The organism is Microbacterium sp. DT81.1, assembly GCF_049844955.1.
Classification (GTDB): domain Bacteria; phylum Actinomycetota; class Actinomycetes; order Actinomycetales; family Microbacteriaceae; genus Microbacterium.
The window spans coordinates 1-57,329 of the sequence record NZ_JBNCMA010000001.1; the positions used below are offsets into that span (position 1 = coordinate 1).

The window sequence follows — 57,329 nt, forward strand, 5'->3', positions numbered from 1 at the left end:
CAATCACCACAGACCCCACACCGGCATCGGCGGCCAAGCCCCCTCAACCCGCGTTCACAACCTCACGGGGAACTACAGCTAGCCGCGCGACGCGAGAAGGGCAGGCCGCGAGGCGACCTGCCCTCTGCCTGCGCGGCTACTCGTAGCGCAGCGACTCCACCGGATCGGCACGAGCCGCGCGGAGGGCGGGGAGCGTTCCGGCGAGGAACGCGATGACCATGATCACCACGATGACGCCGACGATCGACAGCGGGTCGAACGCGATCAGGTTGAGGCCCGGAAGGTCCGAGAGCAGGGTGTCGGAGAGCGAGGCGCTGATCGCCGTGCCCGCGGCGATCGCGACGACGGCGCCGATGGCGCTGCCGAGGAAGCCGATGAACGCCGCCTCGAGGCTGAAGAGGCTGAACACCCGTCCGCTGCCCATGCCCATGGCCTTCATCAGCCCGATCTCGCGGGTGCGCTCCTGCACCGACATCAGCAGGGTGTTGACGATGCCGAAGCTCGCCGCCAGCAGGGCGATGACCGCAAAAGCGTTGAGCACGAGCACGATGCCGTCGATCACTGTCTTGAACGCGCCGAGCTGGTCGGCGACAGTGCTCCCCGTATAGCCGGCATCCGCCAGTCGGTCCTTCAGCGCCGCGATCTCCGCGTCGGTGGCCTGGGGGTCGAAGAAGACGCTCGCCTGGGCGTAGCGCTGCACCTCATCGGCGGGCACGCCGGTGTTCTGCAGCGTGAAGAGCTCATCGGTCAGCGCGTCGTTCGGCACGATGCTGGCGCCGGTCGGAGATGCGAGCCCCTCCTCGGCCACCCCGACGATGGTCCCCTCGACGGTGTGCTGCGTGCGCGTCGCGTCGGTGAGCACGATCGACAGCGTCTGGCCGACCGCCGCGACGCTCTCGTCGAACCCCAGGGGTTCGACGTACGACACCGGCACGACGACCTCGAAGCCGTCGGCGTCGTCGTCGGGGGTCGCGCCGGCTTCGAGCTGGATGGTCTGCCCGGCCACGAGAGCGCCGACGTTCGTGACGTACTTCGTGCCGTCGCCGACCTGGATGTAGTCGGTCGAGATCGACTTGGACGCCTGCACGTCGAGCACGCCGTCGATCGCGGCAAGGGTGTCGAGGTCGGCCGGTGTGAGGGCCACGACCGTCGATCCAGGGGGGCCGGCCTGGGCGCTGGCCACGGCATCCGGGTTGTATTCGACAGGACCGTCGGCGGCCACTCCCGTCGCGAACTCAGCGGTCTTCGTGACCGTCAGGACGTCGGATGCCCCGACCGAGGTCACGGTGTCGTCGATGTAGGCGTTGATGCCCGTGCCGAGACCGTTGGTGAGGGTCAGGGTGAATGCGCCGACCAAGATCGCGAGGATCGTCAGGATCGTTCGCGTCTTGGATCGGAAGGTGTTCGAGATCGCGGACGCGATGAGATCGAGCGTTTTCATGCTGCCACCGCCGAGTCCTCGACGAGCACGCCGTCGCGGATCACGAGGCGCCGATCGCACCGGGCGGCGAGGTCCTCGTCGTGCGTGACGACGATGAGCGTGATGCCGTTCTCGCGGTTGAGGCCGAACAGGATGTCCTCGACGACGCCGCCGGTGGCCGAGTCGAGGTTGCCCGTCGGCTCGTCGGCGAAGATGATGCGCGGGTTGTTCACGAGGGCCCGGGCGATGACCGTCCGCTGCTTCTGGCCACCCGAGAGGTTGACGGCCTTGCTCTTGCCCTTGTCGCTCATCTCGAGCTGTTCGAGGGCGGCGACACCCCGGCGCTTGCGCTCGCCGCGGCCGATGCCGGCGATCTTCAGCGGCAGGATGACGTTCTCGAGCACCGACGAGTTGGCGGTCAGGAAGAACTGCTGGAAAACGAAGCCGAAGGTCTTGTTGCGGGTGCGGTTGAGGCGACGACCGCGCAGCTCACGCGTGTCGACGCCCTCGAGCGCGACGGTGCCGGAGGTCGGCGCGTCCAGCAGCGCGAGCACGTGCATGAGCGTGGACTTGCCGGATCCGCTCTTGCCGATGATGGCGATGCTCTCGCCTTCGTGGATGTCGAAGCTCACCCCCTTGAGGGCGTCGAAGCGGTTCTGGCCCCGGCCGTAGGACTTGTGCACGTCCTTGACCGAGATGAGAGGGGGGTTCATGGATGCTCCTGGTTCATGGTCGACTGTTCCTCCAGCCTCGCGTTCCGAGCCTCGGCGCGCGTCAGCCCGCGGCAGACACCTCGCGTACTGCGCATGCGGTACGGCGCATGCCGCGTGGGGTGGATGCCGCGTCGGGCCCGCACCGTCACACTGGGTGGATGACGACCGCCGAGGACCGGGTGCGCAATCCCGCGCCGCCTCGACCGTGGTTCCCGGGGTGGGTCGGCGACGTCATCGCCGGGCTCTTCATCGTCGCCGCCGCCTTCGTGCCCTACACCGGCGAGGAGTTCCGCCCCGCCAGCCCCCTGACCCTTGCCATCGCGCTGGCCCCGGTGCTCGTGATTCCGGTGCGCCGCCGGCTGCCGATCCCGGCCCTGGCCGCCTGTGTGCTGCTGTACGGCATCGCCGCGTTCACAGGCACGCTCGCACCCGGCATCGTTCTCGCGACCGCCATCACGATGTTCGGTGTCGCCAACCGGACGAACCGGCGGACGACCATCCTCGTGGCGGTGGTCGCCATCGTGGTGATCCTGCCGCTCAGCCGATTGGCGACCATCAGCGACGTGCTCGACCCGCGAGCCTTCCAGTTCGCCGTCACCGTGGCCTTCGCCGCCGCGGCGGGCGACGCGACCCGTTCGCGACGGGAGTACGTGCGGGCCGTGACCGAGCGGGCCGAGCGGGCCGAGCAGACCCGCGATTCGGAGGCCCGGCGTCGCGTCACCGAGGAGCGCCTGCGCATTGCGCGCGACCTGCACGACGCCGTGGCCCATCAGATCTCGGTGATCAGCCTCAACGCGGGGGTCGCGTCATTCGCGCTCGAATCCCGGCCTGAGAAGGCCCGCGAGGCGCTGAGCACGATCCGCGTCGCGTCGCGCGCGGTGCTGGCCGAGATCGGCGATCTGCTCGCGATGCTGCGCGCGGAGGACGACGGGTCCAGTGGAATCGGAGCGGCGCCCCAGCCGGGGCTCGCCCGGCTGGACGAGCTGGTCGGCCGGTTCGGCGAGAGCGGTATGCGCGTCACCGTGCGGGTCGATGGTGACATCTCGCGGCTTCCCGGAGCTGTCGATCTGGTGGCGTACCGGGTCATCCAGGAGGGCCTGACCAACGCGCACAAGCACGGAGCCGAGCATCGCGCGCACGTGCTCGTCGCGGTCGGCGACCGGCAGGTGGACGTCGCGGTGAGCAACCCCGTTCCGTCGGCGGCAGCCCACCCGGTCGACCTCGACGCCGGCACCGGCGGCCGGGGACTGCTCGGCCTTCGGGAGCGCGTGGCGTCGGTGCGCGGATCGGTCGAGACCGGTCCGACGCCCGGCGGTTACCGCATCGCGGCGACGCTGCCTCTTCCCGAGGAGAGCTCGACGTGATCACCGTGCTCGTCGTGGACGACCAGGCTCTGATCCGGCAGGCGGTCGCCGACATCCTCGGCGGCGAGCCGGGGATCGCCGTCGTGGGGCAGGCCGTCAACGGCCGGGAGGCCGTGGCCGCGGCATCCGCTCTTCTTCCCGACATCGTTCTGATGGACATCCGGATGCCGGAGCTCGACGGCATCGCGGCGACGGCCGCGATCTGCGCTGATCCGGCGCTGGCATCGAGCCGCGTGCTCATCCTGACGACGTTCGAGGAGGACGAGTACCTCGTCGACGCGCTGCGCGCCGGTGCGAGCGGCTTCATCGGCAAGGGCTCCGAGCCTGACGAGATCGTACGGGCCGTTCGGGCCGTGCATGCCGGCGACGCGCTTCTCTCGCCTACCGCGACGAGGGGCCTCATCACCCGGTATGTGCTGCCGCGGGCACCGGCGCCCGCCGCCGTGCCTGTGGAGCTCGAGCAGCTCACCGAGCGCGAGCGGGAAGTGCTGCTGCTCGTGGCCCGTGGACGCTCGAACCAGGAGATCGCGGACGAGCTGTTCATCTCGCCCCACACCGCGAAGACGCACGTCAATCGCATCATGACGAAGGTGTACGCCCACGATCGTGCGCAGCTCGTGATCCTCGCGTACGAGAGCGGTCTGCTCGCGCCGGGAATGGGCTGAGCCCCTTGAGCTAGGCCGGTTTCGCCGCGACGCGGGCGGAGCGCGGCGGGCTCGCCCTCAGGTGGCGCGCGACGAGGTCGAGCAGCCGGGTGAGGTGGTCCCGGTCGGCGGCGCCCAGCGCATCCACGAAGACCTGCTGAACCATCGCCACATGCCCGGGGAGCACGCGGGCGAGAAGGGCGGCGCCGTCGGCCGTGAGGGTGGCGTTCACGCCGCGGTCATCATCGGGGGAAGGGGTGCGGCTCACGAGTCCCGTCTGCTCGAGCCGGCCCACCTGGTAGGTCAGGCCGCTCTTGCTGTGGACGAGCCGGTCGGCGAGGTAGGTCATGCTGCGGGGCGTCGTGGGGTCCTCGCCCAGCGTGGCGAGGATCTGGAACTGCACGAAGCTCAGCCCGCCCTCTTCTCGGAGCTGTCGTTCGCTCCCCTGCCGGAGGAGCCCGCTCACTTCGAGGAGCGCGAAGTACACCCCGAACTCCGGGGGAAGGGTCGGCGGAATCACGCGACGGGGCATGTCGAAATCCTACGGCGAACTTTTGGTGCGAATTGGAAATACATCACCCGAGGTCGGCGTTCTCACTCACCAAGGTGGTTCGAATTCGAAGGAATGCCACCGGCGATCCGCGACTCGCGGCCCGAACCCAGACGAAAGGAATCACGATCATGCGCGCCATCCAGTTCACCCAGTACGGCGAACCCTCCGTCCTCGAGGCGGTGGAGCTTCCCCTCCCCGCACCCGGGCCCGGCGAGGTCCTCGTCCGTGTCGCCGGCACCACGTTCAACCAGGTCGACGCCACGATCCGCGCCGGTTACCTGGCGAGCGTCTTCCCCATGGAGCTTCCTCACATCCCGGGCATCGACGTCAGCGGCACCGTGGTCGCCGTCGGCGAGGGGGTGGCGCCCGACCTCGTCGGCGGGAATGTCGTCGCCTTCCTCCCTCCGACCTCATCCGGGGCATCCGCGGAGTATGCGATCGTGAGCGCCGAACTGCTCGCGGCGGCTCCGGCATCCATCCCCCTCGCCGACGCGGCGACGCTGGCATCGAGCGGCCTCACCGCCTGGCAGGCGGTCATCGAGCACGCGGACGTCCGCGCCGGTCAGCGCGTGCTCGTCAACGGCGCCGGTGGCGGCGTCGGCGGATTCGCCGTGCAGCTCGCCGCCCGCGCCGGCGCGACGGTGATCGCCACGGCGAGCCCCCGCAGCCGCGACGCGGTCGTCTCCGACGGCGCCTCGCAGGTCATCGACTACACGTCCACGCCGGTGGTCGAGGCCCTGACGGAACCGGTCGATGCGGTGCTCAACCTCGTGCGCACGACGCCCTCCGAGACGGCGGCCCTCGTCGCGCTCGTCGCACCAGGGGGTGTCTTCGTCTCCACCACCACACCGGGCGAGTCCGCCGGGGGAGTGCGCACCGTGGCGGTGTTCGCGCGCAGCGACGCGGCTCAGTTGACTCGACTGGCGGAGCTGGTGGACGCGGGGGAGCTGCGAGTCGATGTCAGTGAGCGCCACTCTCTCGACGACCTCGCCGCGGTGCACACCATGGCCGAGGCGGGGAAGCTCCGCGGCAAGGTGGTGCTCACGCCGACGTCGCGGTCGTAGACCGCGCGAGCAGTGTCGTTCGCCCACGGGAGCCGCGTGAGCTATCGGTGGCCTCTCGCGTCGCAGGGCCTAACCCTCGCCCGGGGCGAACTCGCTCACGATGAACCGAGCGCCCTGGGGGTCCACGACGACCGCGTCCTTCGACCACTCCGTGTCGGCCTGGGACTCGATCGTCGCTCCCTGCTCCTTGGCGACGGCGACGCTTGCGTCGCGGTCTGCGACGGCGAACCGGATCTGCCATGACGCTTTCGGAGCACCCGGGGTGAGGCCGGCGATCACGTCGGCGAAGCCCTCGGGCAGGGACTCCTGGCGTGTGTGGATGTCCGGGTCGCTCGTCGCGGCCAGGTGGTTCCCGTATCCGGGGAGGCGGATCATGCCGGCTCCGAGACGGAGGTCCACCGTCCAGCCGAACAACTCGCCGTAGAAGGCGAGCGCGGCCTGGGGATCGGGAGTGTGCAGGTCGCTGAAGTTCCATGCACCGGGAGTGTTCACGATCTGCGACCCGTGGTGCGTGCCGGGCTGCCACAGGCGGAAGAGCGCCGCCTGTGGGTCCCGGCAGGTCGCGCTGCGTCCGTACTCGCCGCCTTCCGACGGCGGGACGAGGACCTCGCCGCCCTGTCTTTCGACACGGGCGCAGGTCTTCTCCACGTCGTCGCAGGAGATGTAGCTCACCCACCCGGCGTCCGAGTCGCCCGCCTGGATGGCGCCGGCATCGCGTCCGTCGAGCCGGGCGAACAGGTACGGGTCGCCGGCGCCGGGCTCGCCGGCCTCGGCGTAGCTCCAGCCGAACAGTGCGGCATAGAAGTCGGCGGCCGCCTGCACATCCCGTGCCTCGACGTCGACCCAGCACGGCACGCCCGCCGGGTAGGTGCGCGGTGGATGCGGTGTGTGGTCCATGAGTGCTCCTTCACCGGTTTCCCGATCACCGTACTCGGCCCCGCCGACACGTCGCCGTGCCGAGGTTCAGCCGGGGACCACCGCGTCGCCGACGGCGATGACCGCGGGCGTCGGCGACGCCGTCAGCTGGGGGACGAGCCACACGCCGAACCAGGTCTTCCCGTCCCAGCTGCGGTGCTTCGCGAGCGTGCGGATGGGCTCCTTGCCGCGTGCCAGCGACCCGGGATCGATCGTCGTCATCACGCACCGGTCGCACACGCCGCTCACCCGGAAGCGCACGTCGCCGAGCTGCACGAACGGCCACGCATCCTCGGCGAAAGGCTCATCCGGGTCGCCATCGACGACCACGTTGGGGCGGAAGCGGAGCATGTCCATCGGCGGTGTGCCCTCGTCGGTCCACCGGTCGAGCTGCGCCAGCGAGGATTCGCTGGCCAGCAGCAAGGGGGCCACGTCGGCGAGAGACACTCGATCACCCGGATGCCCGCCGAGGGACGGATTCACCGGTCGAACCAGCGGATCGGGCTGCCAGACCAGTCGCACCGGGCGCCCGAGCCGGGCACTCAGCCAGGCGGCGGAGCCCGAATCGGCCGGCAGGGCCGAGCCCTGTCGAGAATGCCCGACCGCGACCGGCGCCGCGCCCCGTGGTGCGGGAACGCGCAACGACTCCGCGTCTCGGTCGCTCAGCAGCAGGGCGCCGTCATCGAGCACCACGGCACCGAGCGAGAGAAGCGCGTTCGCCTCTCGCGCGGTGACGGGTTCGCCGTGCGGATCGACCACCGCCCAACGGCGGTCGTCCGAGAGCCCCCACGGCAGGACCCTTGCCGACCCGACCTCCAGACCCGCCAACGACTTGACGGGGTAGACGCGGAGCCTGGTCACCTGCACGCTCAAACGCTACCGCGAAGGCGTCCGGGGAGCGGCCCCGGTCGCCCCCGGTCGGCCGACTTGGTGCGGGCACTTCCGTGGGCACCTGTGCCCCGTGAATGGCGCTGGTAGCGTGAGCTGGCGGCATCATGACTGACGACAAGAGCCTGGGACTCACCCTCAGCGGCGGCGGGGCGTACGGCGCCGCGCACGTGGGAGTGCTCCAGGAGCTCCGCGACCGCGGCATCCATCCCGGCATCGTGGCGGGCACGAGTTCCGGAGCGCTGGTGGCGGCCGCTTATGCGGCCGGGGTCCCCCAGGAGGCGATCGAACGAGCGGCATCGGCCTTCCGCTGGAGTTCGATCGCCCGCATGTCGCTCACCCCACGACTCGGCTTGCTCGACTCCGGCGCGTTGACGGACGCCATCCATCGCACTTTCGGCGATGATCCGCTCATCGAGGAGCTGCCACGACGCTTCGCGGCCGTGGCGACGGATCTTCGAACCCGTCAGGCGGTCGTTCTGGACAGGGGCCCGCTGAACGTCGCGCTGCGGGCCACGATCGCCGTTCCCGGCCTTCTGCCGCCTGTTCGCCGCGGCCGTCAGGTGCTCATGGACGGAGGAATGGTCGACAACGTGCCCGTCGCCGCGACACGGGGCTTGGGCGCGACGACCGTCATCGTGGTGCGCCTGCACGCGAAGTGGGAGAACGTGAGGATGATGCGCGTCGCCTCCACCGCCGCAGAGCTCCAGGAAGACCCATCGGTCATCCTCATCCAACCCGAGATGGAAGGGCTGGCGCAGTGGTCGATGGGCGACGTGCCGCACCTCATCGAGGAAGGACGGCGCGCGGCGCGCCGCGCCCTGGACGCGGTGCACCCGATCCCGTGCAGCTGACGCAGCCGTGCGCCGCCCCGCTGGTCAGGACTGGATCGCCTCGATGATCTTCTCGTCGCCCTCGTTGACGGCTTTCGCGACGGCGTCGTAGTCGCCCTTGTCGATCGCCTTGTCGACCTTCTTGGTGGCGCGCTCGATCGCTGCGTCGACGCGGTCCAGGTAGAGATCATCCACCAGTGCGACGATCGCGGAAGAGCCGGCGGGCAGCCACTCCTCAGCATCCACCCCGATCTTCTTCTCTTCGTGATGCCGTGCGATCGCTGCGACGCCGGCGCCGATGCCCGCCCCGACGAGTCCGGAAAGCAGCAGAGGCGGCGCGAACAGACCCACCACGAGCCCGCCGACGGCCCCGATGCCTGTCCCGTTGCGGATGAGTCCGCCGCCGTGCTCTTTCACCTCCACCTTCCCCTCGGAGTCGCGCGAGAGGACGACGGCGGCGGTGACGGCGGTGTCCTCCAGCGCGTTGATCCTCGTGAAGTCCTCCCGCGCGGAGGCGTCGTCGTCATAGGCGGCGACGAGCAGGATGTAGTTACGGTCGGCCATGAGAATTCCTTTCACTCACGGCCATCCTGGCGGTCGCGTCCTCGGAGAGGAAGGGCGGTCTCAGATGACGGGCAGCGGAACGCCGGAGCCCCACGCGATGATGACCGCCGCAACCAGCCATCCGGTCCACGCCAGCAGGATGTCGAACATCCGGTTGCCGTTGATCTCCTCATCGCCGAAACCAGGAACGCTCGTCTCCACGACCTCCCAGAGGACGGTCAGGATGGCGACGACGAGGAACGGGATGAGCCAGAGCCCGAGCACGACTCCGGTCGAGGTGTGGATGGTCGACCACCACGGATCCATCAGTTTCCGGTCCCCGGCGGGAACCTCCCCGGGCCGGGGTTTCGACACCGTCGCCTCCATCAGCAGGCGCACGGCGACCATGAGTACGAGCACCCCGCCGCCGATGAGGCGCACCGTGTGAACCCACGACGGCAGCTCGTTTGCCGGGGGCGCGAGCAGATAGCACGTGAAGACGGCCGCCGCGATGAAGATCCCGGCCAGTGTCCAGCTGAGCCAGGTGCGGGTCGGCCACTCCCGCCATCGAAGCTTCGTGACCCCGCGGAGCCCGCTCCCGACCTGTAGTTCCACAAAAGGCTGCATCGTCGCCCCGATCGTCAGCGGCGCCTGGTTGGCGCGTGTGAACAGAAGAGCGCGGCATCCGACGCTCTGATACAGCCGCGGTCGCTATCGGGTGCGCCCGATCACGGCCTCGGGGCTGAGATCGAGTCGGCGCAGGAGCTGCGCGTTGAGCGCGACCACGATGGTGGACAGTGACATCAGGATCGCGCCGACGGACATCGGCATCACGAAGCCGATCGGGGCGAGGATGCCGGCAGCGAGGGGGACCGAGATCAGGTTGTAGCCGGCGGCCCACCACAGGTTCTGCTTCATCTTTCGGTAGCTTGCCCGCGAGAGTTCGATCACCGACAGCACCGAGCGGGGGTCATCGCTGGCGAGGATGACGCCCGCCGAGGCGATGGCCACGTCGGTGCCGGCGCCGATCGCGATGCCGACGTCGGCCTGTGCGAGCGCGGGGGCGTCGTTGACGCCGTCGCCGACCATCGCGACCTTGCGACCCTCGGCCTGCAGTCCCTTCATGGTGGCTGCCTTGTCTTCTGGGCGGACGCCGGCGAAGAACCGGTGGATGCCGAGCTCGGCCGCCACCGCGCCCGCCACAGCCTCCGCGTCACCGGTGATCATCACGACCTCCACGCCTCGCTCGTGCAGAGCGGCGACGGCTTCCCGCGACTCGGTGCGGATCTCGTCCGCAAGGCGCAGCGCGCCGGCAACCTTTCCGTCGACGAGAACGTGCAGGATGATCGCGCCCTCGTTCTGCCATTCGCTCGTGATGGGCAGTTCGGCCGCGTTCGCCTGCCGCAGCATGTACGGACCGCCGACCTGGACCGTTCGCCGGCCGACGCGGGCGCGCACCCCCACAGCGGGCGAGGACTCGAAGTCGATGGAGCCGGGAATGGTGAGGCCCTTGTGCCGCGCCGCGTTCACGATCGCCCGCGCCAGGGGGTGCTCGGAATCCGCCTCGGCGGCGGCGGCAAGCGCGAGCAGGTCATCCGCGGAGGTCGAAGGCTCGCCCGTCTCGATGCCCGTCACCGCGGGGGTTCCCTTGGTCAGCGTGCCGGTCTTGTCGAAGAGCACCGTGTCGACCGTGCGCATGCTCTCCAGCGCCAGCCGATCCTTCACCAGCACTCCTGCGCGGGCGGCCCGCTCGGTGGCGATGGACACGACCAGCGGGATCGCCAGTCCGAGCGCGTGCGGGCAGGCGATGACGAGGACGGTGATCGTGCGGATCACCGCGTCATCCGGCTGACCGAGGGCGGTCCACACCAGGGCGGTGACCGCCGCTGCGACGAGTGCGAACCAGAACAGCCACCCCGCCGCGCGGTCGGCGAGCCGCTGCGCGCGAGACGAGGAGTTCTGCGCCTCTGCCACGAGTCGCCGGATGCCGGCGAGGGCGGTGTCCTCGCCGACCGCCGTGATCCGGATGCGCACGCCCGAGTCGGTGGCGACGGTGCCGGCGACGACCGCGTCGCCGTCGGCGCGGCGCACGGCCCGGGATTCGCCGGTGATCATCGACTCGTCCATCGACGCCGACCCCTGCACGATCCGTCCGTCCGCGGGCACGCGGCCGCCTGGACGGACCACCACGATGTCGCCGACCACGAGTGCCGATGGGGCCACCGAAAGGATGGCGTCGCCCTGCACCTTCTCCGCCTCATCCGGCAGGAGCGCGGCGAGCGAGTCCAGCGCGGAAGTGGTCTGCGCCAGGGAGCGCATCTCTATCCAGTGACCGAGGAGCATGATCACGATCAGCAGCGCGAGCTCCCACCAGAAGTCCAGCTGGTGGGAGAGGACTCCGAGGCTCGCGCCCCAGGAGGCGAGGAACGCGACGGTGATCGCGAGCCCGATCAGCAGCATCATCCCCGGTTTGCGCGCGCGCAGCTCCCCGACCGCCCCGGTGAGGAACGGTGCGCCGCCCCACACGTACATGACGGTGCCCACGACCGGTGAGACCCAGCCCACCCATCCCGCATCGGGAAGCGAGTAGCCGATGATCATCGCGAACATCGACGAGAAGGCGATCACCGGCACGGCGAGCACGAGCATGATCCAGAACAGCCGGCGGAACCGGCCGACATGGCCACCGTGCCCGGCGTGGCCACCGTGACGCCCGTGGCCGCCGTGACCGGCGACACCGTGCGCAGAGGGCGCCGGGGTGCCGTGCTCGTGCTGCTCGTGCTGCTCGTGCTGCTCGTGCTGCTCGTGCTGCTCGAGCATCTCGCGGTCGGTGATCGTCGTGTGCTGATGATTGTGCTGGCTCATGACGGGGTCCTTCACTGTCACGCCCGCGGGGCGCGGGTGCGCTTCTCAGACGGGCTCGGGGACCCGTTCGTCAGTGGGGAGGGCGGGGACCGCGACCCGGTTGAAGGTGCGCAGCCGCAGGCTGTTGGTCACGACGAAGACGGATGAGAACGCCATCGCGGCGGCGGCGACCAGGGGGTTGAGCAGGCCCAGCATGGCGATCGGAATGGCGGCGACGTTGTACGCGAACGCCCAGAACAGGTTGCCCTTGATCGTGCCGAGGGTTCTGCGAGCCAGGCGGATCGCGTCCGCGACGACGAGGAGATCGCCGGAGACGATGGTGATGTCGCTGGCCGCGATCGCCGCGTCGGTGCCGCCGCCCATCGCCAGACCGAGATCCGCAGCGGCCAGTGCGGCGCCGTCGTTCACGCCGTCCCCGACCATGGCGACCACGCGTCCCTGCGCCTGCAGACGGCGGATCACATCGAGCTTGCCCGCAGGGCTCATGCCGGCGTGCACCTCGTCGATTCCCACGAGCGACGCGACCTGCAAGGCCGCACCCTCGTTGTCGCCGGTGAGCAGGATCGGTCGGAGGCCCAGCGCGCGGAAGCGCCTGATCGCCTCGACGCTGGTCGGCTTGACGGTGTCTGCGACGGCGATCGCACCGAGGTACTCGCCGTCGCGGGCGACCATCACGACCGTTGCGCCTCCTGCCGCCAGCGCGTTGGTCTCCCGCTGTGCGCGGGCAGACGGGCGGATGGTCCACTGCTCCCGCACCCACGACGGGCGGCCGGCGATCACCAGCGACCTGTCCACCATGCCCTGGACACCCAGCCCGGCGTGCGAGGCGAAGGTCTCGGCGTGCGGCACGGTCGGCGCCGCCGTCACAATGGCGCGCGCCACCGGATGCTCGGAGCCGGACTCCACGGCGGCGGCGATGCGCAGCAGCTCGTCCCTCCGAACGCCGGATGCGGGAAGGATCTCTGTGGCGGTCATCCGGCCGGTGGTGACGGTGCCGGTCTTGTCCAGCACGATCGTGTCCACCTTGCGGGTCTGCTCCAGCACCTGGGGTCCACTGATGAGGATTCCGAGCTGCGAGCCGCGTCCGGTGCCGACCAGCAGGGCGGTGGGGGTCGCCAGCCCGAGAGCGCATGGGCACGCGATGATCAGCGTCGCCACCGCGGCGGTGAAAGCCAGTTCGAGGGAGCCTCCGACTAGAAGCCACCCTCCGAACGCCGCGACCGCGAGCAGGATCACGACGGGAACGAACACGGCGGAGACCCGGTCGGCGAGACGCTGCACGGAGGCCTTCCCGGCCTGCGCCTGCTCCACGAGCCGACCCATCCGCGCGAGCTCGGTGTCGGCGCCGACGCGGGTCACTTCGACGGTCAGCCGGCCGCCGACGTTGACCGTCGCGCCGACCACTCGGGATCCCGGGGTGACCTCGACGGGGATGGACTCGCCGGTGAGCATGCCGGCGTCTATGGCCGAGGATCCATCGGTCACGAGCCCGTCCGACGGGATCTTCTCGCCCGGGCGCACCAGAACGATGTCGCCGACGGCGAGCTGGGTGACCGGCACCTTCTGCTCGACGCCGTTCATCAGCCGGGTGGCATCTTTCGCCCCCAGTTCCAGGAGCGCGCGCAGCGCCTCGAACGAGGACTTCTTGGCGCGTGCTTCTGCATACCGGCCGGCGAGGATGAAGACCGTCACCAGGGCGGCGACCTCGAGGTAGATCTCGTGGCCGCCGGCCTGCGGCGCCCCGATCAGCGTGAAGGTCATCGTCATGCCCGGCATCCCGGCTCCACCGAAGAACAGTGCGTACAGCGACCATCCGAAGGCGGCGATCACCCCGAGGCTGATGAGCGTGTCCATCGTGGCGGCACCGTGGCGGGCGTTGATCGCGGCGGCTCGGTGGAACGGCCACGCACCCCAGACGGCGACCGGGGCGGTGAGCGTGAGGGCCAGCCACTGCCAGTAGGTGAACTGCAGCGCCGGGATCATCGACAGCACCGCCACCGGGAGCGCGAGCGCGGTGCTGATCAGCAGCCGGCGGCGCAGGGAGCCGACCTCTTCGTCGGCCGGAGAGCGGGTCCCGGAAACGTCGGTGCGGTCGACCGGCGGTGCCGGGAGTGCGGCCCGGTAGCCGGCGGATTCCACCGCGGCGATGAGGTCGGCGGGGTCGACGTCGTGCCCTCGAACGCTTGCCTTCTCGGTGGCGTAGTTCACCGTGGCCTCCACTCCGGGAAGCTTGTTCAGCTTGCGTTCGATCCGGGTGGCGCACGATGCGCACGTCATCCCGGTGATCTCGAGCTCGACGTCGACGGTGCTCATGCGGGTGCGCCTGCGAGGGTGTAACCGGCCTCCTCGACGGCGGCCTGGACGGTCGCGGCGTCGAGCGGTGCGACGCTCTCGATCGTGACGCGGGACGCGCCACCGGCGTTCAGGTCGACGGATACGCTCTCCACGCCCTCCAGGGCGGTGAGTTCTTCCTTGACGCTCATGGCGCAGTGCGCGCACGTCATTCCGGCGACCAGGATCTCGGTGCGGTCGTTTATGGTCATGGGTGTCTCCTTCGAGTGGGGGTTGGTGTGCTCAGGAGCGGACGAGGCGCGCGATGGCTTCATTCGCCTCGCGGATCTTCTCCGCGGCGACGGGTCCGCCTTCGGCACTGGCTTCGGCTACGCAGTGAGTGAGGTGGTCGGCGAGGAGCGAGAGGGCGACCGTCTCGAGCGCCTTCGTCGCCGCGGACACCTGGGTGAGGATGTCGATGCAGTACTTCTCTTCATCGACCATCCGCGCGATGCCGCGCACCTGGCCCTCGGCGCGACCGAGCCGCTTCAGCAGGTCTTCCTTGTTGGCCACGTAACCGTTCATGCGAATACCATACCCCCCTACGGTATAGAAACGGCGAATCGGAGGGAAAATTTCCGCCGACCCTCATGCCAGGCTGCGCCCTGGATCCGAGGGATGCTCAGCTGCGCCGACGGGCATGCGGGAACTATCGGCTGCCCACCTCGTGGAGCGGCGGCCGGCGTATCCTGGGCCGATGGTGGTCGGTCGCGGAACGTTCGGTCCTGTGCGACTCGCCTGGATGGATGCCGCGGCATCCGCACCGCTGGCGGCGGATGTGCTCGCGCGCTTCGGAGATCAGCAGCGCCGAAGGTTCGCCGCCCTCGAGGAGCCCGCGGCGCGCAGATTCCTCGCTGGTCGACGCCTCTTGGCGGCCCTGATCGACGAAGCCCACGAAGGCGCGGACCTCACCATGGGATCGACGTGCGAGCGATGTGGCGCAGAGCACGGGCGCCCGCGCTTCGCGCGCGTCCCGGTAGAGGTCAGCGTGAGCTATGCGGGAGACATCGTGGCCGTGGCGGCCGTCGCATGTGCCCACGCGTCCGGCGTGGGCATTGACATCGAGCGGCGTCCGAGCGACGGCGCGGACTCTCCGCTCGGCGGGCTGGCCCCGCTCTTCGCGCCCGGGCGACCGCCGAGCACGTCGGAGTGGACGCTCCTCGAGGCCGCGCTCAAGGCCGACGGTCGTGGAGTCACAGCAGACCTGTCGACCGTGCGGATCGGCGACCATGCGAGCGGGTCGTTGCCGGGTTCGCGTGCCGTTCTGATGCCGTGGCGATCCGACAGCGTGGATGCCGCGGTGATCCCGGGCCCGGAGGGCCACGTGATCAGCGCGGCGGTCGCTCGTCCGGCCGCGGCGTCGCGAGCCGCCTGATCGATCGTTCGCCGCCGGCGCTCGGAAGGTCGGGGAGTCGCGGTCGTTCGAGCCACGCGTTCAGGAGTCCTGCCGCCGACTTCCCGAAGGCATCGACGGCGAGGGTCACGAAGTCCGCGGTCGTCGCCGTCGACGAGCCGTACGTTTTGATCCACGTGCGCAGCAGAGCGAAGAACGGCTGGTCTCCCACGGCGAGGCGGAGGGCGTGCAGGGTCAGCGCTCCCCGCTTGTACACCCGGTCGTCGAACATCAGGTCGGGGCCCGGGTCGCTCAGGACGAGGTCCTGCGGAAGCGCGGCGAGACGCGCGTTGTGCGCGAGGGCGTTCTCGTGAGCCGTGAGCCCGCCCGCGTACTCCGACCACAGCCACTCCGCGTAGCACGCGAAGCCCTCGTTGAGCCAGATGTCCTTCCACCTGGCGACGCCGACGCAGTTGCCGAACCACTGGTGTGCGAGCTCGTGTGCGACCAGCCGCTCGTACGTTCCCGCACCGGCCACGTGGTTAGCGCCGAACACGGCGATTCCCTGTGCCTCGAGCGGGATCTCCAGCTCGTCATCCGTGACGACCACGGCGTACTCGGGAAGCGGGTACGGGCCGAAGAGCTCTTCGAAGCACGAGAACATCCGTGGCAGGTCTGCGAAGTCGGCGTGCACCCGGTCCGCGAGGCGGGCGGGGTAGTACAGCCGTCCGACCGCTGCCCCGAGTGCCAAGGCCTCCTCCACGTAGTGACCGATGTGCACCGTCATCAGGTACGTGGGTGTGGGGGAGGCCTGGTCGAAGACCCACGTCGACTTTCCGCCGCGCGTCGTGAACTCGCTGCGAACCCCGCTCGCGACGACCGTGTACGCGCGGTCGGTGGTCACGGAGACGTGGTACGTCGCCTTGTCGGACGGGATGTCGTTGCAGGGGAACCAGGTGGGGGCTCCGGTCGGCTGGGCGGCGACGAGCGCACCGTCGTCGAGCTCCTCCCAGCCGATCGTGCCCCAGCGGGAACGGCGCGGTCGCGGCGCGCCGGCGTAGGCGACCGTGATCTCGAATCCGCCGCCCGGTGCGAGCGGTGCGGGAAGCGTGATGCGCAGCTTGCGGTCGCTCTGGTGGAAGCCGGGCACGCGCACCCCCGCCGTCGTGACCTTCGTCGCCCGGAGCCCGAACAGGTCGAACGCCAGCACCTTCGTGGCTGCGACCACCCGTCCGCGGATGGTCGCGGTTCCGCTGAGCCGATTGGTGCTCACCTTGTAGTCGAGCGTCAGGGCGTAGTGGTCGACCTCGATGCGCGGGTCACCGCTCTGCGGCGTGTAGGAATCGGCCCTCATGCGTCCACTGACTGGTACACCCGCACCGTCACGGCACGCCACGGCCCGATGGGGTTGCCGCTCCACCTGCTGCCGATCGGGACGGACTCCCCTCGCATCACGAGAGAGGCGGGGCCGACGGTCGCGTTCGCGCCGATGTTCGCGGCGGGCAGGATCACGCTGTGCGGCCCGAGCGTCGCGCCCGCTCCGAGTGTGACCGTGTCGATGCTCATCACCCGATCATGGAACAGATGCGTCTGCACCACACATCCGCGATTGACCGTCGCCCCGTCTCCGAGGGTGACCAGGTCGGGCTCGGGCAGCCAGTAGCTGTCGGTCCAGACGCCCCGGCCGACCTTCGCGCCGAGCGAGCGCAGCCACATCGCGAGTGCGGGAGTTCCGGCAGCCGCGTTCGCGAACCATGGCGCCGCGACCATCTCGGTGAACGTGTCCGCGACCTCCGTCCGCCAGACGAAGCTCGACCAGAGCGGGTGCTCGCCCGCGCGGATCGGACCGACGAAGAGCCACTTCGCGATCGTCGTGATCACGGCGGCGGCCGCACCGGCGAGCAGCAGCACGACACCCGAGCCGAGGATCGCCCAGGCGAGCCCCCACGTGTCGATGAGCCAGGCCAGCGTGAACAGCACGGCGAGAGCGATCGCGCACGTGACGAGAACCGGGATGAGGCGGCACAGTTCCCAGAGCGCGCGCGCGACGCGCAGAGAGCGACGGGGCCGGTAGGTGCGCTCGAGGTCGCCGTCGTTCACCACGCGCCGGAGGCGCACCGCGGGCGAGCCGAGCCATGACGATCCGGGCTTGGACTTCTCCGGCGCCACGGAGAGCACCGCGACGAGACCGTCACGGGGAACGCGGTGGCCGGCGCCCGCCATGCCGGAGTTGCCCAGGAACGCGCGCTTCCCGATGCGCGCACCCTCCAGCCGCATCCAGCCGCCCTTCAACTCGTACGTGGCGACCATGGTGTCATCGGCGAGGAATGCCCCGTCGTCGATCGTCGTGAGCGACGGGATGAGAAGCACGGTGGATGCCTCGACGTCTTTTCCCACGTCGGCACCGAGCATCCGCAGCCACAGGGGGGTGAACAGGCTCGAGTAGAGCGGGAACAGCAGCGTGCGCGCGGAATCCAGGAGCCGTTCGATGGTCCACGCCTGCCATGCCACCCGGCTGCGCACCGGATGCACACCTTCGGTGAGTCGGATCGACAGCAGCCGGACGAGCAGGCACACGGAGAGGGCGAACGTGGTGCCCACGACCAGCGTCGCCGGCAGAAGCCAGGCGATCGCGCCGGGTATCGCCTCAGCCATCGAGGACGCTCCCGCGATCCCCTGCGCCAGCACGATCCCGCCGACGGCGATCGCGACGAAGGGCAGCAGCCCGAGCACGGCAGAGGAGACGCCGTAGGCCCACAGCCAGCGCCGTGGCGCGGGCGGGCGCTCAGGCGCGAGCGCGTTGGATGTGCCTCCGACCCGCACCGCAGGGGAGCCTGCCCAGCGCTGGCCGGCTCTGACGCGACCGAAGACCGCGGAACCCGGTGCGATCTCCGCATGGCGGCCGATCCTCGTCCCGGGGGCCAGTGTGCTGCGGGTGCCGATCGTCGCGCCCGCTCCGATCCGGATGCCGCCGATCCGCACCGTGTCGCCGTCGATCCAGTAACCGGAGAGGTCGACCTCCGGCTCGATCGCCGCGCCATCGGCGATCTCGAGCATGCCGGTCACCGGCGGAAGGGAGTGCAGGTCGACGTCCGCGCCGAGCTTCGCGCCGAGCGCGCGGGCGTAGTAGCTGACCCACGGCGCCCCCGCCATGCCCACGGGATCCACCTGGTGGGCGACCTGCTCGGCGAGCCAGAGCCGGAGGTGCACTCCTCCGCCACGGGGGTAGTCGCCCGGCCGCACTCCGCCGAGCAGGAGACGGGCGACCGCTGCGGATGTCGCCATCCTTCCGAGCGGTGTCACGAAGAGAACGAGTCCGATGACAACGAGCCACAGCGGCGCCGCGGGCAGGAAGTCGAAGCCGGGGAAGAGGCGCAGGATCCAGCTCGCCGCCAGCAGCCAGAACGTCCACCTCAGGCCGGCGAAGATGAAGAGCGGCACCCCCGCAGCGGTCTGCACCCACTGCATGATCCGGGGGGTCGGCCGCGGGACGCTGAACGTGTTCGGCAGGCCCCCGAGTTCGGCTGCCTCCGCCTCGACCGCATCGGCCATCTGACGCAGGCGGGGGAGGTCGTACACGTCCGACATCGTGAACTCCGGCGCGCGACTCCGGATGCGGGAGACGAGCTGGGCGGCGGCGAGCGAGCCGCCGCCGAGTTGGAAGAAGTCCGCATCCTCGTCGGACGGTCCGATGCCGAGCACCGCTGCCCACTGCTCCGCGAGCCAGGCCGCGGTTCCCGTCAGCGAGGAGTGTGCGTCATCCGTGTCGGTCAGCGGCCATGGCAGGGCCGCCTTGTCGACCTTGCCCGACGTGCGCACAGGCAGGTCGTCGACCACGGCGAGGAGCGGGATCAGCGGCGCCGGCAGCAGGTGCGCGAGTTCGGCGCGGGCCGTTCGGCGATCGAACCCTTCGGCAGGTACGACATAGCCGACCAGGAGCGATACCCCGCCCTCGGAGCGCTGCACGACCACGGTTGCCGCCGTGACGGCGTTCAGCGATTGGAGAGCGGACTCGACCTCGCCGAGCTCGATGCGCCGACCGCCGATCTTGACCTGGTCGTCCGCGCGACCCTGGAAGACGAGGCCGGCGGGGTCCATGCGGACGAGGTCCCCGGAGCGGTAGGCGCGTTCCCACCCGAGGGTCGGCATCCCGGCGTACTTCTCCGCATCCTTCGCACCATCCAGGTAGCGCGCGAGGCCGACGCCGCCGATGATCAGCTCACCGATCTCGCCGTCGCCGACCGGTACGCCGGTCGGGTCCACGACGGCGAGCGCCCACCCGTCGAGGGGCCGTCCGATCCGCACCGGCCCCTGCCCGTCGAGCGGAGCCGCACACGCGACGACGGTCGCCTCGGTGGGTCCGTACGTGTTCCACAGCTCCCTCCCCTCCGCGACGAGTCGTGTGACGAGGTCGGGCGGGCATGCCTCACCGCCGAAGATCAGGAGCCGCACGTTCTCGATCGCGTCCTGCGGCCACAGGGCGGCGAGCGTCGGCACCGTGGAGACCACCGTGATCCCGTGGCCGACGAGCCACGGTCCGAGATCTTCCCCCGATCGAACCAGGGCGCGGGGCGCCGGAACGAGGCACGCGCCGTGACGCCAGGCGAGCCACATCTCCTCGCACGACGCGTCGAACGCGACGGACAAACCGGCCAGCACCCGGTCACCCGGTGCGAGCGGTGCCGACTGCAGGAAGAGGCGCGCCTCGGCATCGACGAAGGCTGCGGCCGATCGATGGGTGACCGCGACCCCCTTCGGCACTCCCGTCGAGCCCGAGGTGAAGATGATCCATGCGTCATCGTCGAGGGTGGGCGCGGGAACGGACGGTCGGTCACGCGAGCTGGGGTGCGGGATGTCGGCGAAGAGGTTCCCGGCCGCGGCATCCGTCGCTGTGGATGCCGACGGCTCGAACACTCCCTTCCCGGTGATCACCCCCTTCACGCCGGCTTCACTGAACACCAGGTCGGCGCGCTCCTGTGGGTCGTCTGCGTCCACGGGCACGTACGCCGCTCCCGCCGCCATGATCCCGATGATCGCTGCATACAGCTGGCGGCCGCCCGACTGCATGCGAACCCCGACCCGGTCGCCGCGACACACGCCCTGCGCGTGCAGGCGCACGGCGATGCGGCCCACGAGCGCGAGCAGTTCGGCATAGCTCAGCGCGCCGTCCGCGTCCTCCATCGCCGAGGCTTCCGGGAATCGCTCCGCCGTCTCGCGCAGGATGTCGATCAGCGTCCGCGGGGACGGCGCCGCGGCCCTCCGATCGAGCTGCTCCTGCATCGGTGCTGTCAGGAGGACAGCAGCGCGACCAACTGCGCCTTGTTCGAGCGGGAGAACCCGGTGTGTCCGGCGGCACGAGCGCGCTCACGCAGCTGAACGATGGTGAACGAGGCCAGGTTCTGGGCGGGCGGCTCGTTCTTCGCCCCGGGGGACGATGCCGCGACGGCGACCGGGGTCGGCTTGAGGACCGTTTCCACGACATCCGCGGCCGCCACAGCCGGATCGTCTCCGGCGATCTTCGCGGTGCGCGGCCGCCTCACGACAGGCTTCTTCGCCGTGGTCGTCTTGGCCGTGGTCTTCTGGGCGACGGGCTTCTGGGCGACAGGCTTCGGGGCTGAAGGCTTCTGGGCGACAGGCTTCTGGGCTGAAGGCTTCTGGGCTGCCGGCTTCGGCGTCACGGGCGTCTGCTCCGCGGCCTTCTGGACCACCGGAGTCAGGGTCACAGGCTTCTGAGCCAGAGCCTTCTTCGCCGCAGCCTTCTGCTTCTTCGCAGCGGCGGCCTTGGCGTCGGCCAGCTTGCCCTCGGCCTTGTCGGCCGCCTTCTCGACCCGGGCGATGGCGGCCACCGCCTTCTTCTCGACCTTCCGGGGATGGCGCGCGACCTTCTTCTTCGACGCCTGCGACGCATCCTTGGCGTCGTCGGCCAGCGATCGGAGCTTCTTCGCGTCCTTCTTCGGCAGCGTCCTGCTCAGCCTCTTCGCATCTCTTGCGGCTGCGGCGGCTGCATCCAGAGCGGCACCGGCCGCCCTCTCCGCCTTGGTGGTCTTCGCCATCGTGACACCTTCTCCTTCGTCGGAAGCCCGCGGAATCGGCGCCTCCTAGAGGGGATACAGGCTACAGGGGCAACAAGAACGGCTGAGGAGCGACTCAGCCGCCCGACCCGAGCCGGATCCCCACAGGGGGTTCAGGAACACGGTGACGCTCGCGTGGACGCGCGGCCATCCTGATGTTCGTCGACTATCCCGGAGACGGCCGTGTGATGCGACCATGGCCGTATGACCGTGCTGTACGTGCTGGTCGGCGGGTGGCCGGCATCCGGCAAATCGACGCTCGCGTCGGCTCTCGCGGCGGAGCTCGGACTGGCGCTACTGAGCAAGGACGCGATCAAAGAAGCGCTGATGGATGCACTCGGCGCTCCCGCATCCGTCGAGGAGTCGCGTCGGCTGGGCCGCGCCGCCGTGCACGTCGCTCTCCGGGCCGCCCTCGACGTTCCCGGGGCGGTCATCGACAGTACGTGGTTCGATTACACGAGGCCGCTCGTCGCTCGCCTGCACGGCACTCGGGTTGAGGTGCGGTGCCACGTCCCGCTCCAGACCGCTCGCGCTCGATTCGAAGCGCGCGTCCGCGATGGCCGCCACCTCGACCTTCAACGGACCGCGGAAGAACTGTGGGGAGAGCCGGTCGCACCCTTGGGCGTCGGCCCGCTGCTCGAGGTCGACACGAGCCGCCCCGTCGACATCCGGGCTCTCGCCAGGCGAATCAGATCCGAACTGCCGGACAAGACGGAGCAGCCGGCGACGGAGCGAGGGATCAACGGTGCGACCGGGGCGCACGGGCCGACGCGAGAGTCATAGGGTCGTAGGCGTGAACCGCAACGAGCCCGGACCACCGACGGTGACTCTGCCTGACGCGTCAGTGGTGTGGGTGAGCGGTTCGCACGGCAAGCTCGGGCGCGAGGTCTGCTGTCAGCTGCGCGCGGCCGGTGTCCAGGTGCTCGAGGCGGACGCGCACGGACCGTCCCCGGTGGAACTCACCGATCCGGACGCGGTCGCGCGGTCCATGCGTGGTGCGACCGCCGTCATCCACTGCGCGGCGATCCCGAGCCCGGAGAACATCGAGCCGAGCGAGCTCGTTCGCAACAACACGATGGCCTGCTTCAACGCGCTCGAGCAGGCCTGGCTCGCGGGTGTGCGGACGGCGGTCTTGATTTCCAGCGGATCCATCTACGGCACAGCATGGTCGCCCGACCCGCTCTTCTTCTCCGCTCTGCCGGTCGACGAGTCGACCCCGCTGGAGTTCGTGGACCCGTACGCGCTGACCAAGGACTTCACCGAACGCATGGGCGAGATGTACGCCCGACGCGGGATGACCGTCACGGCGCTGAGGCTGCACTGGATCCTCACCGCGCGCGAGGCCGAGCACGTCGCCCGCACCGCGGACGACACCGAGGGCGCCGCGAACCTCTGGGGATGGGTGGAACTCGAGGACGCCGCTCGGGCATGCGTGCTCTCCCTGCAGCCTCGAGCGGAGCACCGCGGCTACGAAGCGATTGTCATCGCGAGCGACGAGACGCTCTCGGAGACTCCGACCGGCGACCTGCTCAACCGCCACCTTCCCGACGCTCGCCGGAAGGGAGACTTCGATGGTCACACGGGTGGGTTCGACACCTCCCGTGCGGCCAGCGTGATCGGCTGGCACGCGACACGCTCGTGGCGACACCCCTAACGCCTCCGACGGAAGGATGTCAGGGCTCGGTCTGTTGGCTGCGGTCGAAGGACGCCGCGAGCGCCTCCAGCGTGGCGGAGCGTTCTTTGATCGCGATCCTGCGGAGCAGGGGAGTGGCCAGCCGGTACAGCCCGTAGGTCTGCATCCTCGCGGTGTGGCGCACGAGCGTCGTGCCGTCATCGACTTTCTCGAGCGAGTACGCCGGCCACCCCTCGAGCTTGAGCTTGCCCGCCTTGGACCGGTCCCACCAGTGGTACACCAGGGTGTGGGGCGGCTCGTATTTCGCGATCTCGCCAGGAGTGGGACCGAAGGACGTCTCATCGAGATAGGTCGTGCCACGGGTCGGCGGCCCCGGCGATGTCTGCCGAGTGCGTCGAAGCATGCTGCCCTTATCGGGCATCCAGTCGTTGTGTCCGTCGATATCCGCCAGACGAGCGAAAGCGTCCTCAATGCCCGCATCCACGGTGCGAGTCAACTCGAACTCGATGACACCCATGACCTGAGGATACGACTCCGGGCGCCGTGGTCCGTCGAGCAAACTGTCTCGCCCCGAGTAGCGTCTAAGCGAGGGGCCGCCGCCTCGACTCGCCGAACACCCAGGGGGTTAGCCGTGCCCGAACAGTCGCCGTCCGCGTGGAAGCGCTTCTGGGAGCGGGGAGGGGCGTGGAGGGCCCTCCTCCTCGCCGCCGTCTACTACGGCCTCTACCAGTTGATGGGTCTGCTGGTCGGAGCGGTGTTCGGGGACGGCGGCGGCATCCGAGGCGAAGAGGGCAGCGCGATGGACGTCCTCATCGCGACGGCGCTGCCGATCATCCTCGCCAGCGTGCTGCTGGTCGTGTTCGCCCTCTCGCTCGGATGGCTGAAGGAGCTGTTCGGCCGCCAGCCCGTTCCCGGGCGTCGATGGATGTGGGTCGCGGTCGGCGTGGTGCTCGCGATCAACGTGTCGGGGTTCCTCAGCATCGACTACGCGCGGGCCGGTGCCGGGCTCGTGGCGGCGTGGCTGTTCACCGGGCTGATCGTCGGATTCGCCGAAGAAGTCCTCACCCGCGGTTTCGTCGTCACCCTCATGCGCAAGGCCGGTCACGGTGAGATCGCGGTCGCGCTGGTCTCGTCGGGGATCTTCGCGGCTCTGCACATCGGGAACCTGTTCACGAGCGATCAGGGCCTGGCGACCACCTCGCTCCAGGTCATCTACACGTTCTGGTTCGGGCTCTGCATGTACCTCACGCTCCGCGTGACCGGCCACCTCATCTGGCCGATCCTGCTGCACGCGACCACGGACCCGACCCTGCTGCTGCACGGCCAGGATCCCGCCTCCAACCTGTTCGGGATCGTCCCGGCGCTCAGCACCTACCTGATCATCCTCACGGGGGTCATCCTGCTGATCGTCCTCATCGTCAGCGAACGGCGGCGCGCGAAGCAGGATGCCGTCACGGGAGCCCCGATCGCCGTCTAGAGGCGGGACACCAAGACAAGGGGCCCCGCGCTCATCGCGCGGGACCCCTGATGCCCTTTACCGGCTCAGCCGGCGACGAGCTCGTCGTGGTGCGGTGCGAGTCCGCCTCCACCGTCCGTGTTGGTCGTGCCCTCCGGGCCCGCGATCGTCGGGAGCCGCAGGCTGCTCGGAACGTATCCGCCGCGCACGCCGTTCACCGACTCGGTCGAGTAGGAGAACACGCCGATGGCGACCGCGATCGCGCCGGCGTTGACGCCCAGTGCCTCGATGCTCACGTTCTCGATCGAGTCGCAGGCCTCGTGGTAGCACGGATCGAGCTGTTCGCCCGCTGTGCCGCCCCAGATCGCCGCCTGCTCCTCGGTCTTGGGCTCCTCCGCGCCAGTGAACAATCCACCGGACGGGATGCCCGCTTCGATGAACGCCTGGTAGTCACTGCGCCCGCTGAACTCGGCATCGTCGTAGGGGACTCGAAGAGTGCTGAAGTACCCCTCGAACAGGTTCTCGATCTGCACGGAGCCCTCGGGGATCGGGACGCCCTCCGGCGCCACGAAGCCCGACTGGTCCGCGTCGTACACCGTGTAGATGTAGTTGGGCGAGCCCGTCATGTCGAAGTTCAGGTAGAGCCCGATGCGGTCACGTTCCGCTTGGCTCAGTCCGAGGACGTATTCGCTCGAGCCGACCAGACCGTCCTCCTCCGCTCCCCACCATGCCAGACGGATGGTGTTCTGCGGCTTCAGCTTCGAGAAGGTCTGTGCCACCTCGAGGAGCGTGGCGGATCCGCTGCCGTTGTCGTTGATTCCAGGACCCTCGCGAACCGAGTCGAGGTGAGCGCCCGCCATGACGATGTTGTTCGCGTTCCTGCCCGGAAGCTCGGCGATCACGTTCTTCTGCGGACGTGACTCGGGCTCCGCGATCTGCACGCGGGCCGTGGACCCGGCCTCCGCGAGCGCGACTCCGGAATCGAACGACGTCGAGACGACGGGGATGCCGCGCGGTTCGGTGACCTCACCGATCAGCGTCACGTTCGTGAAGACATCCGAACGCGCCGGGGTGTTGCCCTGGTTCATGATGATGACGGCTTCGGCCCCTGCCGTCTCGGCGTTGAACGCCTTGACGCCGAATTCGCACGTGCCGCGCTGCACGAGGGCGATGTCGGCCGGGCCGGAGAAGTCGAGCCCGTCGAAGTCCTCCGTCTCGCATCCACTCGTGACGGGATCGCGAGGCAGGTCGAGCACGAGGTCGACCGGAATGATGGTGCCGGTCACGTCGCCGTACGCGCTGCCCACGAAAGACCCGGAGGCACGCTCGGTCTCGGCCGGGGTGAGCTGCGTCAGCACGGGATCGTAGTTGAACAGGTACGGGAACTCATCGATCGTGACCTTCCAGCCCGCCTTGGTGAGCGTGTCGACGACGTAGTCCACACTCCGCTCATAGCCGGGAAGTCCCGCAGCGCGGTTTCCGCCGTTCTCGTCGGCGATCTTCTGGAATGCCTGCATGTGCTCGTAGACGCCGGGGGCGGCGACGCACGTCGCGATCTTCTTCACGCTGATGGCCGTGCCGATGTCGCATTGAGCCGGTGCGGCAGTGGCCGCCGTCATCGGCGCCAGGGCGAGTGCAGTGACCGCGACGGCGGATGCCGCCACGGTCAGTGTCCGCGTGTGCTTCTTCGGTGGATTCAATCGTCTCTCCTGTCGGTGGGCTCAGCACCACGACGGCGCTGATGCTCCGACCCTAGGAGTGCCGCGGCGCGGCGAACAGAGGTGGCCTCGATGCTCGCGGCGCTGTAGCATGCGCCGGAGCCGGCGGCGGGGGGCACTTCGTGGAGGCACAGCGCAGCGAGCGGCCCTCGCTCAGCCGAGGCGTTCGAACTCGCTGATCCGCCAGGTCTGGTCGAACCAGCCCTCCAGGGGTCCATAGATGCGCAGGATCGGGAACCACGCCTTGCCGGGGAGCGTCTGCACCCAGTTCGATTCCTTGCCTTCGGGCGAGGTGGGTCCGAAGTACAGATCGTACGAACCGTCGTCGTCGGCCTGGATCTTGCCGTCGTTGCTGGCCAACGCCGGGTATGGCGTCGATGGGACGACCAGCAGCGACCGGGTCTGAGTGTCATAGACGTCGACCGCCCAGAAGTTCTTCGCCGGCGGGTTGGCATCGACGTGCAGGCGGTAGGTGCGAGCTCCGTCCAGCAGGTCGCCGTCGGCGTCGTGCACCGTGTAGGCATAGGCGGAGCCCGCTCCGACCTGTGCGTGCGCCATCGCGGGCGTGATGACGGTCGCGAGGTAGTGGAACTGGGTGCGAGCCTCCAGCAAGCGGGCACCGTCACGGAGGAATTCGTAGCTGCCGCCGACGAATCCGTTTCGCCACGAACCGTACAGCACCGCATCGGGGTCGCGCGGCGCATAGGCGATCACCCGGGCGATGCCCGCGCCGATCGGTGCGGCCTGCTCGAGAATCGCCCTCAGGCGTGCATCGGGTGCGAACGGCTGACCGCGCACGATGCCTATGGATGCGAGCTGCCCCGCGCGCTCCGCGTCGAGGGCATCCGCCGGTTCCTCCTGCACGAGCTGCGCGACCTCCTCGTAGAAGGAGAAATCGTTGGCGTGGACGGTGTTCACCGCGAGCTCGGACAGGTTGATGAACTCGTTCGCGTCTGGATTCTCCGCCTGGGCGAGCGGGTAGATGCGCGTCTGCTTCATGGCGGGGACGCCGCCGAGGGCCCGCAGCACCACGAAGTTGGTGAAGGTGGGGGTTCGATACGTGAAATAGCCTTCGGGAACGTCCCCGTCGAAGCCGGGTGGGAGGAACAGGTACTTGCCCCCGGCTCCCCGGTCCGGCCCTGCGATTCCCATGTCTGCGACGTACCGGAACCAGAAGTCGTCGACGACGCAGAGGGACTGCGGCGGCGCCTCGATCACCGTGGGACCCCAGGCTTTCAGGTCGAGCATCGTGACCCCGTATGTGGTCTCGGTGTTCGGTGTGAGGAAGAGGGCCTTCGACGTCGCCCTCGGCTCGGTGATGCCGATCTGCCTGGCCGTTTCGACGCCGGCTGTGCGCAACCCGTTGCGGAATGCCACCAGCGATGCCCCGGGCACGGCATTCAGAAACACCTCGATTCCCGTCATGAGGTCCAGCGCGTCGTAGGCCGTCGTGGCCGTTTCCGGAAGGGGAACACCGTCGAAGAAGCGAAGATCTCCGAAGGGGGATCGAATCGTGTCGGGCGCGCTCAGTGAAGCCACCGCCTTCGCCATCTCGTCGCTGCTGAGCCCCGGGCGGTTCTGGTCCGACATGCATCTCCCTCACATAGCGATGTTCCCGGCTTCACGCAGACACGCGAGTCGTGTCCGCAATCCAGAGCGATGACCGGACGAGCCTCAAGATACTTGCCTGGATTCGTGCCCGACTCATGCAGACAGCGTGAGACGCCCGCGATGCCTTGTCCGGTGTCGGAGGCAGTTGGCAGACTGGCCGCACCGACGCGAGGAGTCCGGCATGGCCGACGAGGACGTTTCGAGACGTGGACCAAGACGTGACGCGGATGAGGTGGGCGTGATGTCTTCGCACGTGATCAAGCCGCTGACCCCCGAGACCTTCCCGGCGTGGCTGGCACTTGCGCAGAAGCACAACGGGGTCTGGGGCGGGTGCTACTGCCATTACTTTCACGGTGACACGGCGCAGACCAGCAAGAGCGATCACCACGGGCCGACGTTCAAGGAGCGACTCGTGGCGGAGGGCGTCGCGCACGCCGCGCTGGTCTTCGACGGCGACGACGCGATCGCGTGGTGCGAGTACGGCACTCCGGTCGAGCTGCCGAACATCTACCACCGCAAGCAGTACGACGCGGGCGAGACCAAGCCGGCGCCGTGGCGCATCACCTGCTTCTTCGTCGACCGCGACCATCGGCGTTCCGGTGTGGCACGGGAGGCGCTGGATGGAGCGCTCGAGCTGATCGCGCAGGCAGGCGGAGGCGAGGTGGTTTCGTTCCCCAACGAGCTCGTGCCCGGCAAGAGAACCTCATCCTCCTTCCTCCACAACGGGACCAGGGCCATGTTCGAGAAGGCGGGATTCACGTTCGAGCGCCACATCGGCAAGAGCAAGACCGTGATGCGCAAGACGATCCCGCCGGCCTGAGGCTGACGCCGGGGACGGGTGGGGTTGCGGTCGGCCGGTGCTCTCAGCCGATGCGGCGACGGAGACGGGCCGCTGTCACGAGCACGACGCCCGCCAGCAGCAGGAGCAGGGCGATGGATGCCGGGACGGCGGGCTCCGCGCCGGTGGCGGGCAGCGCGCCCGAACCGGAACCTGTGCCGCCCGCAGGAGCGGGCGGCGCTCCGACCACCTGGAAGGTGCCGACGGCAGGTCCGCTCTGCGCCCCGGTGAGGGTGACGGTGTGCGTGCCAGGGGTGAGGTCGGCGGGCAGCACGATCGCGTAGGAGACGTCGCCGTCGTCGTCGGCGGTCTTCGTCCCGACATCGACGGGGTCGGACTGGAGCACTCCGGACACCTGCTCGCCGGGCAGGAACCCGGTGCCGAACACGACGAGCGTCGTCCCGGCCGCGGCGGTCTCATCCGGGAACTGCACCGACGGTCCACCGACCCGCACCAGGGCGGCGTTCGACACGTTGCCGGCGGCATCCGTCGCGGTCAGCGACAGCAGGGTCCCGTCGGGCACTGCGGCCGCCGGTGTGCATTCGAAGGTCCCGTCCTGTGCGGTGGTGGCCGTGCACACCGTTGCACCGTCCGGATCCGTGATGGTGACGAGAGAGCCGGGTTCCGCGGTGCCGGTGAGGAGGGTTCCCTCGGTGGCATCCGGGACGGGTGCGGCGGGCGGCTCGGCGTCGACCTCGACGGTGACCGGCGCGGAAGGGGCGCTCTCATTGCCCACCTGGTCGGCCTGCTCCGCCGTGACGGTGACCTCGCCGACCGCCAGCGCGGCGGCCCCACCGCCACCGGTGCCCGGCACGCACTCCCAGCGGCCCGAACCGTCGACGGTCGTGATGCAGACGACGGCACCGCGGCTGCCGGTGACCGTCACGGTGGCGCCGGGCTCACCGGTGCCGGTGACCAGCACTGTGGGCGGGACCACTTCGCCGTCCTGCGGGGAGGTGATCACCGGAGCGGCCGGAGGGACGGTGTCCTGCACCACGACCGTCGTGATCGCCGCGCCCTGAGCCCCGTTCACGGAGAACCGGACCGTCGCGGTGCCGTCCGAAGGCGAGGAGAGGGAGGAGGTGTAGGTGCCGTCGCCGTTGTCCGACACCGGGGTCGCTGTCCCGAGATCTGTGGTCACGCTGACCATATCGCCCCCGCCTGCCAGCGGGTTCCCACTCGCGTCGAGCAGCGTCACGGTGATCGTCGAAGAACCCGTTCCCGATTCGATCGTGGTCGGGGCAGCCGTGATCGTCGACGTGCCGGCATCCGCCGGCCCGACCACGAACACGACCGAGGTGGTGGCCGTCGCTGCGATGGTGTTCACGGTGAACTCGACAGTCGCGGCGCCGGGCGTCGTGCCGGAGGTGAGGGTGCCCGCGTATGTGCCGTCCCCGTTGTCGATGACCGGACCCAGAGTTCCCGCATCCGTGGTAAGTGTCACGTCGTCACCGCCGGTCGTGAGCGCGTTCCCGTTGGCGTCCCGGAGCGCCACGGCGATCGTGGACGTGGATGCGCCGTCCGCGATGATCGATGCGGGCAGCGCGGTGATCGTCGACGTGGCCGCATCCGCAGGACCGGGGACGAACGCGACGGTTGCCGTCGTACCGCCCGGCGCCCCGTTCACGGTGAACGACAGGGTCGCAGTGCCGGTCGTCGTGGCCGACGTGAGGGTCGCCGAGTATGTCCCGTCGCCATTGTCGGTCACCGGCCCCACCGTGCCCAGTGTCGTGGCGATCACGACGGTGTCGCCGCCGGTGGTCACCAGGTTGTCGTTCGCGTCGAAGAGCACGACCAGGACGTCCGCGGTCGAGGTCCCGTCCGCGGCGATCTGCAGGGCGCTGGCACCGATCGAGGACAGCGACGCATCCGCTGGACCCGGGACGAACGTGACGGATGCCGTGTCCGTGCCGGTCGCGGTGTTCAGGGTGAATCCGACGGTCGCCGACCCCGTCGTGGTGGGGGACGTGAGGGTGGCGGTGTAGGTGCCATCGCCGTTGTCGACGGTGGCGCCGATCGTGCCCGCGGTCGCCGTGACCACCACGTCATCGCCGCCGGTCGTGATCGGGTTGCCGCCGTCGTCGAGCAGCGTCACCGTGACGACCGACTGGGATATCCCGTCGGCGGGGATGCTCGCCGGTACGGCCTCGATGGTCGAGGTGCCCGCATCCGCCGCGCCCGCGACGAACGCCACCGTCGCGGTGTCGGTGCCGGGCGCCCCGTTCACGGTGAAGGAGACGGTGGCCGTCCCGGTGGTGGGCGCCGAGGTGAGGGCGGCGGTGTAGGTGCCGTTCCCGTTGTCGGTGACCGTGCCCACCGTGCCCAGGCCGGCGCTCACCGTCACCGTGTCGCCACCGGTGGTGAGCGGGTTGCCGTTCGTGTCGAACAGCGTCACCGTTAGCTGCGACGCGGACGACCCGTTCGCGGTGATCGAGGTCGGCGACGCGGAGATGGCGGACGCCGTGGCGTCCGCCGCGCCGGCGACGAAGGTCACGGCGGTCGTCGCGCCCGCATCGACGCTGTTCACGGTGAACCCGACGGTCGCCGTGCCTGCGGTGGTGGGCGAGGTCAGGGCGCTCGTGTAGGTGCCGTCGCCGTTGTCGGTGATGGCACCTATCGTGCCCGCGGTGGTCGAGATCTGCACGTCGTCGCCGCCGGTGGCCAGCGGGTTGTCGTTCGCGTCGAACAGGGTCACCGTGACCGTCGAGGTGGAGGTCCCGTCCGCGGGAACCGACGCCGGAGCGGCCGCGATGGTGGAGGTCGCCGCATCCGCCGCACCCGCGACGAAGTCCACCGTCGCGGTGTCTGTGCCGGCCACGGCGTTCAGCACGAACCCGACCGTCGCCGAGCCCGCCGCCGTGGGGGCGGTCAGGGTCGCGGTGTAGGTGCCGTCGTTGTTGTCGGTGGTGGCGCCGATCGAGCCCGCCGTCGTGGTGATCAGGACGGTGTCACCGCCGGTGCCCGTGGGGTTGCCGTTGGCATCGAGCAGCGTCACGGTGACCGTGGAGCTGGCGGACCCGTCGGCGACCAGCTCGGTCGGGGACGTGGAGATGGTGGATGTCGCGGCATCCGGCGCGGACGCCACGAACTGAACATCCGCCGTGTCGGCGCCGGGGGCGTCGTTCACCGTGAATGTCAGCGTGGCCGCGCCCACCGTCAGCGGCGACGTCAGCACGGCGGTGTATGTGCCGTCGGCGTTGTCTGTGACCGCGCCGACCGTGCCCTCGTCCGTCGCGACCGCGACGGTGTCACCGCCCGCGGGCAGCGGGTTGCCGTTGGCGTCGAACAGGATCACGGTGACGGTCGAGGTGGAGATTCCGTCGGCGACGATCCGGTTCGGTGCTGCGGCGATCGTCGACTGGTCGGCGTCCGCCGCACCCGCCACGAAATCGACCAGGGTGGTGTCGGTGCCGGGCACGGTGTTCAGCACGAACCCGACCGTGGCCGCAGCCGCGGTCGTCGGTGCGGTCAGGATCGCGGTGTAGGTGCCGTCGCCCTCGTCGGTGACACTCCCGATCGCGCCAGCGGTCGTGTTGACTTGGACGTCGTCTCCGCCGGAGTCGATCGGGTTGCCGTTCGTGTCGAACAGCGTCACCGTGACCGTCGACGTGGACGTCCCGTCGGCCGTCACCGCTGTCGGGGACGCCGCGATCGTGGATGCCGCAGCATCCGCCGCACCCGCGACGAAGGCGACCGTGGCCGTGTCGGTGCCGGGCGCCGTGTTGACGGTGAACCCCACCGTCGCCGAACCCACCGTCGTCGGCGCCGTGAGCACCGCCGTGTAGGTGCCGTCGCCGTTGTCGGCGACCGCGCCGGCCGTTCCGGAGGTCGTCGTGACGGTGACCGCGTCACCGCCGGTGGTGATCGGGTTGCCGTTCGCGTCGGACAACGCCACGGTGATGGTCGACTCGGAGGTCCCGTCCGCGGTGATCGACCCGGGGGAGGCGGTGATCGCGGAGGTTTCCGCGTCCGCCGCGCCGGCGGTGAAGGCGACGGTGGTCGTGTCGGTGCCGGTCACTGTGTTCAGGGTGAAGCCGAGGGTCGCCGTGCCGACGGTCGTGGGGGCGGTCAGTGTGGCGGCATAGGTGCCGTCGCCGTTGTCGGTGGTGGCGCCGATCGTGCCGTTCGTGGTGGTGATCACCACGGTGTCCCCTCCGGCGGGGATCGGGTTGTCGTTCGCGTCCAACACGGTCACGGTCACCGTGGAGGTGGTTGCCCCGTCGGCGATGATCGCCGCAGGGGAGGCGTCGATGATGGATGCCGCGGCATCGGCGGCTCCGGGCGCGAAGTCGACCGTGGTCGTGTCGGTGCCGGTCGCAGTGTTCAGCGTGAATCCGACCGTGGCGCTGCCGACGCTGGTGGGGGAGGTCAGCGTCGCGGTGTAGGTGCCGTCGTTGTTGTCGGTGGTGGCGCCGATCGTCCCCGACGTGGTGGTGATCTCGACGTCGTCGCCGCCCGTCGGCACCGGGTTGCCGTTCGCATCGACCAGCGTGACCGTCACCGCCGAGGTGGAGGCGCCATCTGCAGGAATGCTTCCCGGGGTCGCGTCGATCGTGGAGGTGCCCGCGTCCGCGGGCCCGGCGACGAAGATCACGTTCGCGGTGTCGGTGCCGGTCGCGCCGTTGACCCGGAACGACACGTTGGCCGGCCCGGTCGTGGTTGCGGACGTCAGCACCGCGGTGTAGCTGCCGTTGCTGTTGTCGGTGACCGTGCCGACCGTGCCCCGGGTGGAGGCGACGGTGACCGTGTCGCCCCCGGTGGTCAGCGGGTTGCCTGCGATGTCGAACAGGGTGACCGTGATCTGCGACGCGGATGACCCGTTCGCGGTGATCGAGGTCGGAGACGCGCTGATCGTGGACTCGATCGCGACCGCTGCTCCCGCGACAAAGGTCACGGACGCGGTGTCGGTGCCCGTCACGGTGTTCAGGGTGAATCCGACCGTGGCGGTGCCGACGGTGGTGGGGGCGGTCAGGGTGGCGGTGTACGTGCCGTCGTTGTCGTCCGTGGTCGCGCCGATCGTGCCGTCCGTGCTGGTGATCGCGACGGTGTCGCCTCCTGCGGTGAGAGGGTTGGCGTTCGCGTCGAGCAGGGTCACCGTGACCGTGGACGTCGCGGCGCCGTCAGCGGTGACGGATGCCGGTGCTGCGGTGATCGTGGAGGTCGTGGCATCCGCCGCCCCTGGCACGAAGGCAACCGTCGCCGTGTCGGTCGCCGTCACGGTGTTCAGGGTGAAGCCGACCGTGGCGGTGCCGACGGTCGTCGGCGACGTGAGCGTCGCCGTGTAGGTGCCGTCACCGTTATCGGTGGTGGCGCCGATCGTCCCGGCGGTGGCGGTGACCTGCACGGTGTCTCCCCCGGTGGGGACCGGGTTGCCGTTCGCATCCAGCAGCAGCACCGTGATCTCCGACTCGGAGGCGCCATCCGCCACAAGCTGCGCCGGGGTAGCGGTGATCGTGGAGGTGGCGGGGTCGGCGGGACCCGGGACGAACTGCACCGCGGCCGTGTCGGTGCCGGCCACCGTGTTCAGGGTGAACCCGACCGTGGCCGTCCCCGGTGTGGTCGGGGCGGTCAGCGTGGCCGTGTACGTGCCGTTCCCGTTGTCGGTGGTGGCGCCGACGCTGCCCAGCGTCGAGCCGATCTCCACGTCCTCACCGCCGGTGGTGAGCGGATTGCCGTTCGCGTCCCGCACGGTCACCGTCACCGTCGAGGTGGAGGCCCCGTCGGCGACGAGCTCCGCCGGGCTCACCGTGATGGCGGATGTCGTCGGATCCGGAACATCCGGGACGAAGCCGACGTCCACCGTGTCGGTCGCGGTCACCGTGTTCAGCAGGAAGCCGACCGTCGCCGTACCCGTCGTGGTGGGCGCGGTGAGGGTCGCCGAGTAGGTGCCGTCACCGTTGTCCGTGGTGGAGCCGATGGTGCCGGCGGTGGTGGTGATCTCCACGGTGTCGCCGCCGGTCGGAACCGGGTTGCCGTTCGCATCCAGCAGCAGAACGGTGATCTCCGACTCGGAGGTGCCGTCGGCGGGGAGCTCGACCGGGGTCGCGGTGATCGTCGAGGTGCCGGGGTCGGCCGGTCCTGGAACGAACTGCACGGCAGCCGTATCCGTTCCGGTCACGGTGTTCAAGGTGAACCCGACCGTGGCGGTCCCGGGTGTCGTGGGGGCGGTCAGCGTTGCGGTGTAGGTGCCGTCGCCATTGTCGGTGGTGGCACCGACCAGGCCGAGCGTGGAGGTGACCTGCACGTCATCGCCACCCACCGTGACCGGGTTGCCGTTGGCATCTCGCAGCGTCACGGTTGCCGTCGAGACGGACGTCCCGTCCGCCACCAGCTGGACCGGATCGGCCGCGATCGTTGACGTCGCCGGGTCGGGCACGCCCGCGACGAAGGTCACCGTCGCCTCGTTCGGTGAAAGTGTGGCATCGATCGCGAAGTCGACCGTCGCCGTGCCTGCTGACGTGGCCGATGTCAGAACGGCGGTGTAGGTGCCGTCGCCGTTGTTCACCACCGGCCCCGCCGTGCCCGCCGAGGGGAACACCTCGACCAACGACACCCCCGCCCCCACCGGGTCCCCGTTCGCATCCACCAGCGTCACGGTGAGGGTCGACTGCGACGCCCCATCCGCGGTGATCTCCGCCGGATCGGCGACGATGGTCGAGTTCGCCGTCGACGGCACCGCCGTCACGAGCACCGAAACGGTGGACGTCCCTGGTGTCCCGGCGACCGTGAACCCTACCGTCGCGGTGCCCTCGACACCACTCGTCAGGGTCGCGCTGTACGTGCCGTCCCCGTTGTCGGTGGTCGCGGAGATGTCGCCCAACGTGGTGGTGACCACCAGGTTGGAACCCTCACCGGCCGAGTTGCCGTTCGCGTCCAGCGCGGTGACCGTCACCGTCGAGTCGGTTCGCGAACCCCCGTCAGCGGCGATCGCCGCCGGATCGGCCGCAATCGTCGACGTGCCGGGATCCGCCGGACCGGCGACGAAGTCCACCGCCGCCGTGTCGGTGCCCGGCACCGTGTTCACCGTGAACGACACCGTCGCCGTGCCCACAGCCGTGGCCGAGGTCAACGTCGCGCGGTACGTTCCGTTCCCGTTGTCGGTCACCGCGCCTACGGAGCCCAGCGTCGACGTGATCGTGACCTGGTCGCCGCCGTTGGCCACAGGGTCTCCGTCGACCTCGATCAAGGACACCGTCACGGTGGACGTCGACGTGCCGTTCGCCACGAGCGCCAAGGGCGCTGCCGTGATCGTCGACAGCGCCGGATCCGGCACCCCGGCGAACAGCACCGATGCCGTATTCGTCCCCGCCGCGCCGTTGACCGTAAACGACACCGTCGCCGTTCCCTGCGTCGCCGACGACGTCAGCACCGAGGTGTACGTGCCATTCCCGTTGTCGGTGGGCGCAGTCACACTCCCGAGGGTCGTCCCCACTGTCACGGTGTCGCCACCCGTGGTCATCGCGGCCCCGGATGCCGTGAGCAGGGTCACGGTCACGGTTGAGGTCGCCAGCCCGTCCGCCGCGATCACCGCCGGAGAAGCCGCTATGGTGGACCGCGCGGCGTCCGGCGCAGCGATCACCGTGAAGCTGAAGGTGGCGCTCAACGGATAGACCTGCCCCGTGGAATCGCTCTGCGACGCCTGCACCGTGTGGGAGCTCCCCCGCGTGAATGTCGTCCCTGACAGGCACGACCACGCACCGGCGCCGTTGGCAACGGTGCTGCATAAGGGGGTGCTGCCTTCGCGTACCGTCACCGTGCTGGCGGGAACCGCCGTGCCCGTGAAGGTCGGCTGTGTCGCTGTCGCGCCCGTGGGGCCGGTTATCACCGCTGCGGGTGGCGTCCACTGCAGGATTCCTGAGCCCGCGCTGTTCGGTGCGGCCCCTCCTCCGGAGGCCAGGGATCCACCTGTGACGTCGCTCCCAATCCGGCCCGACCCACCGCCACCGCCACCAGGTGGGAAGCTCCCATCCGAAGGGCTGCCGCCACCACCGCCCCACCAGCCGCTGCCACCGCCTCCGCCACCGGGCAGGCCGCTGCCGCCGTTCCCCCCGTTGCCCCCTCGGTACTGCACGCCGGCTGTGCCGCCCGGCAGGGCCGTTCCGGCGGCGCCACCGCCAGAAGCGCCACCGCCACCCCCGCCGGAGCCACCGAAGCCTCCACCGGCGTCTCCCGTGCTCCCACCACCGGCACCCCCCGCTGACGTGCCGGAGGTGGCGGCGCCGCCGCCGCCGCCGCCGCCCGCGAGCAGGAACGGATCGGAGGCGAAAGCGGCTCCGCTCCACACCGCGGACAACCCGCCGCCGTTCCCGCTCCTGCCATACGTACCGCCGCCGTTGCCCCCGACGCCGCCATTGCCGAACCCACCGGTGTTTCCGAACGTCATGTTCAGCACGCGACCAGCGGTCAGGCCGGTGATCGTTCCCGACGCCAGGCCCCCAGGCCCACCAGTTGCCCCGCCGTTGGCAGCGGGCGCCCCTCCGGCAGCTTTCAGCACAGCGTTGACCGACGTCACCCCGGGCGGAACCGTGAACGTCTCGTTCGCACCGGTCGACGAATACGAGAAGCAGTTCAAGAAGCCGCCGGTTGGCGTGCAAGACGTCGGCGCGGCCATCGCGGGCGGAGCCACCGCCACGGCGCCGACCAGCGCGAGACCGGTGGACGCCACCAGCACGGCGGCCAGGTAGCGCAGGCGCCCGCTCCATGGGAGTCGATCGCCGTCGCGCCCGACTGTCTGGGCGAGGTTGCGACGGATCTGCGCAGTGGACATCGAATCCTCCGGAGAGTCGTGAATTCGAGACGACCGTTCCGAGGAGGGGGACGACGTCCCACGACGTCCCCAGACCACGTGGCGCCGCCAGTTTAGGGGCCGGACGTCGGCGAGGTAAAGACCCAAGAATGCTGTGCACGATCGGTCGGATTGCGATCGTTGAGCGAGTGCAGCGAGACGAAACGCGGTGCCGATGCGGGAGACGCGACGGCGGGAGTGGAACCCGCTCGGTTCGCCTATACGGGCACTGTTCGCCGTCCTTTCATCGGCCGTTCATGGTCTGCCCGCCGGCGCTCTGCGAGTGTGGGCGGCAATGGCGACGGTCACGTGTCCGGCGTCTGAACCGTTCCGGAAGGACGCAGCATGAGCGACACAACCACCGACGCCCCCGTTCTCGAGCTCCTCGCTCGCATGACGACCGATGCCTACGAGAGCTCGAGCCTCGACCTCGACACCCTGATACTCGTGCGCATCGCAGCGCTCGTCGCCGTCGATGCCCCACCCGTCTCCTACGCCCTCAACCTGGACGTCGCGGCTGAAGACGGCCTCGACCTCGACACGATTCGGGGTGTCCTGACCGCAATCGCGCCGATCGTCGGGACGGCGCGCATCGCGGCCGCCACCGCCAATATCATCCGAGCCTTCGCCGCCGAGGCGGCCCTCGCGGATCTCGAGGTCGCCGAGCTCGACGACGAGTTCGACGACGACCTGTAGGGCGCCGTGGCGGCACTCGACTGGGACGCCGTGACGCGCAAGTACGGGCACGACGTCCCGGTGCTCGGGTCAACGATGAGCGTGATCGACGTCGGCCCGGTGGATCGAGCGACCGGGCCGGTGCTCGTGTTCCTGCACGGCAACCCGACGTCGTCCTTCCTGTGGCGCAAGGTGATCGCGGCGCTCGCATCCCGGTACCGATGCATCGCCATTGATCTGATCGGCATGGGCGGCTCTGGCAAACCCGCCATCGGATACTCCTGGACCGACCATCGTGCGTACCTGACGGAGACCCTTGATCGTCTGGACGTCGGCACACAGCCTGTGCGCTTGGTGACCCACGACTGGGGCGTCGGGCTGGGCATCGAGTACGCCCGCACTCATCCGCTCCGCGTCGCGGGAGTGGCCTTCGCGGAAGGCCACCTCCGACCGCTTCCATCCTGGGACGCTTTCGACGAGGGCGGTCGGGAATTCTTCCGCCGGCTCCGTGATCCGGTCGACGGTCGTCGAGAGGTCCTGGACGACGACGTCTTCCTCACGGCGATCCTCCCAGGCGGGATGTACCACCAGCTCACCATCGAGGAGGCGCGCGCCTATCGGGAACCGTTCCCGACGCCCGCCTCACGCCTCCCCATCTGGGCGTGGGTGACGCAGATTCCGGTACGAGGTGATCCGGCTCCCGTTCACGACGCGCTCAGCGCAAACTACGAATGGCTGGCGCATACCAGCACACCGCGGCTTCTGCTGCACGCCCATCCCGGCGCCATCATCACAACCGCCGTTGCGCGTGAATTGGTGGCGGACATACCGGTCATCGCATCGGTCGACGTCGGACGAGGGCTGCACTTCCTGCCGGAGGACCAACCGGAGAACATGGCAGCGGCACTGGCGGCGTGGGCCATCGCGACGGCAACCGTCGACGAGGGCGTGCGAGGCGCGTAACGCGCCCGGCGCTCCCAACGAACCCCTTGTCAAGCCGGCCGAGGTGCACGGAAGATGCCGGTATGAGCGAAACAGAAGAGACCGGCGACGTCACCGTCAACGTGGTCGATCGGCTCGCCGCACGATTCCCGACCCTCGCCAGGGATCACGTCGCCGAAGTGGTCGATGAAGAGCACGAACGCTTGAACGGTGCTCGCGTCCGCGATTTCATCCCCCTCCTCGTGGAGCACGAAGCGACCGAGCGGCTCCGCCTCGAGGCGGACCCGCAACTGACCGTCGACGAGCCTCTCCAGGAAATGCCGGCGAATGCGAAGTCGGGAGTGGACCCCATGGAGCATCAACGACGCGCTGAACCGCCAAGCGGTCCGCTGCTGGGAGACTACGGCCGCGGCTGACGGATGCGCGATGGGGCGGAGCCGCCTACTCTGAATGGGTGGTATCGAGCGCCGATGCATTCGAGAAAGCGTGGGTGAACGTCCCGCCCGAAACACGCGAGTGGCTGGTTGCGCATCCGAGGGAGCTCGTTCGCCCGTGGTCTGGCGCCCACTGACGAAGGCGGGGGTCGAGCTGTTGTGGGAACGGATGCACGCGAACGGCTTTCTGGAGCTATCGCCATCGACCTGGCAGTTCGTCGACGGCGTGCGTGCCAGTACCACTTCGCAGTCGGGGACACGAGGCCCTGCGCGGTCCTTGTCCGACGCGACGCCTCTCGCCGGCGAATGAGGCGCGGTCGACCGAACGCCCGTTTGTCGAAATCGTCGATCGTCGTGCGTCTCCCCTCCGACGCCACCGTGGCGGAACAGGAGGACATCATGACGACTCAGAAGATCCAGCTCGCGATCAAAGCCAGCCCCGCAGAGATCTGGACTGCCCTGACCAGCCCGACTCTCAGCCCGGCGTACTACTACGGGTTCGAGGCTCACTACGGCGAGAGGGCCGGCGAGACGTACTCATACGTCAGCGACGGAAAGACCGTCATCAGCGGCGAACTGCTCGAGGTCGACGAGAACAGGAAGCTGCGCATGACGTTCGCCGGTACGTGGGCTTCTGATGTCGCGGCCCTGCCAGACTCGGTCGTCACCTACGAGCTCGGCGACACCGCCATGGCGTTGCCGGGCCTGACCGCGCTCACGCTCACACACGAGGGGCTGCCTGATACTGTCGCCTCACGCAACGTCGAGAAGGGATGGGTGCTCATCCTGTCGGGGCTGAAGACCCTGCTCGAGACAGGTGCTCCCCTCGTACCGGCCCCTGCGCACTGACCGAGGGAGCACGGGCATGCAATACGCCATCCTGGCGATGGAATCCCCCCGCGACTACGACGCACGCACCGACCCCGCCGCGTCGCCGGAGTACTGGGCATCCTGGGCGGCCTACGTGTCGGCGCTTCGCGAGAGCGGTGTGATGGGTGCCGGCGCCGGCCTGCAGCCTCCCGAGACCGCCACCACCATCCGGCTTCGCGGCGGGACGCGGGAAGTGCAGGACGGGCCGTTCGCCGACACCAAGGAGCACCTCGGCGGGGTCTTCCTCATCGAGGTCGCTGATCTCGATGAGGCGATGCGCTGGGCGGCGAGGTGCCCGGCCGCCGTTCACGGCAGTGTCGAGGTCCGCCCCGTCCTGCCCGCGATGGCGTAGCCGTGGACCGTGTCGACGAGGCGCTCGAACAGGCCTACCGCCAGTTGTTCGGGCGCCTCGTCGGCTGGCTGTTCCGGCGGACCGGAGACCTGCAGCTCGCCGAGGACGCCGTTGCGGATGCCTTCGCTTCCGCGGTGGTGGCGTGGCGCGGGAAGGGTATCCCCGACAGCCCCGAGGCGTGGCTCCGTGTCGCCGCTCGGAACAGCGCGATGAGCGCGCTGCGGCGCGCGGCTCGAAGCGTCCCCGTCGCCCCCGAAGACCTCGAATTGATCCCCGAGGACGATGTGCAGCCCCGTGAACTCGATGACCGCCTCGGGCTGATGCTGGTGTGCACGCACCCGGCGATCGACGAGCGGATGCACGCCCCTCTGATGCTGCAGGCGGTGCTCGGTGTCGATGCGGCCCGCATCGCCTCGGCATTCCTCGTGTCGCCGGCGACGATGGGCCAGCGTCTGAGCAGGACGAAGACGAAGATCCGGGATGCCGGCATCCGCTTCGCTCTGCCTCCGCGTGAACAACTCACGCCGCGCCTGGACGCCGTGCTCCAGGCCGTGTACGGGGCGTACGGGATCGGCGATACCGTCGGCGGTGACGGCGACGCCGATCTCCGCGCGGAGGCCCTCCGGCTCAGCACGCTCCTTACCGAACTCCTCCCAGATCAGGCCGAGACCTGGGGGTTGCTCGCCCTCATACTGCACACCCGAAGCCGCCGCACCGCCCGGGTCGCCCACGGCGCGTTCGTGCCTCTCGCCCAGCAGGACACCGCACTGTGGTCGAAGCCTGATCGAGAGCGCGCCGACGCGGCACTTCGCCGGGCCGCAGCGCTCGGACAGATCGGCCGATTCCAGCTCGAGGCGGCCATCAGCGCGATCCACTCCTCCCGCGCCGACGGCCACGACACCGACTGGGACACGATCGTCGTGCTGTACCGCGGTCTTCTTCGGATCGCCCCGTCCGTCGGGGCGACGCTTGGGGCGGCGGCAGCGCTGATCGAGGGCGGGGAGACGACAGAAGCCGCCGCGCTGCTCGACGCCCTTGCCCCGGAAGCGGTTCGCGATCACCAGCCGTACTGGATCTGCCGCGCGCAACTCGCGCAGGCGAGCAACGACGACGCCGCGGCACACGCCGCGTTCGACAGGGCGATCGGGCTGACATCGGACCCTGCGCTTCGGCGATACCTGCTCTCGCGGCGATAAGCGGTATGGCGACCGAACATCTGCCCAGCCGCAGACCCACGTCCTTGTCCTGGTGAGAGCAGACTCTCACGCTCGTGCGGTTACTCCGTCCACGCCCGCGTTGTGTCGGCTGTCTGCCCGTAGCGCGCGGGACCGGTGGGGCGGTATGTCACCACGATGACCCCGTTGGACACGACGGTATGCTCGGTCAGTTCGAGAGCACGATCCGGCCCGGTGTCGGGGAACAAGCGCTCGCCCTGTCCCACGACAACGGGCGCGATGAACAGGTTGACGGCATCGACGAGGTCGTTCGCGAGCAGCCAGCGGATCAGCGTACGACCGCCCGGGGTCACCACCTCACCGTTCGCCTCGCGCACCGCACCGGAGACAGCCGCGGCCGAGTTCGCGGGGATCACGGTGGTGTGCGCCCAGGCAGGGCTCGCCAAGGTGTCGGATGCGACGTACTTGGGCTTCGAGTTCAGCGCCCTGCCGATGGGCGAATCCATCATCTCGGGGACTGCGCCCCATGATCGGGCGAAGACGTCGAAGGTCCAACTACCGAACAAGAATGCATCGGCCTTCTCGTAGACGGCGTTCAGGGCCCCCTCGACGGCGGGGTCGGCATACGGCATCGCCCACCCACCGCGCTCGAATCCGCCCCGACGATCTTCGTCTTCGGCGCCCAAGCCCTGCATGACTCCATCTACTGACACCCAGTTCGTTGTCGTCAGCGGCATCCTGATCCTCCATTCGTCCATCAGCCGTGTATCGTAAAACCATATGGTTATAGATCCGTTGAGGGAAGAGCAAGTCGATGAGTTGCTGCGGGCGCTTGCCGACGCCACCCGTCGCGACATCCTCCGTCGCTGTGCGCTGGACTCCCCGTCCGTCTCGCAGCTCGCCGAGGCGTACTCGATGAGCTTTCCGGCCGTGCACAAGCACGTCGCCGTGATGCAGCGGGTCGGCTTGATCACCAAGGAACGACGCGGGCGGGAGCAGCTGGTCCGTACCGACGTGGAGATGGTCCGCCGCGTGAGGCACGCCCTGGATGATCTCGAATCGGCGTGGCGCGGTCGGGTCGAGCGGATGTCGGACCTGCTCACATGACGGTCGTCAGGGTCGACACCGACGAGCAGGAGTTGTCGGTCACCGTGAATGGCTACATCGGTCACCAGTCCGACGGTTCCGATATCGGACAGGTCGGCGAGTATCTCCAGCTGATCAGTTCCGGTGGGCCGCGCCCGCACGGGGAGCACTGACTTCGTCGCCAGACGAACCTCGCCGCCTCTCCTCGTCTGCGTCCCACCACCGGCAGAGCGGCTCGATGAGCTCCCGAGCGGGTGTGACCATCTCGTCGCCCGACCCGCACCCGCAGCCGAGCGGAGCCTCCGAGCTCATCCTTGGCCGAGGTTCGTGACCAGGTTCATGGCGACTGCGATCAGGGCCGTGCCGAAGAAGAACGACAGGAGTGCTCGTTGGGTGCCTCCCGGGTCCTGCCGCCACAGCATCCGCCACACCCGTGTGAGGGCGATGATCCCGGCAGTGCACCACCCGACGAGGGTGCCAGTGCAGGCGAAGCCGCCACGGCAGTGATGATGCCGGCGACGATCCCGGCCCCGACGCAGGTTAGGCTCGGCGGGCTGAAAGGACCCGATCGTTCACGATGCTCCTTGGGTGGGCAGCTGAGAGGGCGTCAGCCTCCCAACACCCCCCGGGATGGAACGCGCATGCCCGCCGCACTCTAAGCCGGCGCGCTGCAGCTGGTTTGTGACGTTCGCGTCACGGTTCGTTTCGTTCATGTAAGCGTCCGCCCCCGCCTCTTCCGCACTCGTCGCGAGTGTGCCAACAATTGCGTAGGGAATCGCCGATGAGGTCGCCACCTGACATCTGGGGGCCGAATCGACGTTTTGCGGAGGACCCATGCCACGCCTATTCCCTTACCGAGCACTTGCGCTCGGCATCTTCACACTGCTCGTCCTGGCGGGGGTCGCTCAGCCAGCGCCCGCAGCTGCTGTCACTCCTGTGGGACCCGGAACGTACGAAGAGACTTCCGGCGCGATCCAATACACCGGGTTCTGGAGGTCACTCACGTCGAGTGGCTCGAGCGGCGGTGCTATCCGCTACTCGCAGGGCTCCGCTTCGGCGTCCTTGACTTTTCAAGGCGCGAGCATCACGTGGTACACCTGGAAGTCGACCTCAGGCGGAATGGTCGACGTTTACCTCGACGGCGTTCGCCAGAAACGCGTGGACAATTACTCTCCGACGCAGTCGACCAGAGTTCGAGCGTTCACTGCTCTCGGGCTGGGCGCCGGAACGCACACGATCAAGATCGTTTCCACGGGCACCGCAAACACACTGTCCGGCGGCGAGATCACACATCACGACTCCTTCGTCGTCGGCGCAGCGACCGCGTCCCGCGCGGTCCAGTCGCCGCCGATCCGCGCGACAGACTGCCCCACCGCGACCGTGCGCGTCAGCAGCTCCACTGGGCTCCATCGTGCTCTCGCCTCCGCGATTCCCGGCACCGTGATCCGTCTCGAACCCGGCACCTACGAGGGCGGCTTCAAGCTGACGGCGTCGGGGACCACGAGCAATCCGATCTGGGTCTGCGGGCCACGGAGCGCCGTCGTCCAAGCCGGCTCGACATCATCCGGCGTAGCGATGCGCGTCGACACGGCCAGCCATGTGCGCATCACCGGGTTCACAATCGGAAACGCACTGCAGGGCGTCATGGTCAAGTTCGGTGAGAACGTCGCGGTCACCGACCTGCACGTTCACGACACCGGCAACGAAGGCATCCACCTGTACGCGTTCACGACGGACAGCTTCGTGGTCGGCAACCTCGTTGAGCGTACGGGTGTCGTCAACCCGCAGTACGGTGAAGGCATTTACATCGGCACGTCCGGGCGGAGATGGGACGAAGTGACCCGCGGCGAACCCGACCGCTCCGACCGCAACACGGTCGCGCACAACACCGTAAGAGAGGCCGGAGCTGAGGGCATCGAGGCGAAGGAAGGCACCTCGGACGGCTCGATCCTCCACAACACGGTGCTCGGGCACAGCAGAGTGTCGGACGCCGATGCATGGGTCATGGTGACCGGCAATGACTGGTACATCAGCGGCAACTCCGGCGAAAACGCCGTCAAGCACGGGTACGCATCCTTCGTGTCAAGCGATGGCTCCTGGGGCCACCGGAACATATTCCGGGCCAACTCGGGAAGGGGCACCCCGGGCACGGGCATCTGGCTGCAAAACCCATCCTCGGGATCAAAAGTGTCATGCGACAACTGGGTGAACGACGCCGCAGATGGCGTGACAAACGTTTTCTGCGCCCCCTGACGTCCATTTGCAGGCGCACTGATCGGGCCGCAACACGCATGATCTTTCAGGAACCGCTTGCCGACGTCGGGGCGAAATGCATCGGGAGACCGAGCAGACGCTCGACACCTACTGTGTGGAGGGTAGGAAGGACCGCGTCCGGAACGTCGCGGCCTACAACGTCGTGCTCGAGGAGAACCCTGGGCTGCAGACTCCGGAGTTCGCCGCGGAGATCTAACAGATGGTCCTCGATGCGGCCGAGATGGAAGAGGAGTACAAGGCCATCTGCTCTCAGGCGCATCCTCGGGCTGAACGCCGAACTACGTCTACCAGACGTCGAGTATTTGGCGGACCGGCGCCTCGAGGAACCCGAGTTCGACTCCCGGTACAACATCACCCACTCGGCGAAGTGGATAGCGGCGGACGACACGCTCCAGCTCGTCAACTTCTTCACGTCGACGAATACGTCGTACGAGTCGAAAGCGTCCCTTCTGGAGTGGACGCGACGGCGGGAGTCGAACCCGCAACGCTCCCGGGTATGAACCGGAGCCCGGGACCGCCCGGATCGCCGCGATGGCCTCACGTTATCCCACCGTTACCGTCGCGGTGACGACGTTTCCTGCGGTTTCCCTATGAGTCTGGATGTGACGACCGGCGCGGTGGCGGTGGTGCATCCAGCGCCGCCAGCATCCGCACCAGCGACTCTCGCAACTCGGTGCGCGCCGGCTCCCCAAGATCGGTCGTGTATCCAACCCCCTCCGGGATCCACGACATTCCGTACATGGTCTCGCGGAAGTCGGCGCCGCCCACCGGCCACCGGGTGGTGTCGTCGGTCTCCGGGGTCGCTCCCTGTCCCCACTGGCCGAAGTACTCGCGCATGGCGTCGTAGGGCAGGTCCATGACGAGGTCGGTCTCGACCGGCTGCCGCACCCATGCGGCCGCGACGCGGAAGAACTCCTCCGTCTGCTCGGCGCTCAGCGCCCTCGGCTCGAACAGCACCCTGGTGTGCTGCACCGCATCCAGCCGGTCCACCCGGAACGTGCGCCAGTCCTCGCGCTCGAGATCCCAGCAGAGCAGATACCAGTTGCGCTCGGCGGGGGAGAGGGCGTGCGGCTCGACCCGGCGCGTCGTGGTCTCCCCCGAGGCCGACGTGTAGGTGAAGCGCAGGCGCTCGTGGTCGCGGCAGGCGAGGGCGAGTTCGCCCAGGATGTCGGGCGAGACGGCCGGCGCCGACCCGATGCCGACGGGCTGCACGACGGCCGCGAGGGCGTTCACCCGCCGGCGGAGCGCGACGGGCAGCACCTGCTCGAGCTTCGCGAGGGCGGTGAGGGTGGTCTCGGGGCCATGCACCAGCCGCTGGGTGGCGGCGACGCGAAGCCCGATCGCCATCGTGACCGCCTCTTCGTCGGTGAGCAGCAGCGGCGGCACCGCGCTGCCGGCTTCCAGCCGGTATCCGCCCGCGACGCCCGGCGTCGACTCGATGCGGTAGCCGAGCTCCCGCAGCCGGTCGATGTCGCGGCGCACGGTGCGCTCCGTGACGCCGAGGCGCTGGGACAGCTCAGTGCCGGTCCAGTGGCGGTGCGCCTGCAGCATGTTCAGCAGCTGCAGCGCGCGGTTGATCGTCTCGGCCATTCCTCTATTATTTCGGGATTCAGGACCGATCCTGTCCGCATGCCTTCCTACCCTCGAATCATGGCGAACGAACCCATCATCGAATCAGAGGGCCTCACCAAGGTCTTCCCGGATCACCCCAAGAAGAACTCGAAGAAGAAGAGCGTCCATGCGGTCACGGACCTCTCCTTCTCGGTGGCCCGCGGCGAGCTCGTCGCGTTCCTCGGCCCCAACGGCGCCGGCAAGTCCACCAGCCTGCGCATGCTCACGACCCTCATCCCTCCCACGTCCGGTAGGGCTCGGGTGGTCGGCCACGACATCCTGACCGGCCCCGCCGACGTGCGAGCGCGGATCGGCTACGTCGGTCAGCTCACGAGCGGCAGCTTCTCGCAGCGCACGCGCGACGAGCTGCTCAGCCAGGGCGCCTTCTACGGGATGTCGCGGGCCGACTCCGCCCGGAGGGCCGACGAACTGATCGAGTCGCTCGACCTGTCGAGCTTCGCGACCCGCACGGTGCAGCAGCTGAGCGGCGGCCAGAAGCGACGGCTGGATGTCGCGCTCGGCCTGATGCACGCCCCTCCCCTGATCTTCCTCGATGAGCCGTCCACCGGCCTCGACCCGCAGAGCCGCGCGAACCTGTGGCAGCACATCCTCGACCTCCGGGCGCAGCACGGCACCACGATCTTCCTCACCACCCACTACCTCGAGGAGGCCGATCGGTACGCCGAACGGGTGATGGTGATGGACAAGGGACGGGTGATCGCCGACGACACGGCCGGGGCGCTGAAGGCCACGCTGGCGGGTGACCTGCTGACCCTCGGATTCGATTCGACGGATGATGCGGACCGCGCGATCCCGGTGGTCGGGGCGCTGACGCCGGTGGAGGTGCGGCGCGAGGGCGCGGCATCCATCGCCCTGACGGTGCCGGACGGCGACCGGCTGCTGCCTGCCGCGGTGCGGGCGCTGGATGCCGCCGGCATCTCGGTCGCGAGCGCGACCGGCGTGCCGCCCACCCTCGACGACGTCTTCCTCGCGCTGACGGGGCGAACGCTCCGCGAAGCGGGCGAGGGCGAGGCGACCGAAGAGAACGAAGAGCAGGATGCGACGGCAGAGCCCAGTGCGAGTGCCACGGCATCCGAGAAGACAGGAGCCCGGCGATGACCACCCAGACCACTCCACGCCCCGACACGATCGTCCGGGCCAACGCCGCCCGCGACACGTGGAACGTGCTCACTCGCGAACTCAAGCCTGTCGCGCGGGATCCCTTCACGCTCATCTTCAGCCTGCTGCAGCCGCTCGTCTTCCTCGGGCTTTTCGCGCCCCTGCTGATCGGGCAGTCCGGTCAGCCGGCGGGCGAGACCCTGCAATGGTTCGTGCCCGGCGTGCTCGTGATGATCGTGCTGTTCGGCACCGGCGCCACCGGGTCGAACCTGCAGTACGAGATGATGACCGGTTCCCACGAGCGCACCCTCGTCGCACCGCTGGCGCGGTCATCGCTCCTCGTCGGACGGGCGCTCAAGGAGATCGCCCCGATCGTGATCCAGGCGCTGATCATCGTGCTAATCGCGTGGCCCTTCGGCTTCACGATCAACGTGCCCGGCCTCATCATCGGCCTCGCGCTTCTCGCGGTCTTCGGGGTCGGGCTGGGCGCCCTGTCCTACTCCCTCGCGCTCGCCACCAAGGACCGGGAGTGGCTCTTCTGGGGAGTGCAGCAGACGCTCATCTTCCCGCTGCTGATCCTCTCCGGCATGCTGCTGCCGCTCGACGAGGGACCCGCGTGGATGCGCGTCGTCTCGGCGTTCAACCCGGTCAACTGGGTCGTCCAGGCCGAGCGGGCCCTCCTCGCGGGTGACCTCGGCGACATCACCGTGCTGTGGGGCTGGCTGGCAGCGCTGATCCTCGCCGCGATCGGGCTGATCGTCGGCGTCCGCTCGATACGCCGCAGCAGCTGATCTGGGCGGGCGCGGTCCTGGGACGGGCCGCGCCCGCCTCGGTGGGGCCGTCCACAGCCGTGCGGCGCGCGAACGCGGATCCGTTACCGTGAATCCATGACGACGGCTCGGGTACGTGGGGTGCTCGCTGTGGTCACCGCTCTGGTGCTGCTCGCGCTCGGGTTCGGCGTCGCCGTCGTCGTCGGCGACGAGCTCGGCATCCGCACGGAGGACGCGGACTCGCCGCCCCTCACTCAGGCGCCGCAGCCGGCGGTGCTGCCGGCAGTGCTGCCGCCGCAATTCGTCTCGATCGACGCGCCGGCGACGCTGCGATTGGATGTCGCGACCGATGAGCTGCGGAATGCGGTGGCCACGGCATCCGGCACGAAGGGCGAGGCGACCCTGTCGGTGGTCTACGCCGACGGCGAGGCTGACGACGAGTCCTACCGCCTCGAGGGCTCCACCGACGCGCTGCGTATCGTCGCGGAGAGCGAGACCGGCGCGGTGCGCGGGGTGTACGACCTCGCCTCGGCGGTGCGCGACGGACGCTCCGTCGACAGCGACCTGGGCCGAACGATCACCTCCCGCCTCGGGCTGCGGATGGCGGATCTCGGCGCGGTCGGGGTCGAACCCGACGAGGAGGCGTACGCGGCGGGCACCGACTACTCGCACACGTCGAACGCCTTCGTCGATGTGATCCTCGCCGAAGCCCCCTACATCGACCAGGATGCCCTCGCCGAGGCGCAGCTCGAGTTCGAGGAGTTCGCGAAGCACATCCTCGCCGAGGGATACAACGCCATCACCTTCCCCGGTTTCATCGAATACGCCACCTTCGACGGCGTCGAAGGCGTCTACCCCGAGGGCGACGTGCACGCCGAACGGGCCTTGGCCATGCGAGAGGCCTTCGGGCCGATGTTCGACTACGCCGACGCGCTCGGTATGAAGGTGTACCTCCGCACCGACATGCTGACCCTCACGACGCCGCTGGCCACGTACCTGACCGACCGCTTCGGCTCCCTCGACACCGAGAACCCCGAGCTGTGGGATGTCTACGCAGCGGCGTACGACGAGGTCTACGCCGCGATGCCGTCGCTGGATGGCACCGTCATCCGCATCGGCGAAGCGGGGCGCGTGTACGACGTCGAAGGCTGGGACTATTACTCGGCCCTCGCCGTGACGACCGTGGACTCCGTGCGCGCGATGCTCACGTCGCTCTCCGCCGGTGCGGAGCAGGCCGACAAGGAGCTCATCTTCCGCACGTGGAGCGTCGGCGTCGGTGCTGTGGGCGACATGCACACCAATCCGGAGTCGTACGAGGCGGTCCTGGGTGGCATCGACTCACCCGCCCTCATCGTGTCGACGAAGTACACCCTCGGCGACTTCTACAGCTGGCTGCCCGACAACAACACCCTCGAGATCGGCGAGCAGCGCCGCATCGTCGAGTTCCAGAGCCGCCGGGAGTTCGAGAACTTCGGCGCCTTTCCGAACGACCTCGGCGCGGAATATCAGCGCGCCCTGCAGAGCTTCCTCGCGGCGAATCCGCGCATCGAGGGGATCTGGACCTGGACCCAGGACGGAGGCCCCTGGAGGGCCGGCCCGATGAGCCTGTACCTGAAGTCCGGCTTCTGGCAGCTCTACGACCTCAACACCGAGCTCTCTGTGAGACTCGCGCGCAACCCCGACACCGATGTGCAGGCAGTGACGGTCGACTGGGCACGGCGATGGTTCTCGGATGACGAGGCCACCGTGACGGCGATCGCCCAGGCAATGGCGTTCTCGAGGGCGGCGGTCGCCCAGGGGATGTACATCGGTCCGTTCGCCGAGAAGCGGGTGTTCGCGATCGGCCTCGAGCCGCCCCCCATGATGTGGATCTTCGAGTGGGACATCCTCACCGGCGACACGGCGGTGCTGAGCGTGATGTCCTCCATCGTCGGCGACGAGGTCGACGAGGCCATCGCCGAGGGCGAGGACGCCGTCGCGGCCGCGGAGGAGATGCAGGCGCTCATCGTGTCGACGGATGCCGGGACGTGGCGGGATGCCGAGCTGCACGACGACTTCGTGGGCACGATGGACTACGAGGTCGACGTGCTGCGGATGCTCACCGCGTACCGCGCGATGATCCTCTATCAAGGACAGTGGCATTCCACGCTGTCGCCCGAGGCCTACGACTCGTGGGCCGATGCCCGCGGCAGGTTCGAGGCGCTCGCGGACGACCACGTGCAGCAGTACGAGGGCGACGTGGACTATCCGGCGTTCAACCTGACGGCCGCGCAGCTCGGCGTCGACCGGGCCGACCGCGACCTCGCGATGGCGTGGATCGCACGCGTCCTGCTCGCCCTCACCGCCGCCTGGCTGGTGATCGGCATGGTGGCCACGCGCACCCGCCTTGTCCGCCGCCCGGGGGCCGCGGCCGCCCGCATCTCCTGGATCGCGGCCACCCGCCCGTGGCGCGCCCGCGAGTCGACCCTCGGCATGCTGTCTCTGGACCGGTGGCTGCTCGTGCTCGTACCGGGTGCCCTCCTGGTCGCGACGAGGGCGGTCCAGACGTCCTTCCTGTCGTGGGCGCACATCGCGGTGACCCTCTGTGCCTGGGCGATCTTCGCCGTCACGGTGCTGGTCGCGCTGAGGAAGCGATCGGCGTGGGCGGTTCTCGCCGCTGTCGGCGGCGTTCTCGTTCTGCGCTGCGCGCTGCTGCTCTTCGCGCTCTCGTTCTCGGGCCCCGGAGGCTACTGGTACGCGTTCTGGACGGATCCCACCCGGCGAACCGTGTACATCACGATCGCCTTCGCCCTCTTCGTCTGGGCATTCGTCGCCGGAGCGTGGGCGCTCGCCGCCCAACTCGGGCGTAGACGCGCGACGGGCGTCGTGCTGGCGGCGGTGGGCCTCGGCTTGGCGATCCCGGCGGCTCTGGTCGCGCTCGTCGGCCTGGAGAAGGCCCTCACGGTGTGGAACGACCAGATGGGGCTGCTCCCGTGGGGGCTCTCCCGCATCCTCGGCATCACCGTATACCTCGACATCCCCCTCGACACCGCGTGGATCGCCGCCGGCGTCGGTGCGCTCATCGCCGTCATCGGTGTGCTGCTGGCAATCCCCGGACGCAGGCGGGAATCGGCGCCGACCGACTGAGTCGGTGCCGCGCGCAGGGCCCGCTCAGCGGGAATATCAGGCGACCTCCGCCTCCCCGACGGCTATACGGAACTGTGCCTCTGACGGCAGTCGCTCCTCGAGAAGGCGGTGGAGCTGCGCGCGGCCGCGCCAGTCGTCAAGGTGCAGCGAAAGCCCATCGCCTCCTGCAGCGACCAGGGACCAGAAGCGGTCGGTGTCGGAGTATCCGGCCAGCACGACATCGTCGAAGCGAATTTCGAAGGGCGGCTCACCCGGAACGGTGAGGGTTGCACGCTCATGGTCGATGGCGAGATTCCACCCGCCCATTCCCCGGAACATCCGCGGGCTGAAGAGCGCCACGCCGGGCTTCGCGAGATGCATCACCAGCTGACTCCTGGTGAGGCCGGCAGTGTACGCCTCCGGCTGCTCGGAGAAGGGTATGCCGAGCGCCTCCGTCACTCCGTGATCGCGGTCGGACACGATCCCGGCGCCGAAAGTCACGAACAATGACGGCACTGCTGCGGCGATCACTCTGCGAATATCCTCGCGGGTCAGTCCCTCCGTGACGATCGGAACCAGATCGTCCGGGTCCCTGCGTCCCCGGACCACGGAAACCGCGACGGCATCGAGTACTTCCGCCTGCGCGGCCGGGTCGTCGTCCCCCTGACTCCAGCGGTCGAGCTCTTCGAGCAGCTGCGCTTCGTCCGGTCCCATCTCGGCGAGTGTGCGAATCACCTGCACGGCACCCCTCCCCGCGGCAACTGCGTCCTCTGGTCGTGGATCGAGTGCATACGCAACAAAGCGCGAGTTGGCGGTGACAGCGCCCACGAAGGGCGAGACGGAGTAGATCTTGTGTTGCGCCGTCCTCAGTTCTGAATGAAGCGCATCCGCGAGGAGGCTGCCGGCGACTCCCACGGCGGCATTCGAAGCCGGCCCGAGAAGCATGCTGATCGCCAGGGGCATCGGGCCGTCGACCAACCACCCGGTGCGGCGGTGCGGCAGTATCACCGGGGTGGGGCGATCCGGCAACGAGCGCGCGGCCGGAAGATGCAGCGCTAAGCCGGGCGGGACGTCGCCCGTGAACGTGAGGACGGCGTTCCCGGTATGGAGCCACGAATCGGCGAACGCAAGCGCAGCCTCGCGCGTCAGAGATCGGTGGGCGGGAGAGCCGATATCCAGCAAGCCGAGGCTGTTCGCGCCGAAGCGATTCAGCAGGGGCCCACGTCCGACGAATTCGTCGCCCTCCCCGAGCTCCGCCGTGATGACGCGTCGCTGTTCAGCCACGTCGGCGTCGGTGATCTGGTGGAGCGTCGCGATCGCCGTCGCCACTCGCGACAGGAAGTCGGCGACGAGGTGAGGGGCGCCCTGTGCGTAGAAGCTGATCGTCTCGTCGGCGGTGGTCGCGTTGTGGGCCACTTTCACCTTGCCGACGCGTTGCATGACGAGATGCTCGAGAAGGTGCGCTGTACCGGCCGTGCGAGCCGACTCGTCGCGCATACCGACTCCGAACGTCAACGTTCCGGTGTAGATCGCACGGATGTCCGCAACGTAGGTGGGGATGCCGTCGATGGTCAGATGGCTTATTGAGGGCAGGGGCACCCGCCTATTCTCATCCAGCGGGCGTCCCTCGATGGGACGCCTGTGCACAACGCGCTCGGTATTCTCCGACCGAGGTCAGGGCCATGCCCGCAGGGCGAGTGTCGGTGCTCGCGCCTAGACTTGGAGGGCCATGACCGACGCCTCCACGCCCATGATCATCGTCGGGGGCGACAGAGGCCCTCGAGCGCCCGGCGCCGCGCCGCGCGACGATGCCGATGACCTCCTCGTCGGCCTCAACGAGCCTCAGCGCGAGGCCGTGCTCTACCGCGGGCCGGCGCTGCTCATCGTCGCCGGTGCCGGATCGGGAAAGACGCGCGTCCTCACCCATCGCATCGCCGGCCTCATCCGCAACCGCGAGGCGTGGCCCAGCCAGATCCTCGCGATCACCTTCACCAACAAGGCCGCCGGCGAGATGCGCGAGCGCGTCGCGCACCTGGTCGGTCAGGCATCCCAGGGCATGTGGATCTCGACTTTCCACTCCGCGTGCGTGCGCATCCTCAGGCGGGAGGCAGAGAACTTCGGCTTCAAGCAGTCGTTCACCATCTACGACTCCGGCGACACGCGGGCGCTCCTGAAGCGGCTCGTGAAGGAGCATGAGGCGGATGCCTACGGCCTGACGCCCGCGGCCGCCATGGGCAAGATCTCCAAGCTGAAGAACGAGCTCGCCGACGCGGAGTCGTACGCGCGCCAGGCCAACATGAGCGATCCCGCCGAGCGCGTGTTCGTGGATGTCTTCGCCGACTACCAGCGCCAGCTGCAGCGGGCGAACGCCTTCGACTTCGACGACCTGATCGCGCAGACCGTGTACCTGTTCCGTGCGTTTCCTCGGGTGGCGGACGTGTACCGGCGACGCTTCCGGCACATCCTGGTCGACGAGTACCAGGACACGAACCACGCGCAGTACGCCCTCATCCACGAGCTGACCCGGCCGATCGGGTCCGACCCTTCGACGGGCTCAGGGACCGGTGGCGGATTCGAGTCCGGCGGCATGATGATCTTCGACACTTCGGCGGGCTCAGTGACCGGTGGAAGTGGTGACCCCGACAAGGCGGGTGCCTCGCTGACGGTGGTCGGCGACTCCGATCAGTCCATCTACGCGTTCCGCGGCGCCGACATCCGCAACATCAGCGAGTTCGAGCGCGACTATCCGGGCGCCAAGGTGGTGCTGCTCGAGCAGAACTACCGCTCGACGCAGAACATCCTGAGCGCGGCGAACGCCGTCATCCGCAACAACTTCGACCGCAAGGACAAGAAGCTCTGGACGGATGTCGGGGCCGGCGAGCTGATCGTCGGCTTCACCGGCTACTCGCAGCACGACGAGGCCCAGTTCGTCGCCGATGAGATCGAGGCGATCCACCGCCGCGGGGTGCCGTACTCCGAGGTGGCGGTGTTCTACCGCACGAACTCTCAGAGCCGTGCGCTGGAGGAGATCTTCATCCGGTCGGCGCTGCCCTACAAGATCATGGGCGGCACGAAGTTCTACGAGCGTGCCGAGATCAAGGACGCGATGGCGTACCTGACGGCGGTGGCGAATCCGGCCGACGGGATGGCGGTGCGGCGCATCCTGAACCGCCCCCGCCGTGGCATCGGCGACGTCACCGAGACGGCCATCCAGAACTTCGCCGACCGCGAGGACATGACGTTCCGCGATGCCCTGTCGATGCCGGACGAGCTGGGGGTCGGCCCCAAGATCCAGGCGGCGATCGCGCAGCTCGATGGGGTGCTGCGCGAGGCATCCGCCCTCATGCTGCCCTCCTCCGGCGAACTCGCCGCGCCCACCGCCGTCGCGGAGGGGCTCTCCCTGCTGCTGCAGAAGTCGGGGTACCTCGACGCGCTGCGCGCGAGCAAGGACCCGCAGGACGAGGCGCGACTCGAGAACCTCGACGAGCTCGTGGCCGTCGCGAGGGAGTTCGCGCGCAACAACCCCGAAGGGACCGTCATCGACTTCCTCGCCGAGGTCGCTCTGGTGTCGGATGCCGACGACCTGGACGACGCGTCCGGGTCGGTGTCGCTGATGACCCTGCACACCGCAAAGGGACTCGAGTACGACGCGGTCTTCCTGACCGGCGTCGAGGAAGACCTGATCCCGCACCGCATCTCGGCCAACGAACCGGGCGGGCCGGCCGAGGAGCGGCGACTGTTCTATGTCGGCATCACGCGTGCGCGCAAGCGCCTGTACGTCTCGCTGGCCATGACGCGGGCGCAGTTCGGCGAGGTCACGGTGGCGATGCCGAGCCGCTTCCTGCAGGAGATCCCCGCCGAGCTGATCGACTGGCGTCAGTCGCCCGGTGACGTGAACTCACGGGGCGGAACGCAGTCGCGGGCGCTGAACGCGCGCCGTCCCGGCTCGAGCGGCGGCTCCGGCGGCTTCGGAGGGCGCGACTACGGCGCCCCGCTCGTGCCCAAATCGACGGCCCTCGACCGGTTCCCGAACCGCATTCCTGCGAAGGTCCGCGACAACGGCGACATGCAGCTCGCACCGGGCGACCGCATCCGGCACGACGACTTCGGCGAGGGCCGGGTCGACGCCGTGACGGGGGAGGGCGCGAAGCGCGTCGCCCATGTGCGCTTCGAGAAGGTCGGCGCCAAGAAGCTCCTGATCAAGATCGCGCCCATCGAAAAGCTCTGACCCTCGACCGGCGGCGACGGCGCCATCAACCACTGAACCGGTCGCGCGGGCCGGGTTAGGCTGGCCCGATGGCCTTGTTCTCGCGCCGCAAGAAGTCCGATGACGTCGTCGCGCCGCAGGCACCCGACGCTCCTCAGAATCCCGAGCAGGCAGCCGCCGGCTCAGCGGAGATCACCCCAGCGAGCACCGGCAGTCCCCAGGGTGCCTCCGACGCCGGCGCGACGGAGCGGGCCGACGCGGGGGAGTCGGTCGCGGGGCCGGATGCCGAAGCCGCGCCGTCGGTCGGCATCTCCGTCTCGGCGTACCACGGGCTCGGCAGCTCCGCCACGATCACGTCGACGGGGCCATCCGGAACCGGGGCGCCGGCAACCGGGCGCGCATCAACCACCCGGCCCGGCCCCACACCCCAGCCCTCGCCCGGCCCGCGCCCGGCTCCGCGGGAGGAGGCGCCGGCCCCCACGGAAAGCGTGCCGGGGCTGCGCGACAACGTGCTGCTCGCGGAGGCGCTCGAAGCGCTCGGGGCCACAGCCGAGCCGACATCCCTCGAACTCATGAACGTCGCCCGGCAGTTCCTGCAGGGCCACGTCTTCCTCCGGGTGCGCGGCGACGCGCGGTCGCTGCTGTCCGAAGGCAAGGAGCTGCCCCTCGCGGTGGTGCGCAACGGCGACCAGCAGTTCCTGCTCGCCTACAGCACGGGGGCCGCGCTGCACGCGAGTGCGCGCGCCGATCAGGACACTCAGACCAGTGCCATGGGTCAGCCGGTGCTGAACGTCATCCGGCACATGCTCGCCGGACCGTACGCGGGCATCATCCTCGATCAGTCTTCCGCGCCGAACCGGGCCGTGCTTCCCCGCGAGCTGCTCGAGCGGGCGATCCGGGAAGGGGACGAGAACTTCACGCTGAAGAACCTGCTGTCGCAGCCGAGGACGCCCGAGACGCCCGCCGCGATCGGGGCCGCGCTCGCGCACGCGCCCCTCTGGGTCGCCGTCGGTCAGGTACCGCCGCAGAGCCCAGAGGAGAAGCCCCGCGTCGGTGTCGCCGAATCACGCACGCCGGAGGGCGAGCGCTACCTCGAGATCTTCTCGCACCCGCTCGAGGTGCACGCCATGA

General features: G+C 69.2%; 45 protein-coding genes and 1 tRNA gene (1 of these 46 running past the window's edge). 24 read left to right on the forward strand and 22 right to left on the reverse strand.

What is annotated here, in order from left to right; genetic code table 11:
• Positions 1 to 136: 136 nt before the first annotated feature.
• Together ACLQ2Q_RS00005 and ACLQ2Q_RS00010 are read right to left on the reverse strand one after the other, a co-directional pair.
• Positions 137 to 1,441: an ABC transporter permease gene (locus ACLQ2Q_RS00005; protein WP_425816659.1), complete on the reverse strand. Its 1,305-nt coding sequence runs from the start codon at positions 1,439 to 1,441 to the stop codon at positions 137 to 139.
• Complete coding sequence (locus tag ACLQ2Q_RS00010) at positions 1,438 to 2,133, reverse strand: ABC transporter ATP-binding protein (protein WP_425816661.1); 696 nt, start codon at positions 2,131 to 2,133, stop codon at positions 1,438 to 1,440. The genes ACLQ2Q_RS00005 and ACLQ2Q_RS00010 overlap by 4 nt, the downstream gene beginning before the upstream one ends.
• A 158-nt stretch (positions 2,134 to 2,291) precedes the next feature.
• Here ACLQ2Q_RS00010 and ACLQ2Q_RS00015 point away from each other — a divergent pair, with 158 nt between their 5' ends.
• The gene (locus ACLQ2Q_RS00015) at positions 2,292 to 3,497 is read left to right on the forward strand and encodes a sensor histidine kinase (protein WP_425816663.1); all 1,206 of its coding nucleotides are present in this window, start codon (positions 2,292 to 2,294) and stop codon (positions 3,495 to 3,497) included.
• Complete coding sequence (locus ACLQ2Q_RS00020) at positions 3,494 to 4,162, forward strand: response regulator transcription factor (RefSeq protein ID WP_425816665.1); 669 nt, start codon at positions 3,494 to 3,496, stop codon at positions 4,160 to 4,162. The genes ACLQ2Q_RS00015 and ACLQ2Q_RS00020 overlap by 4 nt, the downstream gene beginning before the upstream one ends.
• 10 nt (positions 4,163 to 4,172) lie before the next feature.
• Here ACLQ2Q_RS00020 and ACLQ2Q_RS00025 read toward each other — a convergent pair whose 3' ends face one another.
• Positions 4,173 to 4,673, reverse strand: coding sequence for a MarR family winged helix-turn-helix transcriptional regulator (locus ACLQ2Q_RS00025; RefSeq protein ID WP_425816667.1), 501 nt, complete (start codon positions 4,671 to 4,673; stop codon positions 4,173 to 4,175).
• A gap of 149 nt (positions 4,674 to 4,822) precedes the next feature.
• Here ACLQ2Q_RS00025 and ACLQ2Q_RS00030 point away from each other — a divergent pair, with 149 nt between their 5' ends.
• The gene (locus ACLQ2Q_RS00030; RefSeq protein WP_425816669.1) at positions 4,823 to 5,758 is read left to right on the forward strand and encodes an NADP-dependent oxidoreductase; all 936 of its coding nucleotides are present in this window, start codon (positions 4,823 to 4,825) and stop codon (positions 5,756 to 5,758) included.
• 69 nt (positions 5,759 to 5,827) lie between these two features.
• Here ACLQ2Q_RS00030 and ACLQ2Q_RS00035 read toward each other — a convergent pair whose 3' ends face one another.
• Both ACLQ2Q_RS00035 and ACLQ2Q_RS00040 read right to left on the reverse strand, forming a co-directional pair.
• Positions 5,828 to 6,655 (reverse strand): VOC family protein, encoded by an 828-nt coding sequence (locus ACLQ2Q_RS00035; RefSeq protein ID WP_425816671.1) that lies wholly within the window; start codon positions 6,653 to 6,655, stop codon positions 5,828 to 5,830.
• Between the two features lie 66 nt (positions 6,656 to 6,721).
• On the reverse strand, positions 6,722 to 7,540 hold the full coding sequence (locus ACLQ2Q_RS00040) for an MOSC domain-containing protein (protein ID WP_425816673.1): 819 nt from the start codon (positions 7,538 to 7,540) through the stop codon (positions 6,722 to 6,724).
• Between the two features lie 128 nt (positions 7,541 to 7,668).
• Between ACLQ2Q_RS00040 and ACLQ2Q_RS00045 the strand changes: the two genes are divergently transcribed.
• The gene (locus ACLQ2Q_RS00045; protein ID WP_425816675.1) at positions 7,669 to 8,415 is read left to right on the forward strand and encodes a patatin-like phospholipase family protein; all 747 of its coding nucleotides are present in this window, start codon (positions 7,669 to 7,671) and stop codon (positions 8,413 to 8,415) included.
• Between the two features lie 24 nt (positions 8,416 to 8,439).
• Here ACLQ2Q_RS00045 and ACLQ2Q_RS00050 read toward each other — a convergent pair whose 3' ends face one another.
• From ACLQ2Q_RS00050 to ACLQ2Q_RS00075, 6 genes are all read right to left on the reverse strand, one after another.
• Positions 8,440 to 8,958, reverse strand: coding sequence for a DUF1269 domain-containing protein (locus ACLQ2Q_RS00050; RefSeq protein WP_425816677.1), 519 nt, complete (start codon positions 8,956 to 8,958; stop codon positions 8,440 to 8,442).
• Between the two features lie 60 nt (positions 8,959 to 9,018).
• Positions 9,019 to 9,564: a hypothetical protein gene (locus tag ACLQ2Q_RS00055; protein WP_425816679.1), complete on the reverse strand. Its 546-nt coding sequence runs from the start codon at positions 9,562 to 9,564 to the stop codon at positions 9,019 to 9,021.
• An 84-nt stretch (positions 9,565 to 9,648) separates the two neighbouring features.
• A complete protein-coding gene (locus ACLQ2Q_RS00060; protein WP_425816681.1) occupies positions 9,649 to 11,802 on the reverse strand; it encodes a heavy metal translocating P-type ATPase in 2,154 nt (717 codons plus the stop codon).
• Between the two features lie 45 nt (positions 11,803 to 11,847).
• Entirely contained in the window at positions 11,848 to 14,115 is a 2,268-nt protein-coding gene (locus tag ACLQ2Q_RS00065; protein WP_425816683.1) for a heavy metal translocating P-type ATPase, read from the reverse strand.
• Positions 14,112 to 14,345, reverse strand: coding sequence for a heavy-metal-associated domain-containing protein (locus ACLQ2Q_RS00070; RefSeq protein WP_425816685.1), 234 nt, complete (start codon positions 14,343 to 14,345; stop codon positions 14,112 to 14,114). The genes ACLQ2Q_RS00065 and ACLQ2Q_RS00070 overlap by 4 nt, the downstream gene beginning before the upstream one ends.
• 31 nt (positions 14,346 to 14,376) lie before the next feature.
• The gene (locus ACLQ2Q_RS00075) at positions 14,377 to 14,658 is read right to left on the reverse strand and encodes a metal-sensitive transcriptional regulator (protein ID WP_425816687.1); all 282 of its coding nucleotides are present in this window, start codon (positions 14,656 to 14,658) and stop codon (positions 14,377 to 14,379) included.
• 172 nt (positions 14,659 to 14,830) lie between these two features.
• Here ACLQ2Q_RS00075 and ACLQ2Q_RS00080 point away from each other — a divergent pair, with 172 nt between their 5' ends.
• Entirely contained in the window at positions 14,831 to 15,508 is a 678-nt protein-coding gene (locus ACLQ2Q_RS00080; RefSeq protein WP_425816688.1) for a 4'-phosphopantetheinyl transferase family protein, read from the forward strand.
• Here the strand turns inward: ACLQ2Q_RS00080 and ACLQ2Q_RS00085 are convergent.
• From ACLQ2Q_RS00085 to ACLQ2Q_RS00095, 3 genes are read right to left on the reverse strand one after another with little or no spacing between them, the layout of a single operon-like run.
• Positions 15,462 to 16,820, reverse strand: coding sequence for a M1 family metallopeptidase (locus ACLQ2Q_RS00085; protein ID WP_425816690.1), 1,359 nt, complete (start codon positions 16,818 to 16,820; stop codon positions 15,462 to 15,464). The two genes, ACLQ2Q_RS00080 and ACLQ2Q_RS00085, sit on opposite strands and share 47 nt — an antisense overlap.
• On the reverse strand, positions 16,817 to 20,746 hold the full coding sequence (locus ACLQ2Q_RS00090) for a Pls/PosA family non-ribosomal peptide synthetase (protein ID WP_425816692.1): 3,930 nt from the start codon (positions 20,744 to 20,746) through the stop codon (positions 16,817 to 16,819). Before ACLQ2Q_RS00090 ends, ACLQ2Q_RS00085 begins: the two co-directional genes overlap by 4 nt.
• A gap of 8 nt (positions 20,747 to 20,754) precedes the next feature.
• Complete coding sequence (locus ACLQ2Q_RS00095; protein ID WP_425816694.1) at positions 20,755 to 21,519, reverse strand: hypothetical protein; 765 nt, start codon at positions 21,517 to 21,519, stop codon at positions 20,755 to 20,757.
• A gap of 222 nt (positions 21,520 to 21,741) precedes the next feature.
• On the opposite strand from ACLQ2Q_RS00095, the gene ACLQ2Q_RS00100 reads away from it, so the two are divergent.
• Together ACLQ2Q_RS00100 and ACLQ2Q_RS00105 are read left to right on the forward strand one after the other, a co-directional pair.
• Positions 21,742 to 22,320, forward strand: a complete 579-nt coding sequence (locus ACLQ2Q_RS00100) for an AAA family ATPase (protein ID WP_425816696.1) — start codon at positions 21,742 to 21,744, stop codon at positions 22,318 to 22,320.
• 10 nt (positions 22,321 to 22,330) lie between these two features.
• Positions 22,331 to 23,191, forward strand: coding sequence for an NAD-dependent epimerase/dehydratase family protein (locus ACLQ2Q_RS00105; protein ID WP_425816698.1), 861 nt, complete (start codon positions 22,331 to 22,333; stop codon positions 23,189 to 23,191).
• Between the two features lie 19 nt (positions 23,192 to 23,210).
• Here the strand turns inward: ACLQ2Q_RS00105 and ACLQ2Q_RS00110 are convergent, their stop codons facing one another.
• Entirely contained in the window at positions 23,211 to 23,687 is a 477-nt protein-coding gene (locus ACLQ2Q_RS00110; RefSeq protein WP_425816700.1) for an SRPBCC family protein, read from the reverse strand.
• Between the two features lie 114 nt (positions 23,688 to 23,801).
• Here ACLQ2Q_RS00110 and ACLQ2Q_RS00115 point away from each other — a divergent pair, with 114 nt between their 5' ends.
• Entirely contained in the window at positions 23,802 to 24,647 is an 846-nt protein-coding gene (locus tag ACLQ2Q_RS00115; RefSeq protein ID WP_425816702.1) for a CPBP family intramembrane glutamic endopeptidase, read from the forward strand.
• A gap of 65 nt (positions 24,648 to 24,712) precedes the next feature.
• Here ACLQ2Q_RS00115 and ACLQ2Q_RS00120 read toward each other — a convergent pair whose 3' ends face one another.
• Together ACLQ2Q_RS00120 and ACLQ2Q_RS00125 are read right to left on the reverse strand one after the other, a co-directional pair.
• Positions 24,713 to 26,326 (reverse strand): M28 family peptidase, encoded by a 1,614-nt coding sequence (locus ACLQ2Q_RS00120; protein WP_425816704.1) that lies wholly within the window; start codon positions 26,324 to 26,326, stop codon positions 24,713 to 24,715.
• Between the two features lie 171 nt (positions 26,327 to 26,497).
• On the reverse strand, positions 26,498 to 27,934 hold the full coding sequence (locus tag ACLQ2Q_RS00125; RefSeq protein WP_425816706.1) for a DUF1254 domain-containing protein: 1,437 nt from the start codon (positions 27,932 to 27,934) through the stop codon (positions 26,498 to 26,500).
• Between the two features lie 262 nt (positions 27,935 to 28,196).
• Here ACLQ2Q_RS00125 and ACLQ2Q_RS00130 point away from each other — a divergent pair, with 262 nt between their 5' ends.
• Positions 28,197 to 28,775 (forward strand): GNAT family N-acetyltransferase, encoded by a 579-nt coding sequence (locus ACLQ2Q_RS00130; protein WP_425816708.1) that lies wholly within the window; start codon positions 28,197 to 28,199, stop codon positions 28,773 to 28,775.
• 43 nt (positions 28,776 to 28,818) lie between these two features.
• On the opposite strand, the gene ACLQ2Q_RS00135 is transcribed toward ACLQ2Q_RS00130, so the two are convergent.
• The gene (locus ACLQ2Q_RS00135) at positions 28,819 to 37,560 is read right to left on the reverse strand and encodes an invasin domain 3-containing protein (RefSeq protein ID WP_425816710.1); all 8,742 of its coding nucleotides are present in this window, start codon (positions 37,558 to 37,560) and stop codon (positions 28,819 to 28,821) included.
• A 363-nt stretch (positions 37,561 to 37,923) separates the two neighbouring features.
• Between ACLQ2Q_RS00135 and ACLQ2Q_RS00140 the strand changes: the two genes are divergently transcribed.
• From ACLQ2Q_RS00140 to ACLQ2Q_RS00165, 6 genes are all read left to right on the forward strand, one after another.
• Positions 37,924 to 38,274: a carboxymuconolactone decarboxylase family protein gene (locus ACLQ2Q_RS00140; RefSeq protein ID WP_425816712.1), complete on the forward strand. Its 351-nt coding sequence runs from the start codon at positions 37,924 to 37,926 to the stop codon at positions 38,272 to 38,274.
• 6 nt (positions 38,275 to 38,280) lie between these two features.
• Entirely contained in the window at positions 38,281 to 39,216 is a 936-nt protein-coding gene (locus ACLQ2Q_RS00145; protein ID WP_425816714.1) for a haloalkane dehalogenase, read from the forward strand.
• A gap of 62 nt (positions 39,217 to 39,278) precedes the next feature.
• Entirely contained in the window at positions 39,279 to 39,611 is a 333-nt protein-coding gene (locus ACLQ2Q_RS00150) for a three-helix bundle dimerization domain-containing protein (protein WP_425816716.1), read from the forward strand.
• 417 nt (positions 39,612 to 40,028) lie between these two features.
• Positions 40,029 to 40,478, forward strand: coding sequence for an SRPBCC domain-containing protein (locus tag ACLQ2Q_RS00155; RefSeq protein ID WP_425816718.1), 450 nt, complete (start codon positions 40,029 to 40,031; stop codon positions 40,476 to 40,478).
• Between the two features lie 16 nt (positions 40,479 to 40,494).
• Complete coding sequence (locus ACLQ2Q_RS00160; protein ID WP_425816720.1) at positions 40,495 to 40,851, forward strand: YciI family protein; 357 nt, start codon at positions 40,495 to 40,497, stop codon at positions 40,849 to 40,851.
• A 2-nt stretch (positions 40,852 to 40,853) separates the two neighbouring features.
• Entirely contained in the window at positions 40,854 to 42,047 is a 1,194-nt protein-coding gene (locus ACLQ2Q_RS00165) for an RNA polymerase sigma factor (RefSeq protein WP_425816722.1), read from the forward strand.
• 80 nt (positions 42,048 to 42,127) lie between these two features.
• Here ACLQ2Q_RS00165 and ACLQ2Q_RS00170 read toward each other — a convergent pair whose 3' ends face one another.
• Positions 42,128 to 42,763, reverse strand: a complete 636-nt coding sequence (locus ACLQ2Q_RS00170; protein WP_425816724.1) for a dihydrofolate reductase family protein — start codon at positions 42,761 to 42,763, stop codon at positions 42,128 to 42,130.
• Positions 42,764 to 42,806: 43 nt separating this feature from the next.
• On the opposite strand from ACLQ2Q_RS00170, the gene ACLQ2Q_RS00175 reads away from it, so the two are divergent.
• The 4 genes from ACLQ2Q_RS00175 to ACLQ2Q_RS00190 all read left to right on the forward strand — a co-directional run bounded on the left by ACLQ2Q_RS00175 (position 42,807) and on the right by ACLQ2Q_RS00190 (position 45,582).
• On the forward strand, positions 42,807 to 43,133 hold the full coding sequence (locus ACLQ2Q_RS00175; protein WP_425816726.1) for an ArsR/SmtB family transcription factor: 327 nt from the start codon (positions 42,807 to 42,809) through the stop codon (positions 43,131 to 43,133).
• Positions 43,130 to 43,285, forward strand: a complete 156-nt coding sequence (locus ACLQ2Q_RS00180) for a hypothetical protein (RefSeq protein ID WP_425816728.1) — start codon at positions 43,130 to 43,132, stop codon at positions 43,283 to 43,285. The genes ACLQ2Q_RS00175 and ACLQ2Q_RS00180 overlap by 4 nt, the downstream gene beginning before the upstream one ends.
• A gap of 1,267 nt (positions 43,286 to 44,552) precedes the next feature.
• Complete coding sequence (locus tag ACLQ2Q_RS00185; protein ID WP_425818565.1) at positions 44,553 to 45,365, forward strand: right-handed parallel beta-helix repeat-containing protein; 813 nt, start codon at positions 44,553 to 44,555, stop codon at positions 45,363 to 45,365.
• Positions 45,366 to 45,441: 76 nt separating this feature from the next.
• Positions 45,442 to 45,582 (forward strand): hypothetical protein, encoded by a 141-nt coding sequence (locus tag ACLQ2Q_RS00190; protein ID WP_425816730.1) that lies wholly within the window; start codon positions 45,442 to 45,444, stop codon positions 45,580 to 45,582.
• A 259-nt stretch (positions 45,583 to 45,841) separates the two neighbouring features.
• Here the strand turns inward: ACLQ2Q_RS00190 and ACLQ2Q_RS00195 are convergent.
• Both ACLQ2Q_RS00195 and ACLQ2Q_RS00200 read right to left on the reverse strand, forming a co-directional pair.
• Positions 45,842 to 45,917 (reverse strand) — tRNA-Met (locus tag ACLQ2Q_RS00195).
• 57 nt (positions 45,918 to 45,974) lie between these two features.
• Entirely contained in the window at positions 45,975 to 46,976 is a 1,002-nt protein-coding gene (locus ACLQ2Q_RS00200) for a helix-turn-helix transcriptional regulator (RefSeq protein WP_425816732.1), read from the reverse strand.
• Positions 46,977 to 47,036: 60 nt separating this feature from the next.
• Here ACLQ2Q_RS00200 and ACLQ2Q_RS00205 point away from each other — a divergent pair, with 60 nt between their 5' ends.
• The 3 genes from ACLQ2Q_RS00205 (at position 47,037) to ACLQ2Q_RS00215 (ending at position 52,012) form a co-directional block, all read left to right on the forward strand.
• A complete protein-coding gene (locus ACLQ2Q_RS00205; RefSeq protein ID WP_425816734.1) occupies positions 47,037 to 48,116 on the forward strand; it encodes an ATP-binding cassette domain-containing protein in 1,080 nt (359 codons plus the stop codon).
• Positions 48,113 to 48,907, forward strand: a complete 795-nt coding sequence (locus ACLQ2Q_RS00210; RefSeq protein WP_425816736.1) for an ABC transporter permease — start codon at positions 48,113 to 48,115, stop codon at positions 48,905 to 48,907. Before ACLQ2Q_RS00205 ends, ACLQ2Q_RS00210 begins: the two co-directional genes overlap by 4 nt.
• A gap of 96 nt (positions 48,908 to 49,003) precedes the next feature.
• Complete coding sequence (locus tag ACLQ2Q_RS00215) at positions 49,004 to 52,012, forward strand: hypothetical protein (RefSeq protein WP_425816738.1); 3,009 nt, start codon at positions 49,004 to 49,006, stop codon at positions 52,010 to 52,012.
• A 36-nt stretch (positions 52,013 to 52,048) separates the two neighbouring features.
• Here ACLQ2Q_RS00215 and ACLQ2Q_RS00220 read toward each other — a convergent pair whose 3' ends face one another.
• On the reverse strand, positions 52,049 to 53,590 hold the full coding sequence (locus ACLQ2Q_RS00220) for a M16 family metallopeptidase (protein WP_425816740.1): 1,542 nt from the start codon (positions 53,588 to 53,590) through the stop codon (positions 52,049 to 52,051).
• 130 nt (positions 53,591 to 53,720) lie between these two features.
• Between ACLQ2Q_RS00220 and ACLQ2Q_RS00225 the strand changes: the two genes are divergently transcribed.
• Both ACLQ2Q_RS00225 and ACLQ2Q_RS00230 read left to right on the forward strand, forming a co-directional pair.
• Complete coding sequence (locus ACLQ2Q_RS00225) at positions 53,721 to 56,219, forward strand: ATP-dependent helicase (RefSeq protein ID WP_425816742.1); 2,499 nt, start codon at positions 53,721 to 53,723, stop codon at positions 56,217 to 56,219.
• 68 nt (positions 56,220 to 56,287) lie between these two features.
• Positions 56,288 to 57,329, forward strand: the 5' portion of a protein-coding gene (locus ACLQ2Q_RS00230) for an SseB family protein (RefSeq protein ID WP_425816744.1). It continues 161 nt past the right edge of the window; the window shows 1,042 of its 1,203 coding nt (coding positions 1-1,042); the start codon lies at positions 56,288 to 56,290; its stop codon lies off the right edge, out of view.

Excerpts from the sequence above, each read along its gene's own strand:
- ACLQ2Q_RS00005 (WP_425816659.1), bottom strand. The coding sequence starts at position 1,441 with ATGAAAACGCTCGATCTCATCGCGTCCGCGATCTCGAACACCTTCCGA.
- ACLQ2Q_RS00010 (WP_425816661.1), bottom strand. The coding sequence starts at position 2,133 with ATGAACCCCCCTCTCATCTCGGTCAAGGACGTGCACAAGTCCTACGGC.
- ACLQ2Q_RS00015 (WP_425816663.1), top strand. The coding sequence starts at position 2,292 with ATGACGACCGCCGAGGACCGGGTGCGCAATCCCGCGCCGCCTCGACCG.
- ACLQ2Q_RS00025 (WP_425816667.1), bottom strand. The coding sequence starts at position 4,673 with ATGCCCCGTCGCGTGATTCCGCCGACCCTTCCCCCGGAGTTCGGGGTG.
- ACLQ2Q_RS00030 (WP_425816669.1), top strand. The coding sequence starts at position 4,823 with ATGCGCGCCATCCAGTTCACCCAGTACGGCGAACCCTCCGTCCTCGAG.
- ACLQ2Q_RS00035 (WP_425816671.1), bottom strand. The coding sequence starts at position 6,655 with ATGGACCACACACCGCATCCACCGCGCACCTACCCGGCGGGCGTGCCG.
- ACLQ2Q_RS00045 (WP_425816675.1), top strand. The coding sequence starts at position 7,669 with ATGACTGACGACAAGAGCCTGGGACTCACCCTCAGCGGCGGCGGGGCG.
- ACLQ2Q_RS00050 (WP_425816677.1), bottom strand. The coding sequence starts at position 8,958 with ATGGCCGACCGTAACTACATCCTGCTCGTCGCCGCCTATGACGACGAC.
- ACLQ2Q_RS00055 (WP_425816679.1), bottom strand. The coding sequence starts at position 9,564 with ATGCAGCCTTTTGTGGAACTACAGGTCGGGAGCGGGCTCCGCGGGGTC.
- ACLQ2Q_RS00060 (WP_425816681.1), bottom strand. The coding sequence starts at position 11,802 with ATGAGCCAGCACAATCATCAGCACACGACGATCACCGACCGCGAGATG.
- ACLQ2Q_RS00065 (WP_425816683.1), bottom strand. The coding sequence starts at position 14,115 with ATGAGCACCGTCGACGTCGAGCTCGAGATCACCGGGATGACGTGCGCA.
- ACLQ2Q_RS00070 (WP_425816685.1), bottom strand. The coding sequence starts at position 14,345 with ATGACCATAAACGACCGCACCGAGATCCTGGTCGCCGGAATGACGTGC.
- ACLQ2Q_RS00075 (WP_425816687.1), bottom strand. The coding sequence starts at position 14,658 with ATGAACGGTTACGTGGCCAACAAGGAAGACCTGCTGAAGCGGCTCGGT.
- ACLQ2Q_RS00080 (WP_425816688.1), top strand. The coding sequence starts at position 14,831 with ATGGTGGTCGGTCGCGGAACGTTCGGTCCTGTGCGACTCGCCTGGATG.
- ACLQ2Q_RS00085 (WP_425816690.1), bottom strand. The coding sequence starts at position 16,820 with ATGAGGGCCGATTCCTACACGCCGCAGAGCGGTGACCCGCGCATCGAG.
- ACLQ2Q_RS00090 (WP_425816692.1), bottom strand. The coding sequence starts at position 20,746 with ATGCAGGAGCAGCTCGATCGGAGGGCCGCGGCGCCGTCCCCGCGGACG.
- ACLQ2Q_RS00095 (WP_425816694.1), bottom strand. The coding sequence starts at position 21,519 with ATGGCGAAGACCACCAAGGCGGAGAGGGCGGCCGGTGCCGCTCTGGAT.
- ACLQ2Q_RS00100 (WP_425816696.1), top strand. The coding sequence starts at position 21,742 with ATGACCGTGCTGTACGTGCTGGTCGGCGGGTGGCCGGCATCCGGCAAA.
- ACLQ2Q_RS00110 (WP_425816700.1), bottom strand. The coding sequence starts at position 23,687 with ATGGGTGTCATCGAGTTCGAGTTGACTCGCACCGTGGATGCGGGCATT.
- ACLQ2Q_RS00125 (WP_425816706.1), bottom strand. The coding sequence starts at position 27,934 with ATGTCGGACCAGAACCGCCCGGGGCTCAGCAGCGACGAGATGGCGAAG.
- ACLQ2Q_RS00130 (WP_425816708.1), top strand. The coding sequence starts at position 28,197 with ATGTCTTCGCACGTGATCAAGCCGCTGACCCCCGAGACCTTCCCGGCG.
- ACLQ2Q_RS00135 (WP_425816710.1), bottom strand. The coding sequence starts at position 37,560 with ATGTCCACTGCGCAGATCCGTCGCAACCTCGCCCAGACAGTCGGGCGC.
- ACLQ2Q_RS00140 (WP_425816712.1), top strand. The coding sequence starts at position 37,924 with ATGAGCGACACAACCACCGACGCCCCCGTTCTCGAGCTCCTCGCTCGC.
- ACLQ2Q_RS00150 (WP_425816716.1), top strand. The coding sequence starts at position 39,279 with ATGAGCGAAACAGAAGAGACCGGCGACGTCACCGTCAACGTGGTCGAT.
- ACLQ2Q_RS00155 (WP_425816718.1), top strand. The coding sequence starts at position 40,029 with ATGACGACTCAGAAGATCCAGCTCGCGATCAAAGCCAGCCCCGCAGAG.
- ACLQ2Q_RS00160 (WP_425816720.1), top strand. The coding sequence starts at position 40,495 with ATGCAATACGCCATCCTGGCGATGGAATCCCCCCGCGACTACGACGCA.
- ACLQ2Q_RS00170 (WP_425816724.1), bottom strand. The coding sequence starts at position 42,763 with ATGCCGCTGACGACAACGAACTGGGTGTCAGTAGATGGAGTCATGCAG.
- ACLQ2Q_RS00175 (WP_425816726.1), top strand. The coding sequence starts at position 42,807 with ATGGTTATAGATCCGTTGAGGGAAGAGCAAGTCGATGAGTTGCTGCGG.
- ACLQ2Q_RS00180 (WP_425816728.1), top strand. The coding sequence starts at position 43,130 with ATGACGGTCGTCAGGGTCGACACCGACGAGCAGGAGTTGTCGGTCACC.
- ACLQ2Q_RS00190 (WP_425816730.1), top strand. The coding sequence starts at position 45,442 with ATGCATCGGGAGACCGAGCAGACGCTCGACACCTACTGTGTGGAGGGT.
- ACLQ2Q_RS00200 (WP_425816732.1), bottom strand. The coding sequence starts at position 46,976 with ATGGCCGAGACGATCAACCGCGCGCTGCAGCTGCTGAACATGCTGCAG.
- ACLQ2Q_RS00205 (WP_425816734.1), top strand. The coding sequence starts at position 47,037 with ATGGCGAACGAACCCATCATCGAATCAGAGGGCCTCACCAAGGTCTTC.
- ACLQ2Q_RS00210 (WP_425816736.1), top strand. The coding sequence starts at position 48,113 with ATGACCACCCAGACCACTCCACGCCCCGACACGATCGTCCGGGCCAAC.
- ACLQ2Q_RS00215 (WP_425816738.1), top strand. The coding sequence starts at position 49,004 with ATGACGACGGCTCGGGTACGTGGGGTGCTCGCTGTGGTCACCGCTCTG.
- ACLQ2Q_RS00225 (WP_425816742.1), top strand. The coding sequence starts at position 53,721 with ATGACCGACGCCTCCACGCCCATGATCATCGTCGGGGGCGACAGAGGC.